The organism is Candidatus Methanoprimaticola sp. MG2, assembly GCF_047501175.1.
Taxonomy (GTDB): Archaea; Thermoplasmatota; Thermoplasmata; order Methanomassiliicoccales; family Methanomethylophilaceae; genus Methanoprimaticola.
Genome location: NZ_JBEQWH010000003.1, coordinates 1 through 57384 on the forward strand (window position 1 = coordinate 1; position 57384 = coordinate 57384).

The window sequence follows — 57384 nt, forward strand, 5'->3', positions numbered from 1 at the left end:
ACCGTTTCAAATCCACGAGGATGTCTATATGACACCAGAATTAGGAAACACACTACCTTCCCATAGGGGGACGTGACGGGTCTATCGGACGGGCACCACCTCCATATTTTTTAGGTGCTACCGTTAATCGGCAGGCCGACATTACGGCTCGGACGAGAGCACGGGGTAAACACTTATATGGGAGTTGATGATAGACCCCCTTTGAAGTGGGTCATGCTTAACTCATGACCGCGTCGAATGTTTGAGTGTGGATTTATGGAAGGTTTTACGGAGGAAGTACAGCAGCAGGATTCTCAGATGGAGGAGCAGGAAGTCATGGTCAATGAGGCACAGACAGAAGCCCCCGTCGAGGAGCAGCCTGCGACCGAAGAGACCGCTTCGGATGCAAACCGCGAGAGCCTCAACGAAGAGGCAGACATGCACAGGAAGAAGCGCGACGAGCTCAACGCCCAGACCAAGGAGTGGAAGTCCAAGAGGGACGCCCTCAACGGACAGGTCAGGGAGCTTGTCGACGAGGCCGGAAAGTGCAGAGAGGAGCGCGACTCCTTCAATCAGAAGGTCAGGGAGACGAAAGAGTTCAGGGACGAGTGGAACCAGAAGGTCAGCGCCCTGAAAGAGCAGCTCGCCCCCTACCGCAGCGAGAAGTCCGACGACAGGAACGAGGTTCCCGTCAAGCAGCTGAAGAAACAGCTCCAGGACCTTGAGTACACCCAGATGACCAAGTCCCTCGGAAAGGACAAGGAGAACGAGATCGTCAAGCAGATCTCCTACCTCGCCAAGCAGATCGAGGAGAGGGAGAAGGCCTATTCCGAGAACGATGAGGTCAAGGACCTTGTCCAGCAGCTCAGGGATGCTAAGGCAGAGGCCGAGACCTACCACCACCAGGTCTCCGAGTACGCCGAGCAGGCCCAGGCGGCCCACGACAAGATGATCGGCTTCTACGAGCAGGCAGACAGGCTCAGAAAGGAGGCCGACGCAGCCCAGGCGAAGTTCGTCGAGTGCAAGCAGGCGGCCGATGAGGAGCACCGCAAGCACATCGAGCAGATCAAGTCCGTCCACGAGATCGACAGGGATGCCACCGGATTCCGCGGCTCCAAGAAGGGCGGTGCGGCACGCGGCGGAAAGAAGCGCGCCGACGTCGAGGGCAAGAAGGAAGCCAAGGAGATCTTCGAGAGATTCAAGGCAGGAGAGAAGCTCTCCACCGAGGACCTCATGGCTCTCCAGAAGTCTGGATACCTCTGATTCTAAACCGGGGGCTCCGGCCCCCAAAACCCCTTACCAATCAATCATAATACGTTATTTATAAAGTGTTCACCTTTATTTTTAGAAATAACTTTAAATATTGCTGTTCCATTTGATGATTGCAGGGAACGGCCAGGCTGTAGAGTGCATCCCATCCCTTCTTATACTCTGGCCGATCCCACACCTTTTGTGCATTTCCGACTTCGAACCACCTTCGCGATTCTTTATATCCAATCGCGCGTATGGATGCGCGATTGAGATGGTCTTGGAAGGACTTGGAAAATCCCTTAGGGGGGTATTGGGGCGCGTAGGACACGCCTCGTCAGTCGACGACGAGCTGATCAACGACATCTGCAAGGACCTCCAGCGTGCGCTGTTGGAAGCCGATGTGAACGTGAAGCTGGTCCTGGACGTGACGAACGGCGTGAAGGACCGCGCGAAGAATGAGCCTCCCGCCGCAGGGAAGAGCATGAAGCAGCACCTCACGCACATCATCTACGAGGAGCTCGTCAAGCTCGTCGACAACGGCGAGGGACTGTCCATGAAGCCCCAGACCATCATGATGGTCGGACTCTACGGTCAAGGAAAGACCACCTCCACCGGGAAGCTCGCACTGTACTTCTCGAAGAAGGGATTCTCCGTCGGCCTCATCGGGGCCGATGTCTACAGGCCGGCCGCGCTCGACCAGCTGAAGCAGCTGGGCGAGAAGGTGAACGTCGACGTCTACGGGGAGCCCGGGGAGACGAATGCGGCGAAGATCGTTGAGCACGGCATCGCCCATTTCAAGGACAAGAAGGTCGTCATCATCGATACGTCCGGACGCCATGCCCTGGAGGACGACCTCATCCAGGAGATAAAGGACATCGCCGCCGTCGCCAAGCCTGAGGAGAGGGTCCTCGTCCTGGACTCGCAGGTGGGCCAGCAGGCCGGACCCCAGGCCGAGGCGTTCCACAACGCCGTCGGCGTCACGGGGGTCATCCTCACCAAGATGGACGGAACCGCCAAGGGGGGCGGTGCGATCTCCGCGATGGCCAAGACCAAGGCTAGGATCGTGTTCATCGGTACCGGGGAGCACATACGCGACCTGGAGCCGTTCGACGCTAACCGCTTCATATCGCGCCTGCTGGGGATGGGGGACATGTCCGCCCTGATGGAGATGGCGTCCGAGGAGATCGGCGAGGACGAGGCCATGGAGAAGGTCAGCCGCGCCATCATGACCGGCAAGTTCAACCTCAACGACATGTACTACCAGATGGCGGCCGTCGGGAAGATGGGGACGCTCCAGAAGCTGATGAGCATGCTTCCCGGCATGAGCAACTATGAGGACAAGATCGACTACGAGGCCTCGCAGAAGAAGCTCTCCGTGTTCCGCACGATCATGGACTCCATGACCGCGGAGGAGAAGGAGGACCCGTCCCTGATCAAGGCGAAGCGCATCGACAGGATAGCCGCCGGTGCCGGGGTCTCCAGCCACGACGTCCGCGAACTGCTGAAGCAGTACAACACGACCAAGAAGACCATGCAGTCGTTCGGCAAGGACCGTAAGATGCGCAAGCAGATGATGAAGCAGCTCGGAGGCGTCGACCTGGACAGCCTCAAGGACCTGCAGTGATCCGATGAGGCGCTTCGTGATCACGGGGCATCGCGCATGCACCACCGGCGATTTCAAACTGGACGACCTGGCCGGAGGGGCGGGGAGGCTCGACATACTGGTGAGATGCGCCAACTCGTCGCTCTTCCTGAGCCACGGCATACGCAAGGACGTGGAGGTCTACCTGGTCCTGGAAGGAGGCGACGACGCCCCCAAGACCGTGATATTCAAGGGGGAACATGCGAGATACCTCAACCCCGACGAGAGGAGCACGGCATCGCTCATACGCAACGCGCTCATGAAACCCGTCGGGAAGGACGAGGAGGTCCAGTCCACACCCGGGGTGTACGTCACCAGGATGTCGTTCTCCGACGTCCTGAGGAAGCTCTCCGAGGACGGGAAGATAATCTACCTCAAGGAGGACGGCACGGACTGCAGGGACTACGAGTTCCCGGACAACCCCGTGTTCGTCATGGGCGACAACCAGGACCCCACGCCCGAAGAGGAGGCTATGATAGAATCGTACGGTCCGGACAGGATATGCCTCGGACCGGTCAGCCTGCACGCAAACCACTGCATCGTCATAGTCCAGAACGAGATGGACCGCAGGGAGGCATGAAAATGGCAGAATCAACAGTAGAGAGGATACCGCAGCACCGCCATTGCGAGCACTGCGGGAAGGCATTCGTGGGCGAGGGCAAGTTCTGCAGCAACGAGTGCAAATCGGTCGCGAGCGCGGATGTGAAGAAACAGCTCAAGAAGCTGTCCTTGATCTGGGTGGCCCTGGTGGCCGTCGTCGTGGTCTGTGTAGTGGTCAGCCTATGACGACGTCTGCGGTCGCGGGCACGTTCGGCGTCCTCCACGAGGGGCACAAGGCCCTCATCAGAAGGGCGTTCGAGACCGGTGACAGGGTCCTGGTCGGCATAACGTCCGACGAGATGTCATCAGGGGGCCGCGAGGTCTCCGTCCCGCTGGAGATAAGGATGAGGGAGCTGAGACGCTTCCTGGACACCTTCGGCAGATACGACCTGTTCGTCATAGACGACATCTACGGTCCGTCCGACAAGATGGACGACGTGGACGTGCTGGTCGTGTCGGAGGAGAGCCTCCCCAACGGTAGGCTGATCAACGAGAGGAGGGAGTCCCGCGGGATCCGGAAATTGGAGCTGTCCGTGGTGCCTCTGATAAACGCGGACGACGGCGGGAAGATCAGCGCCTCCGCCATACTCAGGGGAGAGTACAGCCGCTCCGGGAGGAGGGACGTCATCGACATCGCCGTCGGGTCCCTGAACCCGGTTAAGGTGCAGGCGGTCCGCAACGTCATGGAGAGGATATACGGCGAGGTCAGGATCACGGCCGTGGACGTCCAGGGGGATGTCCCGCAGCAGCCGTTCGGCGACGAGACCCGTCTCGGGGCCGAGAACAGGTCCAGGAACGCCCTGGGGGGCCACGACCTGGGCGTGGGCATCGAGGCAGGGGTGTTCGAGTTCCCCGACGGCCTCTACGACATCCAGCACTGCGCCGTCACCGACAGGGGCGGCAGGACCACGTACGGACAGGGCTCCGGGTTCAGATACCCCGACGACATCGCCGGACTGGTGAGGGGCGGGATGACCGTGGGGGATGCCGTGAGGAGACTCTACGGGAACAACGGGATCGGTAAGCGCCAGGGCGCGGTCGGCATGCTCAGCAAGGGGCTCCTGGACCGCCTGGGCCTGACCGAGCAGTCCGTGACCGCGGCCATGATACCGCGCATCTGGGAGGGATGATCCTGTTCGACAGGCAACGCATACGCACCGGGTCCAGATACCTGACCGACGAATCCAAGACGACGGGCAGCGCGGAGTACGTCGTCACGCCGAACGACGGCAACGAGCTCCGCGAGGCGATGAGGGTCAACCATTCCAAGGGCAACAGGATGACGGTGAGCGCCATGAGGACCGGCGTCTGCGGGGGATGCGTCCCCAACGGGGGCTACGTTCTATCCCTCGAGAGGATGACCGGGGTCATCGGGATCGGGAGGGACGAGCGGGGATACTTCGCCAGGGTCCTGCCCTGTACCACGGTCCGCGAGCTGAACAGGGTCCTGACGACCCGCGACTTCTCCAGGCTCGTGGACGTGACGCCCGGTGCGGTCGAATCGCTGAAGGGCGAGGCGACCCCTTGGTTCTATCCGATAGACCCCACGGAGCTGGACGGCTCCATCGGGGGGAACATCGCCTGCAACTCCTCCGGTCCCAGGACGTTCAAGTACGGGCCGACGCGCGACTGGGTCAGGAGGCTCGATATAGTCCTGGCGGACGGCCAGGGCATGGACATAACGCGCGGCGAGTTCAAAGCCGAGGGGAGGCGCATGACCTTCCCCGCGGGAAGGGAGCTGTACTCCTTCGAGATACCGGGGTACGACTTCAACCGCAACGTGAAAAACGCGACGGGGCCGATGATCGAGGAGGACATGGACCTCGTGGACCTGTTCATAGGGTCCGAGGGGATATTCGGCATCATAGCCGAGGCAGATGTGTACCTCGCACCGTGGCATCCCCTGCTGTCCCTGATCCTGTTCTTCCGGACCGACGAGGACGCGATCGGGACCATCCGCGACATCCGCAACGACGGATCGATAGACCCGGAGTTCCTGGAGTACATGGACTGCAGATCCATAGAACTGGTCCGCAGGACCATGGACGGGGACCCTGCGCTGATACGCATCCCGGCACTGCCCGAGTACGCCGGTTCCGCCGTGTTCCTGGACCTGAACGAGGATGAGAACATCGAGGGCAGGATCGCAAAGATAGGCAGGATCGCCGAGGCCCACGGGGGGTCGCTCTCCAGGACCTGGTGCGGCAGGGACGCCCAGAGCCGCGAAAGGATGAGGGAGCTCAGACATTCCGTCCCCAGGACGATATTCGAATACGTCGCATCCCTGAAGGGCTCCATGCCGGACATCCACAAGATGGGCACCGACATGTCCGTCCCGGACGATGCGGCCGACGAGATGATGGCGTTCTACAAGGAGAGGCTCGACGGATCCGGGCTCGAATACGTCATATTCGGTCACATGGGCGACAACCACCCCCATGTGGAGATCATACTCAAATCGATGGAGGACTTCGAGAAGGCGAAACGCGTGTACGCCGAGTTCGCCGAGAAGGCGATAGAGCTCGGAGGGTCCCCCAGCGCCGAGCACGGCATCGGGAAGATCAAGCGCGAGTACATGCGCATGATGTACGGTGACGAGGGGATCGCGGGACTCCGCAGGATCAAGGACACCATGGACCCCAAGGGAATGCTGTGCCCCGGTAACATCCTGGAGGAGACACGATGAGATTCATAGTGTTCGTGAAACAGGTGCCTGACACATACAACGTCCCCTTGGACGAGAACGGCTCCCTCATAAGGGCGGGGGTCCCGTCGATCCTCAACCCGTACTGCGAGCAGGCGCTCTGCTCCATGCTGTCGTTGAAAAAGGCCGGGGACACGGTGTCCGCGGTCACGATGGGGCCTCCGGGTGCCTCAGAGGCACTGAGGAGATGCCTCGAGCTGGGCGCCGACGACGCCACGCTGCTCACCGACAGGGACTTCGCGGGTGCGGACACCCATGCCACATCCAGGGTTCTCGCCGCGTACGTAGGGAGATTCGAGCAGGATGCGGACCTCCTCGTGTTCGGCCGTCAGGCCATCGACGGCGATACGGGACAGGTCCCTGCCAGCGTGGCCCAGCTCCTGGCGGTCCAACAGTTCTCGTACACCACCGGACTGGAGGCCGATGCGGACGGATTCGTCGCACATCAGGACTACGACACGTTCAGGAGGGTTGCCAGGGTACCGCGCGGATCGGTTGTGTCATTCGGCACCGTGGACCCGAACGGGCACCTCCCTACCGCCGAGATGTATCTCGAGGCGAGGTCGAAGGAGATCAGGACGCTGGGACGTGTCGACATCGGGCTCGGCCTGTACTCCGTGGGTCTCAGGGGATCGCTGACGAGGATAGTGTCGACCGAGACCGTGAAGAGCTCCCGCAAGGGGATGAAGGTGGAGATCACCGACCCGGCGAAGGCCGCGGAGTTCATATTGAGGGAATCGGAGGCGGTGAGATGAGCGGATGCGAGGGAGGATCGTGCTCCACATGCTCCAGCGGAGGGGACGACCCCGACAGGCTTCCCCCCGGAATGCTCAAATGCTACGACCTCAACCAGTCGACGGCCGACGGGGCGCTCGTCCTGGTCGAGACCGTCAGGGACGGCGATTCCGTCCGTCTGACCGATGTCAGCGCGGAGATGCTCGGCATGGCCGACAGGGTCTGCGAGGGAAGGCTGTTCGCGGTGGTGTTCGGAGGGCTCGAGATCAAGCCTCTGTACCCGGAGATCTTCGGGTACGGGACGGACACGCTCTACCATGTGAGGGACAGGCGTCTCGAGACGTACATGCCCGAGGCGTACGCCGAATGCATATGCGACATAATCGAGAGGGTCAACCCGGCGACCGTGCTGTTCGGGGCCACGCCCACCGGCCGCGAGATCGCGCCCCGTGTCGCATCCGCCATCGGAGCGGGCCTCACGGCGGACTGTACCGGAATCCGGACCGACGGCAGGAGGATGACCGTCACGCGTCCCGCGTTCGGCGGGACCATCATGGCGGACATAGACTGCGTGGGATTCCCACAGATGGCGACGATACGCCCAGGGACCTTCCCCCTTCCCGAAAAGAAGGAGGGTCAGGGGACCGCGATATACTGGCAGTATCCGGGCGACACCGTGAAGGACGTGATGTCTGACGAGCCATCCGATGACGAGGAGGATGACATCCGGGACGCCAGGATACTGATCTCCCTCGGAGACGGGATACGCAGCAGGTCGTCCGTCGATGTCGCGGAATCGGTCGCCAGGAAGATGGGCGGCATGGTGTCATGCTCGCGCACGCTCGTCGAGAAGGGTTGGCTCCCGAGGTCCAGGCAGGTCGGCATATCCGGCAGGACTGTGTCCCCCGACCTGTACATCGCGTTCGGCATATCGGGGACGGCCCAGCACCGCGCGGGGATGATGGGCGCCAAGAGGATAATCGCAGTGAACAAGGACCAGGATGCCCCGATCCACACGATCGCGGACCTGAGCCTCCTGGCGGATGCGGAAGAGGTTTTGAAAGCGCTCGATAGGTCACTTTGACTTCAAGCAGCATGATACGGCCGTGGAGAGCACCTTCTCCACATGGCCGTTCACCTTGACGTTGCGCCAGGCGGCCTCCACCTTCCCATCCTTTCCGACGATGAATGTGGACCTTATCGTGCCGACGGTCTCCTTCCCGTAGGAGACCTTGGTCCCCCAGGCGCCGACCTTCTCCATGAGCTCGTGCTCGGGATCGCTCAGGAGCTTGACCTTGAGCTGGTTCTTCTCTATGAACTTCCTGTGGGACTCGGAAGAATCCTTGCTCACCCCTATGACCGGGATGTTGCGAAGCATGAACTGCGCGATGCTGGCACTGAACTCCGTCGCCTCCTTCGTGCATCCCGGGGTGTTGTCCCTGGGATAGAAGTATATGACGTAGCGGACCCCCTCGAGAAGGGAGCTGTCCATGATCTCGCCGTTCTCGTCTGCCAACCTGAAATCCGGGAACTTGTCTCCGACCTCCATCATCTCACCTCAGAACAGGGTGTCCTTCTTGTTGGCGATTATCGGCTCCAGGTCGATCTCGCAGAATCCGACGGGATGGGTGATCTCGTATCCGACCACGACGGAAGGGGCCATCTCCCCGAAGATCCCGATGACCTTCCCGTCCATGACGATTGATGCGCCCCTTCCGGGAACGAAGGTCTCGAAGTCGCATTGGTCCAACGTGTACTGGACCCCTGCCTCGCGAAGGAAGGACTCCGTCCAGGACTTGACCTCGGTGAACGTCACCTTGGACGCTGTCGCCATGGCACAGAGGTGCAGCTTGGTAAGCTCGTCCCTGACCACATATCCGACCTCGAATATCCTCTGGGGGAGGTCGCGATGCTTGTTGTGCCTGAGGATCTTCACCAGACTGGGGGCGAGGTTCGCCCTGAGGCAGGTGTGGTCCTCCGTGATAGGATTGAGAACGCGGACGACATCCATCTCGGGAAGACGGGAGATCCCGAACTCCTCGTCGGGATTGCTCAGCGTGAGCGTGTTCACCTCGGTGAACCCGAGTCCGACCATGACATCCCTTATGCCCTCGGAGAGGGTGGTCTCGGGGAGCAGCGCACCCGTGGTCTGACCGACGTCGTACGACCCGCCGAAGTTGTCGAACCCGAACCCGGTGGCGACATCCTCGAAGATGTCGACGTCGTGCATGATATCCAGCCTGGTGGACGGTATCGTGACGGTAACATAGTCGCCATCCGCCACGGCGTCCAGGCCCATCCTGCGGAGGCACTCCACGGTCCCATCGGGCCCGAGCTGCCTGCCCAGGAACCTGTCGCACTCCTTCACGGAGATCCTCCTGACGGCAGGTGACAGGTCCGGGGACCTGGAGGTCTCGCCGCGATCGTGCATGATGACCGTCTCGATCCTTCCTCCGCGCTCGGCAAGTGCGGTAGCAACGATGTCGAGTGCGCCCTTGACCGCCTTGCGGTCGTTCCCGGTGACGTCTATGAACAGGTCGTGCCTTCCGACGGTCACGGTGGTGAGCCTCCCGTTGATGATCGGGGGGAACGAGAGGACCTGCCCGTCCCTATCCAGGATGACGGGGTACTCGGACATCCCTGCCAGGAGCCTGTTGTACTCCTTTCCCTTCTCGTTCTTCAGGAGTATCTCGTCGAGATCCATCTCCTCGTCCATGGCTAGAGGGACGAAACGGACCGTCTTGGGGCCTGCGAGCCTGTACGTGAACGGCGGTTCGACCTTCGACAGGTCGTGGACGCCGATGGCGAGCTTGCTCCTCTTCCTTCCGATGGTGATGTGCAGCTTCTCCTGCAGCTCCATCAGTGACCTGAGGAACTCGTCCGTGATCTCCACATCGCGGACTATGCCGCAAAGGAAGTACGGCCTCACGGCCTTCACACTCTCGTCTATGAAAACTTCAACGTCGGAGTCCGACACGGGGTACGTCTCCATACCGGGCTTGATGTCCAGAAAGGCCCTGAGCGCTCTGGCGAGACCCTCGACGCTGTAAAGGTCGGGGCGGTCGGGGAAGAACTCGACGGTCATGTCATCGCTGTTCCCCTCGGTCTCGTGCATATCGGCGCCGATCATCGGGATCCTTTCGACCAGCTTCTGCTCCGGGACCTGCTCTCCGAGCATCGTGCAGAGGTCGCTGTACTTGAAGTTGATGACTGGCATATGCCACGGCAATCGGGGATTCCCTATTTTAAGTCACGCGGGCGCGAGCGCCCGCGCATGAAGAAAGACGCGCCTTCAGCGTCCGAGCTTCGCGTGGGCGCTCCCGAGCTGACCGGCCGCCTGGGCGGCGAGGGTGGAGAGCTCTCCGGCGAGCACGGTGGCCGCGACGATCTCCGCGAGCTTCCTCGCCTTGCCCTCCCCGAGACATCCGATCATGGACAGTGCCTCCCTCTGACAGGGGAGACGTGTGCCTCCGCCGACCGTTCCGACCTCGACCGCAGGCATCCTGACGCAGATGTACAGGTCGCCGTCGACATCCTCGCAGGTGGTCATGGTCATGCTCCCTCCGACGACCTGTGCCGGGTCCTGTCCGGTGGCTATGTAGATCGCCGCGACCATGTTGGCCGCATGGGCGTTCGCGCCGAGGGTACCGGCAAGGCTGCTCCCGACGAGGTTCTTGCGATAGTTGATCTCGACGATGGCGGCGGACGTCGTATGGAGGCGCTTCTCGACCACGTCCTTCGGTATCCTGGCCTCCGCCAGGACGGTCTTCCCGCGGCCCTCTATCATGTTGATGGCGGCAGGCTTCTTGTCCGAGCACATGTTCCCGGAGACGGACACCATCACGGCACCGGTCTCCCTCTCTATCAGCCTGCACACGGCCTCGCTGGCTATGGTGGCCATGTTCATCCCCATCGCATCGCCCGTGGAGAACGAGAGGCGCATGAACAGGCTCCTTCCGTCAGGGAACATCTCGATCCTCACGAGTCTCCCGTGGGAGGTGGTCCCGGCGACGGCCCCGTCGATATCGTCACGATGGGAGTCGACCCAGTCCATGACCCTCATGCAGTGCCCGATGTCATCCACGCGGAACACAGGCGCCCTGGTCATGGCATCCCCAAACACCTGGGCACGGACCCCTCCGCCGTCGTTCATCACGGACATCCCGCGGGATATGGACGCTATCAATGCGCCCTCCGTGGTGGCCAGGGGCACCAGGAAGCTTCCCTCGGCCTCCCCGCCTGCCATGTTGATCGGCCCGGCATAGCCCAATGGGACCTGGATGGTCCCGATCATGTTCTCGACGTTCTTCGCCGCGGTCTCCGGCTCCATACCGCCCTTGGCGATCTCTGTGAGTGCGACGCCCGTGAACTCCTCTGCGGCAGAACGCCTGTCCTCCATGTCGGATACGGCGTGTCCGCGGTTCTTCAGCCCGGTCTGCTCGGCCATGACAATCCCCATGTCATGGATTCAGTTAAAGCCATACGTTCCTTCTCACAGTCGATTTATATAGTGACCCGCCTTGGTCGAACCGTGAAGAAAGACAGGGTCCTGAACGCCGTCGAGAATGCTAGCAGCAGGGTAGATGCCGCGATAGACCGCCATGCCGGCGAGCCCCGGGTCCAGACGGCCCCGGACAACAGCGGCGTGATCCTGAGGTTCTTCCCATACTTCGTCCTGGTGTGCATAGGGCTGTGGATCTTCGTCACGATACACAACGCCAGCTATTCCGTGCCTAAGCTCGTGGAGACCCTCTGCCTGTCCTTCACGTTCTGCTTCGCCATAATCGGGGTACCGCTGGCCCTGAGACTCCCCAAGGGGGTCCTGTCGTCATGGCATCTGCTGGCTTTCGCTATGGTTGTCACGTGCATACTGTGGATACTCGGTTCCCTCTACGGGAACCTGTACTTCTCGTACGCCATAGGCGAGATCCTGAGTGCCATAGGCATCGAGCTCACCGGATGGACGGAGATCATAGTCGGGTTCCTGGGAACGCTGGCGGTGATGCTGTTCACCCCCATCGCCGTGGTCAGCGTGATCTCCGCATACCTGTGCAGATACATCCCGTCGGTGATCCACGGGATGAACAGGAACGCGAAGGAGGGCAGACGCGGCAAGGCCGAGAAGTTCTTCATGGTCCCCGATGTCCTGGACGTCAAGGAGGTCGTCCTGGACCCCGAGGTGACGGCCCACAAGTTCGACCTCAGAGGGTTCCTTGAGATCGCGCTGTACCTGTTCGCCCTCGGGATGCTCATCTCGTCATATCTGTTCGTGAACCCGTACTTCCTCGAGGAGATGAGCTGGAAGACCATGCTCGCCATCATGATGATGCTGGCCATGTTCACGCCCGCGCTAATGCTGCCCTGGCAGATCTTCAGGAACATAGGCGCCAAGGTCAGGACGGACGCGCCGAGGGACTATTACCTCTGGAAGGGTGCAAAGAACAGGCTCTTCACGACCTTCTTCGCGTTGGGGGCGTTCATGATGATGTTCATCCTGTCGCTGTACCTCGGGACGGACGTGTTCAGGATCATCGCGAACTACGTCTCGTTCCTGTTGCCCTTGGCGATGACGTCCGTGATGTACGCTTTGGTGTACACGAACAACTTCACGGACCATGACAGGATGTCCATAATCGGCAAAGTGCGATAAAGTAGGGAAACGCAGGGGCATCGAGCGCCATTGAATCTCTGTCGGGTAAAGGAGGAAACGACATGATGACTACAGCGGTCGGGACCTCCCCTGCTAAAAAATCGCATTTCCTCATTATATATAAAGGCATATGATTCTTGGATGAATGATCGTAGATGTTCCACTGAAATATCAAGAATTTGTATCCTTTTTCTTCTTGTTCGTCCTGTGGATCCAGGTCACCAGCATGGTCGCGGCGAGTACCAGCAGCGGAAGGACCGCATCCGTGACGTCCCCGAGGACCCAATACGCGAATATCAATCCGAGGATGCCGAACAGGCCGTAGCGTTTGAGGATCCCGCCGGCACCTATGACAAGCAGTATCGCCAGCATGACCACCCAGATGAGGATGGTGACGATGGTCTCGGACGTCAGGAGGAGGAACTCCGCATCCCCTACGACCTGCTCTATGAGTCCGGACACATACCGATCGATGACCATCGGCACCAGGACGACCAGCAACAGCGTCAGCACTGTTCCCGCCACGAACGACCTCAACGCTCCCATCGGGACGTGATTGTAAGACCTGCATATATTGTTCTGTCCGCGACTCAGCATCCCCGGATTCTGATTTATATAAGGCGCGCATCCCGGCACCCATGAGCGACCCGGCATTCGAGGCCATAACCAAGGCCAGGAACCAGGCATCGAGCGGGAACCCCACGGGTGCCGCCAACACCCTGGAGAGGTATCTGGAGACGGACCCGCACAACACGCGCCCCAGGCTCGTCCTCGCGGAGATCGCCGTCCACTCGCTGAACGACGTGGAATACGGACTGATGCAATTGAACGTCATCCTGGACCTCGAACCGGACAACGTGGATGCCATGAAGGCCATGACCACGGTCCTCGCAAAGGACAAGAGGAACAACAAGAAGACCTCGGAGCTATTCGAGAGGATCGTCGTCCTCTCACCCACCGCCGAATCGTACAACGCGTATGCGAGGTTCCTCCGCAACCAGATGACGGACTTCAGGAAGGCCGCGGAGTACTATGAGAAGGCCATCGCCCTCGACCCCAACGAGTACACATATCATCAGAACTACGCGGTCCTGCTCCTGAACGACATCAGGGACTATGCAAAGGCGAAGGAGGAACTGGAGACCCTCATGGAGCTCAAGCCCGCGGATGCATCCGTCAGGAAGAACTACGACCGTCTCCTGAAGGAGAAGTTCGACAAGGACGGCAATCCCAAGAAATCTTTCAGAGACCGTTTCAGGAAATGACCTATTTAACAGACGTGTCACGACGTAACGTTGTTAAGTAGGTTAATATACACCACGCACAATCGGTGACCAGAGGTTATCCCATGGAACTCAAAGGATCCAAAACGGAAGCAAACCTGAACGCGGCCTTCGCCGGCGAGTCGATGGCCAGGAACAAGTACACCTACTATGCGTCCCAGGCGAAGAAAGAGGGATACGAGCAGATCGCTGACATCTTCCTCGAGACCGCCGAGAACGAGAAGGAGCACGCGAAGCTCTGGTTCAAGGCACTTCACGGAAACAAGGTCCCCAAGACCGTCGAGAACCTGAAGGACGCCGCCGAGGGCGAAAACTACGAGTGGACCACCATGTACTCCGACTTCGCGAAGATCGCGAGGGAGGAGGGATTCGACGAGATCGCCGACCTCTTCGAGGCCGTCGGCGGAATCGAGAAGACCCACGAGGCGAGATACAACGACCTCCTCAAGAACATCGAGGGCGGGATGGTCTTCAAGAAGGACCAGGTCGTCATGTGGAAATGCCGCAACTGCGGATACATCCACGTCGGAGAGACCGCACCCCAGGTCTGCCCCGTGTGCAAGCACGCACAGTCTTTCTTCGAGATCAGAGCCACCAACTGGTGATTTTCAAGAGGCCCCGCACGGGGCCTCAAACCAATTACCTCATTTTTCGTAGGTTGGCTTTATAACCAGATAACGACATCCTATCTGTGCACGCGTCCAGCTTGCGTAAAGGAGGATTATAATGAAGACCAAACAGATGGCCTTTGCGGCATTCATCGTCGCAGCCGTCGCCGTATTCGGAGCCACTGCGATGTTCGCGGACTCCGATGCCGCCGACAACGAGGCCTCACGGACGGACGTGACCATAAGCGAGGTCACCACCGTCACAGCCCTGAGCCCCATGGACCTCACGGGCAAGAACCTGATATTCGAGGACGGCGGGAATATCGTCGTCGAGAACGGCGGGACCCTCATCCTTGGGGTCACCTCGATAAACACCGCTCTCAGCGGTGACGGGACCGTCATCGAGCTGAAGGAAGGCGCCATCATATCCGCATTCGGATCCATGACCGCCATGGTCGCGGACACCACGGTGGACCTCAAGGGATCGCTCGTCATGGTCGCCAGCATCGAGATCGGCGAGTCGTACTCCGTGAACATCACCATGGACATCGACGGGAAGCTCTCCGCCGCCGGGACAACGATAACCGGAGGAGACGGGAAGGAGATCAGCATCAGCGTGAAGCCCACCGACGACGGCCAGGTCACCGAGATGAGCATGAACATCCCCTCCATCAAGGGAGAGGTAGACACGTCCATATTCGAGGCCCTGATACCCGGCCTTGACGGATTCATACCCAACGACGGGTTCATCCCCAATGAGGGGCTCCCCTTCCCCGGGGAGATCGGAAAGATCTCGATGGAGATCACGGACATCCAGGCCAGCTACAAGATGGTCATGAACACCGAAGGCATGTTAATCTCCGGAATCGACAACAAGGATGCCAAGTTCCGCATCGGGGAGATCGTCGCCGGGACCACGGTGACTCTCAATGACCAGTCCTACGACGTGAAGATAGACGCGGAAGACCTGAACATCAAGTTCTGCGCATCCCTGAGCGAAACGCCCGACATGGGGATGAACGCCGGCATAGGCCTCGTCACAGTCGACATGAAGGATCCCGAGAACAACATGTCCGCCAACTTCACCGTGGATGACATCTCGCTCGATTTCGCCATCGAACAGGGAAGCGCCACCTCATACACCATAAAGGGACACGACACCGACAGAGCATCCTTCAAGATCGGCGAGGTATCCTTCAAGGTCGACGTGGGGTCGGAGGACATCAAGGGCACCATGGCATCCACCATCAAGGACATCCAGCTGAGTGCGGGCCTGAAGATCACCATGGCGGAGAACAGCAAGGTGCCCGAGGACATCACGGGCTCGGCGAGGTTCTCCATCGGCGAGGGGTCCATCAGCTCCAAGATCGACGGATACACATCATCCAGCTTCGATGGCGGATTCAACGGCCTCAACGCAGAGGCTTCGCTCAGCACGGACAAGATCTCCATCAATGCATCCCTCGGTTCCCTGAAGTTCGACGGGGACCTCCCCTCCAGGGTAATGATGAGGATGACCGTGATCAACGGACTCGAAGCGAAGAACCTGAAGATCGATGCGACCATCACCGACATACAGAACCCCGTGATCGACGCCAAGGCTACCCTGGAATCCCTGGACGCCGTGGCGAAGATCGGCGGAGCGAAGGCCGACATCAGTGCATCCGGCATCGAAGTGATCATAGGCAACAACGGACCCGAGGGACTCACGGTGGCATCCGCCAACTTCGGCATGGACGCGCCCACCGAGTACCTGCAGAAGATCGATGGAACGATATCCGACCTCAAGGCCACGGCGAGCGGAGGATACTCGATGAAGAGTATGGACATCAAGGGAACCTACCCCGACAAGTCCGTGATGACCATCGTAGCGAAGGACGTCGTCGTTTCCGAGGAGAAGAACTCCGGATCCGTGGAGATCAGCGGAATCAGCAAGGAGATGGGCACAGAAATGGAGTTCGAGATGCCCGAGGACGTCTCCCTAACCATCAAGGACAGCTACGTGGGATACATCGGCATGGCCGGAGGCAAGAACGTCAGCGGAGACGTGTACCTCGTCTCGGGGACATCCATCGAGTATGACGGTGGAGAGTTCTACATCCCCGCATCGAGCTACGGGATCGAGGTCCATGCTTTCATCGACGATGGAAAGATAACCTCCGCGACATTCGCACCCGTCAAGGGATACGAAGCACTCCCCGAGTACAAGGAGGGCGTGAAGTACACCCTCAAGGACAACGTAGGGACCATCGAAGAGTTCAACGGAGGCCTCTATGCCACCGCAACCCCCATCGTGTACACCGTGACCGCCGGAGACAAGGAATACAAGGCGGAGTTTGAGAACTTCATCATAGATATCGAGGCACCTGCCGACAAGGAAGGATTCGAGTTCTACGGATGGTTCGACGGATACACTGTAACCACCGACGGTCTCGCCTATCAGCTCGAAGTCCCGTCCGACGTCGTCCTGACGCCCATATGGACGATCGAGAACGTCGAATGGACGGCTTCCGACAAGACCTACGTCATCAACGGGGCCGGTGCAGAGACGGTGTTCATAGACAGTGAGAAGCTCGATGACCTCATCGCCGACATGAGCGGCAAGGACATGGACTCCGTGAAGATCGGAACCGAGTACGGATATGCGGAGCTGGACTACTACTCGCTGCTCTACATGTCCACCCTCAGCGTCTCGATCTACAAGGTCGATCCCATCGACCCTCTGGTGGCCGAGGTCACCAAGGGACAGACCGTGTACAACATCGATGTCACATACAACACGGGCTCGTACATGATGGGCAACAGTGGAAACACTGGAGCAACGTTCACGATCACACACAAGCTCGAATCCGGTCAGAGCGCCGACAACCTCTCCGTCTACAACGTGAACCAGTACGGAAGGGTCGCCGAGATCTCCGACGTCATCACCAAGGACAACGGCGACGGAACCGTGGACGTCACGTTCAGCACACCGTACGGAACCTCCGAGGGCTTCGATGGATATTACATCGACACCTCGTCCGAGGGATCGTCCGACAACGGCGGCGGGATATCGATGGCGATGATATTCGGTGTCATCGTGGTCGTCATCCTGATCGCAGCTCTCGCGTTCCTCTTCATCAAGAGGAAGAACGCGAACGCCTGAAACCGACGGCCCCTCTTTCGAGAGGGGCCCCGAAACCGCTTAACCTGCATTCTACGAGATCGATGAAGGAGGACACATACGTGTCCTCAAAACTTGAATAGAAGGAATGGTCCGGCACACCGGAGTGTGCCGGACGATGGTTTTCACCTGAGCCTGATGGTCTCGAGGTTCTGGGGAGCCTTGGTCTCGATCCCGTACTTCTTGTAGATGGACGATGCGAGATCGGTACACTTGCGGTCATCCCCGTGACCTATTATGATGCGGTCGGGCTTGGGATCCAGGGAGCTGATGTAACGCATGAGCTGCTTCCTGTCCGAGTGTCCCGAGAAACCGTCCACGGTCTCCCTCTGCATCCTGATCTTCAGGTTGATGGGCTTGCCCCTCATGTTCAGGGTTATCTCGGGCCTTCCCCTCTGGATGGTGCGCCCTATGCTTCCCTCGGACTGGTATCCCACGAATAGCAGCCAGTTCTTCTCATCGTCCGCCCACTCGCGGAAGTACTCCATGACGGGCCCTCCAGACATCATTCCGCTGGTGGCGAGGACGATGCACGGGTCGGGGGAGTGGCAGATCTCCTCCCTCATGTCGGCGGTCTCCACCCTCTTGAACGCGGGCGAGAGGAATGGGTTGTTGTTCTGCTGGAAGATCTGCGTCCTCAGCTGGCTGTTGAGATACTCGGGATATGCCGTGTGGATGGCGGTCGCCTCCCAGATCATACCGTCGAGCCATACGCTTATGGGAGGGATCTTCTTTGTACGTATGAGCTCCTCGATGACCAGCATGACCTCCTGGGAACGTCCAACGGCGAAGACAGGGATCAGGACGTGTCCGCCGTGCTCCACGGCTTGCTGCAGGTAGTTCGCGAGCTGGTCAGACGCATCCGCCCTGGTGGGCTGCATGTCGTTGTGACCACCGTATGTGGACTCCATGACGAGGGTCTCCAACCTGGGGAACTTGGTGTTGGCCGGGTTGAACAGCCAGGTCTTCTCGTACTTGGTATCGCCGGAGAACGCCACGTTGTGCAGTCCCTCCCCGATGTGGAAGTGCGCTATCGCGGACCCGAGGATGTGTCCTGCGTTGTAGAACGTCAAGCGCACATCGGGCGCGATGTCGGTGACCTCGTTGTACTTAAGGGGAATCGTGTGCAGGATCTCCTGCCTTACGTGCTGCGCCTCATAGGGAGTCTTCTTGTTCTCGCCGAACCCCAGCTTGATGTTGTCCAGCTGCAGGAGGGCCATGAGGTCCCTGGTGGGCGGGGTGCAGTACACCGGCCCCTTGTACCCGTACTTAAACAGTGCGGGAAGCGTCCCGCAGTGGTCCAGATGGGCGTGCGTTATGACAACGGCGTCCAGCTCCGAGAGGGGCTGCGCCTCGGGGATCCCGAAATAGGGGGTGTTCTCCGAAGATGGGTCGAGCCCGCAATCGATCAGGATCTTGCTCTCCCTCGTGGTGAGGAGGGACGCAGACCTTCCGACCTGCCTGAACCCTCCCATGGCGGTCACCCTGACCCACTGCTCTCCCTCCAGCTTGGGCCTGGCTATCCTCCTGGCCACCGCCTCGAGCATGTCCTGGCGCTCGTCGTGGTTCGCCCTGAGATACCCTCTGACATCCGAAACGGTCTTGGAAGGTATCGGCGGTGCACGGATGACCTTCACATTCCATCCGGACTCCTTGCGCAGGTCTGCAAGCAGCTTCCCCTCCTTCCCGACCACCTCGGACGGGTTGATGGCCTCGACGACTGCCTCCCCGGTCTCCTCTATGAAGTTGATGTCATAGATGTCCGCACTCTCGGGGATCATCGAGCGGATCATCTCGTCCACCTTCGACGGGTCCTCCAGCCCAGAGGGATCCGGACGGATGTCCACCCTACGGTGGATGTTCTGGGCGACCATCCTCGCGACGGAATCGTTCGCGGAGAGCTTCTCGTACTCGTCCGTGTAGACGACCACGATCGGACCCTCGAACTTTATGTCCTTGATGCTCACGTCGGGAGGCATGGAGCGCTTGACCTCCTCCCTCAGGGTATCGAACAGTCTATCGACATTCATGTAAAGACCTGCTTTGTAATTGTTGAAATTCGGAAAAAAGGGGTTTTGGAAGATGTTTCGACCAGTTATCCTCAGTTGGGGAAGTCGATCCCGAGCGCGTCGCAGCGCTTCAGGATCTCCTCGTGTGAAATGGACTCGTATCCGTCCGGACCGATGTAGGAGACCAGCATTCCGTCCCCGGTGCAGTTGTCCCTCTTCCTTGCGGAGTTGAGGGCCCTTATCGCGACATCGATCCCTTCGTCCTTCGTCATGCCGTCCTTGTAGAACGCCTCCAGCGCTCCCAGTGCGTAGACGGAACCGGATCCGACGGACATGTAGTTGTCCTCTATATATCCGCCCGCCCCGTCGATGCTGTAGACATGACCGCCTGTCCTGTCGTACCCTCCGACGATGAGTCCGAGGTAGAATCCCTGGCGGATGACGCTTGCCACAAGCGTCGCCGCCGCGTTGACAGACATGGGGGCACCCTTCCTCATCGTGTAGATGGACATCTCGCTCTGCATGAAGCGGACCATGAGCTGGGCGTCACCGACGCCCCCGGCGATGGTCATCCCGAGATTGTCCGTGAGCTGGTAGACCTTCTGGACATGGGTGTGAGCGATCTGGTTGCCCATGGTGGCCCTCTGATCGGATGCAAGAATGACTCCGTCTTTCAATTTCATTCCGATTGTGGTCGTACCCGTCTTAAGAATGTCCTCAGTCATGGTCAATCTCCTATCTAGTTGATGGAAAAAGGCACTGTCCTCGACTGTGCTGTGTTTGACTAAATGAGCGATGCTATATAAACCCTGGGTAACCGCCGAGATAGCCTGTAGGTGGGAACGGTCCGTCAGGGGCCCACGTCCGTCCGCAACGCTCGGAACACGTCGCTATCCACATATCCCCGGCCGACCATGTCGCACCCATGAAGGCCATGATCTTCGGAGGCGTAGGCGACCTCCACATGGGGGACATCCCGGAACCAGCCCTGGAGAGGTCGACCGATGCGATCGTACGCGTGACCATGTCGTCCATATGCACCAGCGACCTGCACATCGGGGCCGGCGCGGTACCGCGTGCCGTTCCCGGGATCGCGCTCGGACACGAGTTCGTGGGAGTGGTGGAGAAGGTCGGGGCCGATGTGAAGAATGTCTCGGTCGGGGACCGCGTGGCCGTGAACTGCGAGACCTATTGCGGCGAGTGCTTCTTCTGCAGGCATGGCTGGGTCAACAACTGCACGGACCCCGCCGGAGGATGGGCGCTCGGATGCAGGATAGATGGCGGTCAGGCCGAGAGATGCAGGGTCCCCTTCGCGGACAACTGCCTGACGGTCATCCCGGATCCCGTGTCGGACGAGAAGGCTCTCCTGACGGGGGACCTCCTCTCCACCGGGTACTGGGCATGCGACATCGCTGGAATGGAGGAAGGGCACACGGTCGCGGTCATAGGCGCGGGACCAACGGGGCTGTGCTGCGCCATGATGGCCGGATTGAAGGGACCGGCCGACATCGTGATCGTAGACGTCGACGAGACCCGCCTGGAGTTCGCCAGGGAGCACGGAATCGGGACGGCGTACGTGAATCCGCTCAGACAGGACTTGGAAGAAGAGCTGAAGGGGATGACGGACGGCAGGGGAGCGGACGTTGTCCTGGAGGTCGCCGGCGGAAGCGATACCTTCGAATGCGCATGGAGGGCGGCCCGTCCCAATGCGACGGTGGTCATCGTCGCCATGTACGACTCCCCCCAGACCCTGCCTCTCCCGGAGATGTACGGAAAGAACCTGACGTTCAGGACCGGAGGGGTCGACGGGTCCCACTGCGGGGACATCATGGACCTCATAGCCTCGGGCAGGGTGGACGCATCCTGCCTCATCACCCACAGATTCCCGTTTTCCCGCATCGAAGAGGCATACGACCTGTTCTCCGACCGCAGGGATGGTGTCATGAAAGTAGCTATTAACTTCATCAATGAATAAAATAATTCATTAATGAACATAAAATACATATAAGCTGTACCCTTCCCAATGGATATGACAAGAGACGGAAGATACGGCGAATACGGTGGCCAATACGTTCCAGAGACCCTGATGAACGCCGTCATCGAGCTGGATGAGGCGTATCACAAATGCATCAAGGACCCCGGATTCCTCGCCGAGGTCGACCGCATGAACAGGGAGTACACCGGGAGGCCCTCCCCCCTCTACTATGCGAGGAGGATGACCGAGGACCTCGGAGGTGCGAGGATCTATCTCAAAAGGGAGGACCTGAACCACACCGGTGCCCATAAGATCAACAATGTCATCGGGCAGTGCCTGCTTGCCAAGAGGATGGGCAAGACCCGCGTCATAGCCGAGACGGGAGCAGGCCAGCACGGCGTCGCGACGGCGACCCTCGCCGCATACCTCGGACTGGAGTGCGAGGTGTTCATGGGGGTCCACGATGTCGAGAGACAGGCCCTCAACGTCTACAGGATGGAACTCCTGGGAGCCAAGGTCCACCCGGTCAAGGAAGGTACCGGCGTCCTCAAGGACGCCGTGAACGAGACGCTCCGCGAATGGACCAAGAGGGTGGACGACACCCACTACGTCATCGGGACCGTCATGGGACCCGCCCCGTTCCCCGAGATGGTGTGCGAGTTCCAGAGCGTCATAGGGCGCGAGGTCCGCAGACAGATGACCGAGGCCGAAGGGAGGATACCGGACTACCTGCTCGCATGTGTGGGCGGGGGCAGCAACGCCATCGGTCTGTTCCACCCGTTCATCGACGACATGGACGTCAGGATGATCGGCTGCGAGGCCGGCGGGAAGGGCGTCGACACAGACCAGCACGCCGCGACCATGACCAAGGGCACCACAGGGGTCTTCCATGGGATGAAGTCCCTCTTCTGCCAGGACAAGTACGGTCAGATCGCACCCGTGTATTCCATATCGGCCGGACTCGACTATCCCGGGATCGGTCCGGAGCACGCCTACCTGAAGTCCCTCGACCGCGCGCAGTACGTTGCCGTGACGGATGATGAGGCAGTGTCGGCGTTCGAGTACCTTTCCAGGACGGAGGGGATCATCCCCGCCATCGAATCGTCCCACGCGGTCGCACACGCCATGGATCTGGCACCCACCCTGGACAAGGACGACCTCATGGTCGTCAACCTGTCCGGGCGCGGCGACAAGGATGTGGCCGCGATAGCCAGGTACAGAGGGAGGGACATCCATGATTGATCCCGACGCGGTCCTCAGGGACGTGTTCTCCCACAGGGCGTTCATCCCGTTCATCACATGCGGGGACCCGGACATCGGGACGTCCGAGAAGATCGTGCGCACGCTCGCATCCGCCGGAGCCGACCTCATCGAGCTGGGGCTCCCGTTCTCGGACCCCATCGCAGAGGGTCCCGTGATACAGAACGCGGACGTCCGTGCCCTCGCGTCCAACACCACGACGGACGACATATTCGACATGGCCATGCGCATCAGGGAGGACCTGGACGTCCCCATGCTGATAATGACGTACTTCAACCCCGTGTTCGTCTACGGGTGCGAGAGGTTCCTCCAGAGATGCGAGGATGCCGGGATCTGCGCCCTGATAGTCCCGGACCTGCCCTATGAGGAGAAGGCCGACATACAGGAATGCTGCACCAGGCACAACGTCAGACTGATCTCGATGATCGCCCCCACCTCGGAGGGACGGATCTCGGAGATAGCCTCGCACGCGGAGGGGTTCATCTACGTTGTGTCGTCGATGGGGGTCACCGGGACGAGGACCCAGTTCAGCTCCGATGTGGAGGGGATGGTGTCCACGCTCAGGAAGGCGACCGACCTGCCCTGCGCGGTCGGTTTCGGGATATCCACGCCCGAACAGGCCCGCCGCATGACGGACTTCGCCGACGGTGCCATCGTCGGGTCGGCGATCGTCAAGATAATAGAGAAGCACGGGACGGAGTGCGTACCGTTCGTGGAGGAGTACGTCCGCGGGATGAGGGCCGCGCTGGACGCTGAATGAGTCTCGAAAACCCCTTCAAACCCCTTTCGCATCGCATCGGTGATGTTCCAGGAGCGGCTCGAAGTTCCCCCTCGCCGCATAGACGAAGGAGGTCATCTTCGTGGGGTCCTTGGCCCCGTCCGTCTCCACTCCCGACGACACATCGACGCCGGCGGGACCGAGCGTCCTGACGGCCTCCAGCACGTTGGACGGGTCCAACCCCCCGGACAATATGTACGGGACGGGGACATCCTGAAGGATCTCCGTGTCGATCCTCCTGCCGGAACCCATACCGGCATCCAGCATTATGTGGTCAGCCTCGCACGACACGGCGAGGTCGAGGTCCTCCCTCCCATTGATTATGAACGCCTGTATTACCGGCACCCCGGCCGCATCGACTACCCTGCGCACATAGCTCCGGTCCGACGCGTCATGGATCTGCACCATGTCTATCAGCCCGGAATCGACCATGTCGCGGATGAACCCCGGGTCCTCCCTGACGAAGACCCCGACGCGGGTGATGTCGCCGAGCATCGAGGATATCTCCGACGCCCTCTCCTTCGTGATGAAGCGTCTGCTGCCCTCATGGAACACGAACCCGACCATGTCGGGACCGGCCATGTTCGAGTATATGGCGTCCAGGGGCGACATCAGCCCGCATATCTTCACTATCATGACCTCATCGACTCCAGGGTCGCATGCGGATCGGACGAGCGCATCAATGCCTCTCCCACGAGGACGGCGTCGAATCCCGCATCCCTGAGCATCCTGACGTCCTCCGCGGACGTTATGCCGCTCTCGGACACCGCGACCACCGAGTCGGGGATGTGGTCCCTGAGCTTTAGACTGTTTCCCAGGTCCACGGTGAACGTGGACAGGTCACGGTTGTTTATGCCTATGATCTCCGCATCCGACGAGACCGCCCTCTCGACCTCCTCCCTGGTGTGCGCCTCCACGAGCGCATCCATGCCAAGGGACTCCGCGAGCTCGCGGTACGACCGGAGCTGCCGGTCGCTCAGGATCGCCGCTATCAGCAGCACCGCTGACGCGCCGATCTCCTTCGCACGGTATATCTGGTACTCGTCGATTATGAAGTCCTTCCTGAGGACCGGCACGGAGACCGTGTCCGCGATGTCCTCCAGGTACGCATCCCTCCCCTTGAAGAAGCGGGGCTCCGTGAGCACCGATATCGCGGATGCGCCGGCACGCTCGTAGCCCTTCGCTATGTCCAGGTACGGGAACTCCTCGGAGATCATGCCCTTGGACGGGGATGCCCTCTTCACCTCGCAGATGAAGGACATACCGTCGGAACGGAGGTTGCGGATGAACGGAAACCCCGTCCGGCGTGGACGCACCATGCTCCCCTCCTTGACATCGGAGAACGGACGCACCGTGCGCTCGAAGGACACCCTCATGCGGGTGCTCTCCACGATGCTGTCAAGGATCGAGGACATCTCCCTCACCCGTGAGCCTCACGAAGAGGTCCAGACGCTTCGAGGCCTCCCCCGAGTCGATCGCATTGCGGGCCATCTCGATGCCCTCCTGTATGGACGATGCCCCGCCCACGGTGTACAGTCCCGCACCCGCGTTCAGGAGAACCGCGTCCCTCTTGGCACCGGTGGAACCGCCCAGGACGGAACGCGTGATAGCCGCATTCTCCTGGGGCCCTCCTCCGAGCAGATCGTCATGGGAATGGCGGACGAGCCCGAAATCCTCCGGGGAGACCACATACGGGTCGTACGTCCCATGCCTCATCTCCCCCACCGTCGTCTCCGCACAGACGGACATCTCGTCTATCCCGTCCCTCCCGTACACCACCATCGCGTTCAGCACCCCGAGCATGTCGAGTGCCCTGGCGACCGGACCCACCAGCTCCTCCGAGTACACTCCCGTGAGCTGGTTGCCCGCGGCGGCAGGATTGGTCAGCGGACCCAGGATGTTGAACACCGTCCTGAACCCTAGCTCCTTCCTCACCGGTGCGACGTAGCGCATCGAGGAGTGGTACCTCTGGGCGAACATGAACGTGAACCCGCACCTCTCCAGGATCTCCGCGGACGTCTCCGGGGAGATGTCCAGGTTGGCGCCCAGCGCCTCGAGCACGTCCGCGGCGCCCGACCTGCTGCTCATCGCGCGGTTCCCGTGCTTCGCGACCCTGACGCCGCATGCGGCGATGACGAACGCCGACGTCGTCGATATGTTGAATGATCCGGACCTGTCCCCTCCGGTCCCCACGATCTCCAGGTCGCGGGAGTGGTCCCCGGGCAGCTTTATCGAGTGGGCGCGCATCTCTGCGGCGCTCGCGGCGATCTCCTCCATGGTCTCGCCCTTCTGCGCGAGGGCCGTGAGGTACGACGCGATCGACACGGACGAGCACTGACCGCTCATGATGGAGTCCATGACTGACCTCGCCTCCTCGTATTCCAGATCCCTTCCCAGGACCAGCTTGGACACCGCCTCGCTTATCGCGGTCATATCCTCACCCCCATGAAGTTGGCCACTATGGCCGGTCCGTCCGGTGTCAGTATAGACTCCGGATGGAACTGCACTCCGTAGACCCTGTTCACGGGGTCCTCCACGGACATGACCTCCCCGTCATCCGACCTGGAGGTCACCCTCAGACAGGAGGGGAGGGTATCCTCCTCGACCGCCAGCGAATGGTACCTGCCCACAGGGATGGCCCTGTCCAGGCCCTCGTAGAGCGGGGACTCCTCCAGCGATATCCTGGAGACCTTCCCGTGCATCAGGTGCTTCGCATATCCCACGGTCGCTCCGTACGCCTCGCATATGACCTGGTGTCCCAGACAGACGCCGAGGATCGGGACCCTTCCCCCCAGGTCGGTCACGACATCTCTGCAGACCCCTGCATCGCATGGCCTCCCGGGACCGGGGGACAGGACAACCCTGTCGAAACCGGCATCCATCACCTCCGACGCGGAGATCACATCGTTCCTGACGACCTCGACATCGTCGAACGTACCGAGCAACTGGTACAGATTGTACGAGAAGCTATCGTAATTGTCTATGAGGAGGGTGGTCATTCCAATCCCTCCGAAGCCTTCTCGACCGCCTCCACGGCGGCCCTGGCCTTGTTCATGCATTCCATGAACTCGTTGTGCGGGACCGAGTCCGCTACTATCCCCGCCCCGGACCTCACGAAGACCTTCCCGTTCTTCCTGTAGACCAGGCGGATCCCGATACAGACGTCCATGTCGCCCGAGAAGTCGATGTATCCGACGGCACCGCCGTATATCCCGCGCTTGCAGTCCTCCAGCCCGTCTATGATCTCGCATGCCTTCAGCTTCGGTGCCCCGGAGAGTGTCCCTGCAGGGAGGACGGCCTCGATGGCATCCATCGCATCCTTCCCCTCGGCGATCCTGCCGGCGACGGTGGAGCCGATGTGCATGACATGGGAGTACCTCTCGACCTCCATGTACCTCTCGACCTCCACCGAGCCTATGCGGGAGACACGCCCCAGGTCGTTCCTCCCGAGGTCCACGAGCATGTTGTGCTCCGCGCACTCCTTCTCGTCGGAGAGGAGCTCCTGCTCGATCCTCCTGTCATCGTCCACGTCCGTGCCGCGGGGTCTCGTCCCCGCGAGCGGGAACGTGCGGAGGACGCCGTCGCTGAGCTTCACCAGTGTCTCCGGCGACGACCCTGCCACCTCCACGTCCGTGCCGGACAGGTAGAACATGTACGGGGACGGGTTGGTCGTGCGGAGGACGCGGTACACATCCAGCAGGCTTCCCTCGAAGTCCGCCTCCAGCCTGTTGGAGAGCACGACCTGGAATATGTCGCCCTCGCGGATGCGCTCCTTCCCCTGGTCCACCATCCTGCAGTACTGCTCCTCGGAGTACATGGGCCTGAACCCGGACCTAAGTACGGCCCGGGGATGCGCCCTGTGCCCATCGGCCCTTATCAGACCGACGATGCGGCGGATCTCCGCACAGGCCTCCTGATAGTCCCTGCCCGAGTTGACATGGACGATGACCGAGATCGTCTGACGGAAGTTGTCGAAGACGATGACCTTGTCGAAGAGCATCAGGTCGACGTCCTTGAACCCCTCGTCGTCCTTCGCGTCCAGCACGAGGGACGGCTCCGAGTACTTGATGAAATCGTAGGAGAAGTACCCCACGAGACCGCCGGTGAAGGGGGGCATGCCCTCCAGGGTGGGGGACCTGTACCTGCCGAGGATCTCGCGTATCACGTCCGAGGGGTGCCCTGCGGCGATGGTACGGACATCCCCGTTCTCCCTCACGGTCACATCCCCGTCGGAGCATACGATGCTCAGCTCGGGCCTGAACCCGATGATCGTGTACCTTCCCCAGCGCTTCCTGTCCTCCACACTCTCCAGTATGAAGCAGTGCTCATCCTCCGCCATGAGTGCGGAAAGCACCTCCACAGGGGTGCGGATGTCAGACAGGATCTCACAGAAGACAGGGACCGTCCCGTATTCGGCACGCAAGTCCCCGACCGTCTTTTCGCTTGGGCTGTACTCCATGTACGCTACCTTCTCTATTTTCTCCATCACTGATTTGGTATATAATGTATTTTATTGTAAGTTAATGTATAAATTTGTTTAATATTATATAGTATTATACAAAATTATCCCATGATTGGACATGAATATACAATCAAAGCTGACGGACAAGACGCGGACGAGGGCAACAATTAGGATATGGAGCCGCATACCGGACCCTGTCAGGAACCGGACGATGCCGGGTCCAGCACTTCGGTGATCGAATGAGTATGTGTGACCGGCGCAACCTGTCCATGGTCATGGACCTGTACGAATTGACGATGTCCAACGGTTACTTCCTGGACTCCGACCCGGATGACGTCGCCACGTTCGACGTGTTCTTCCGCAGGATCCCCGACAACGGGGGATATGCCATATTCGCCGGTCTGGAACAGATAGTCGAGTACATCGAGGACATGCACTTCGAGGACGACGACATCGAATACCTCGGGTCGCTGGGGATGTTCGACCCCGGTTTCCTGGAGTTCCTCAGGGGATATCGCTTCAAGGGATCTGTCTCAGCCTTCGACGAGGGGACCGTCATATTCCCGGGAGAGCCCGTCATCACCGTGACCGCACCCCTCATCGATGCGCAGATCGTGGAGACGGCCATACTGGCGCAGTTCAACCACCAGTCCCTGATAGCCACCAAGGCATCCAGGATAGTCCGTGCGGCGAAGGGCCGCGCCGTGTCCGACTTCGGGGCCCGCAGGGCGCACAACATGGACGCGGCGGTGTACGGGGCCAGGGCGGCGTACATAGGAGGCGTTGCAGGCACGGCCACCGTGCTCTCCGGAAAGATGTTCGGCATCCCGATAAGCGGCACGATGGCCCACAGCTGGGTGATGTACCATGAGTCGGAGTACGAATCGTTCGCGGCGTACGCGCGCATCTACCCGGACGACACCGTCCTGCTGATAGACACGTACGATGTCCTCAAGTCCGGCACCCCCAACGCGATCCGCTGTGCCAAGGAGGTCCTCGGGCCCATGGGCAAGAGGCTCAAGGGCGTCCGTCTCGACTCGGGGGACCTGGCATACCTCACCAAGGAGGTCAGGAAGATGCTGGACGCAGCCGACATGGAGGACTGCAGGATCATTGCCTCCAACAGCCTGGACGAGTATTCCATATCCTCCATCATCGACCAGGGAGGGTGCATAGATGCCTTCGGAGTCGGCGAGAGGCTCATAACATCGAAGAGCGACCCGGTCTTCGGCGGGGTGTACAAGATCTCCGCCATCGAGAAGGGCGGCGTCACAATCCCCAAGATCAAGGTGTCGGAGGCGGTGGAGAAGATCACCAATCCCGGCCGCAAGATGGTGTATCGCATCTACGATTCCACCGGCCATGCCACGTCCGACCTCATCACCCACGAGGACGAGGAGGTGGACCTGTCCGGACCCTACGATGTCATCGACACACATCGGCCATGGAGGAAGGTGGACCTGTCCGGACACACCGCGAGGCCGCTCCTCAAGCCCATCATCGTGAACGGTACGAGGGTGTCCCCCCAGAGGAGCCTGACCGAGATCCGCGACTATGTGAGGATGCAGCTCAGGGACGAGATCTGGGAGGAGGAGCAGAGGTTCGAGAACCCCCACATCCACCACATGGACATGAGCGTCTCCTACTATGAGGACAAGATGGAGCTCCTCAGCCGCTGTCAGAGCAACAGGTGATGAGCGCCCGGGCGTGCGTGGGACATGCCCTGGGCAAACAACAAGGATCGTCCATTATCCGCGGACCACTGATGCCAATCAGACCCACAAAGGCCTTTTCAGACAAGGATTGCATATCCTTCACGTCCAAAATCGTCCATAGGGATTATGCTTCGAAGATATGACACTTTAACGCCGTCAACAGCTTGTATGCGCCTGATAAGCTTATTATTATACGTGAAAGCTTGATTATTTTGGTATTATCTGAACGTACATACAAAGAATTTCGTTTCTTTTATATTAGTTGGATATATACTCCAACATATCCTTCCATTACCAAGAATTCAATGACAACGAAGGTCAATAAATAGGATAAGCCGATGGCGCGTGAGCCGAGGCATCCCAGTTGATGTGGACGGATTATGGGGAAGTGGACATGCAGATAGGAGACTGGTTAGGCAAGGACAATGAGCTGGGCACTGACATCTGGACCAAGAAGTACTGCCACGAGGGCGAGAGCTTCGACGAATGGCTGGACAGGATCAGTAACGGCAATCAGGACCTCAGGAGGATGATCGCAGAGAAGAAATTCCTCTTCGGAGGAAGGATCCTTGCCAACAGGGGCCTCCACAAGAGCGGCCTCAAGGTCACATACTCCAACTGCTACGTCCTCACCCCTCCCGAGGATTCCATAGAGTCCATCTTCGAGACCGCCGGGAGGCTCGCACGCACATTCAGCTACGGAGGGGGCGCCGGGATCGATATCTCCAAGCTCGCACCCCGTGGCGCGAAGATCAACAACACCGCGTCCGAGACATCCGGAGCGGTCTCCTTCACAGACCTGTTCTCCATGGTCACCGGCCTCATCGGACAGCACGGAAGGCGCGGTGCCCTGATGCTGACGATCTCCTGCGACCACCCCGACCTCGAGGAGTTCATGTCCGTGAAGACGGACCTCGAGAGGGTCACCAAGGCCAACATGTCCATCCGTGTCAGCGACGAGTTCATGGAATGCGTCCGCGACAAGAAGCCCTACACCCAGGTCTTCGACCGTCCCGAGAGCAACCAGCACATCGAGAAGAAGCTCGACGCGAACGCATTCTTCCAGAGGCTCTGCTACACCAACTGGGACTATGGGGAGCCCGGATGCCTCTACTGGGACAGGATCTCCGAGTGGAACCTCCTGTCCGAATTCCCCGACTATTCCTATGCAGGGACCAATCCCTGTGCCGAGGAGCCCCTTCCCGCGGGAGGGAGCTGCCTTCTCGGAAGCATCAACCTCGCGGCGTTCGTCAGGGACGGCAAATTCCAGTCGGAGGAGTTCACGGAGGCCGTCAGGATATGCGTCCGCGCGCTCAACGACGTCCTCGACGAGGGCCTCCCGCTCCATCCGCTCCCCGAGCAGAGGGAGTCGGTCACGGACTGGAGGCAGATCGGCCTGGGGATCATGGGCCTGGCGGACATGCTCATCATGCTGGAGTACACCTACGGTTCGCCCGACGCGGTATCGTTCTGCGACAGGCTCGGGAAGCTGATGATGGACACCGCCATCAACGAGTCCGCCGTCCTCGCGAAGGAACAGGGCATGTTCCCCAAGTGCGTCCCGCAGCAGATCATCGACTCCCCGTTCTTCAAGGAGAACGCGTCCGACGAGACCCGTGCCCTCGTCGCGGAGTACGGGCTCAGGAACTCCCAGCTGCTGACCATCGCCCCCACCGGGACGCTGTCCACCATGCTGGGCATCTCCGGGGGGATCGAACCGATCTTCGCACTGTCGTACGAGAGGAGGACGACCTCCCTCGAGGACCATGACCAGTACTACAAGGTCTACACGCCCATCGTGCAGTCGTACATGGACGCCCACCCGGAGATCGAGAACGAACAGGGCCTTCCCGGATTCTTCGTGACGGCACAGAACCTGGACTACAGGAACAGGATCGACATGCAGGCCGTCTGGCAGAAGCACATCGACGCATCCATCAGCTCCACGGTCAACCTTCCCGAGAACTTCCCCGAGAACGACGTGTACAACATCTACATGCTCGCGTGGGAGTCCGGATGCAAGGGTGTGACCGTGTTCCGCGACGGATGCAAGCGTCTGGGGATCCTCTCCACCAAGGAGAGCGAGAAGCCCGCGGACAAGACCTCGTCCTCCGAGGACAAGCGCGGTGCCGTGGAGGATGTCGCCGACAACGTGGTCGGGAAGAAGAGGAAGCTCATGACCGGCTGCGGAAGCCTTCACTGCACGGCGTTCTTCGACCCGAACACCGGCGAACTCAGGGAGGCGTACCTCAACAAGGGATCGACCGGAGGATGCAACAACTTCATGGTCGGGCTCTCCAGGATGATATCCCTCGCGGCCAGGTCCGGATGCAGCATCGATAAGATCGTGGACCAGCTCAAATCATGCGGATCCTGCCCCTCCTACGTCGTCAGGACCCACACCAAGAAGGACACGTCCCTTGGATCCTGTTGCCCCATGGCGGTGGGATGGGCCCTGACCGACATGTACAACGAGATGCAGGCGCAGATCAGGGGCATAGACGACGAGGCGCCCGAGGAGGCGCCCGTCAGGGAGATCAAGAACCCCTGTCCGAAATGCGGTGCGGAGCTCGAATTCCAGGGCGGATGCAACGTATGCAAGTCATGCGGATGGACGAAGTGCGAATGAGCCCATCCAAACCTTTTAAACCAAACCTCTTTAACCCCTACTGAGGCGGGTAGCCAGTAAGTCCCATTCCATGATACGCACCCTCATTAAGACCGGCGTGCCTCAAATTTGAACTACGGATGGGCCGGCGTCAGGACCCAGTGCCTGCCTGCCTCACTTCTTCACATTCCATGCGACGATACATGCCTCGAAACGGATCCTCACGACATCCCCCGACAACAGTGATTCCGCGAATGTCCTGACAGAATCCTCCACGGTATCCGCCGGTGCGCCCCGGGCTATGCAGTCCCTGGACAGGGACGCACAGAACAGGTCCAATGGACACTCTATGTCCGTGGATATGACGGTCGAGTCATGGTCCCGACCCTCATCGGACAGCCATTCCACGAATGGGCGGTAGTCCGGGAACCCCGGGAAGCTCACATTGAAGCCGATCGACCTCAGGACGGCCTTGCGAAGGCTGCGATAGTCGTGGACCGTCGGGAAGACCACGACACAGCTCCTCGATGAGACCGTCTCCGCACGTAGCAGCGAATCACGGCTGTAGCAGAGGTATGACGGGGATATCAGGACCGAGTCGTACCTCCCCCTGGAAGGCACGTACGAGTTCCAGTCCCTCTCGAACAGCTCCGTCCTACATCCGCCCTCACACCTCGCCCCGGTCACATCGAGGGCGCTACGGTCACGGTCCATGCAGACCAGGACCCTCACGGCCCTGGACATCGGCCTCGAGAACCCTCCGCGCCCACAGGCGACGTTCATGGAGCAGTCGTCACTCGTGAGATGACCGCGCGATAGCAGCCACTCCACGGCCCTGGCCGGCACATCCCCGAACTCGCAATCCCGATCGATACTGTCACTGACCATAGGTGTCCCCGTCCCTGTATAGGAGCCATGCCATTATTAGTGATGCGCCGAGACCTGCTAACACCCCGGTCAACATCCTGAGCGAGGGCATGTCCGGGCCAGTGGTCTCGACGCCCCACTCCGCGACCATGATTGCTATCAGGACGAGCCCGAGTGCGGGGATCCTCCTGTCGGAACAGCGGCCGCCGAGGCGGAACGCCATCAGGAACCCTACGGAGAGGCCCGCGAATATCCCGACGTCACGGATGCAGAACGGGAGCTGGGAACCGTTGAGGACATACGACCTCCACTCCTCCTGATGGCAGAACAGGTCCCCGAGCGCATATATGATCCCGACCGGCCCGTGTCCCTCCCAGCCTCCGTCGATCATCCCCGGAGAGCCGTCCAGCATCCTGAAGGACCCGTACGGCGCCATGAACGGGGCCGCCACGGTCAGGGCCAGGAGGATGCCGAAGGCTGCGAATCCGATAAGAACCGCACGCCTCCTGAAATCCATGCCCCCGCATCGCATCCCGAGGTATAAACCCCGTCGGAACTGGAACATCGTGCACATACGGAACACCAGGAGGGCGATCGGTGACATCAGGCAGAACTTCCAGATCATCTCCCTGACACTTCCCCTCCCGCCCAGACTGGACGTGAGTATGGAGATCAGAGCGCACAGTTCCAGGATGTATACGGACAGCATGGTCCCGGTGCCGTCCAATCCGGAATACCCGGATATCTCGCTCAGGGGCTCCAGCATCGATATGCTCATGCCGAGGACCATGGGGGCGAACAGCACCGCCGTGCCGGACATCATGTCCGTCATGCTCTTCAGCCGTATCTCCAGCTCCTTGCGTATGTTGGAACCGTTCTGGAACTGCCTTCCCACGGCCACGGCCAGCCTTCCGGCGTCCTCGGTGTCCTTCAGGGAGCATCTGTGTATGTAGCACAGCGTGCGGGACACCTCCGCCGAGACCGGCTCTATCACCCTGCGGACGGCCGATTCCACATCGCCCCTGCACAGGTCCAGCTCCCTCCTCAGCGAGAGCCCGACATCCGAGCACTCGGTGCGTCCCGATATCACATCCACCGATACGTTCTCGAAGTTGTCCCCGCTCAGCATCGCGTTGCCCAGTTCGAACACGGAATCCCTCAGTCCGGACTCCGACCGGATCCTGGCCGTCTCGTCCCTGCGTCCGCGGACCAGGAGGATGAGGCACATCGCACAGGACGAGACGACGGCGAACAGCATGGCCTCCTCGGGAGTGTTCCCTGCCGCGGATATCAGCAGGTAGAGCGGGACCGATAGGAGAAGTGGCGATGCCGACGATATGCCGCTGACCCCCATGTCCGACTCCAAAAAAGGGTTGTCGAAACGGATCTTGAAGGCCATCAGGAGTATGAGCGCCGGGATCAGCACCAGAGTAGACACGAGGATCACGTTGCTGTCGACCGGCATGGACCCGAACATCCCGCCTATTCCCATCAGTGGGAGTATGGACATCATGATCATCGGGGCCATTATCCCCAGGCCGAAGACCAGCATGCAGGGCATGGACAGGGATGCGCTGTACCTCTCCCCCATTATCCTCACCGCATCCAGCGCCGAATCGGAGGCCTCGCGGAGTATCCTGAGCCTTTCCTGCGGATCGCCCACGTCCGCCGCGGAGATGCACAGCATCAGGGACTGCCGGTACCCCGAGGCGCTGTCGGGCATCCGCCCCAGGGCCGCGATGATGGAATCCCTCACGGACGGGGACCTCTTCACATCCACGAGCCGGATGCATTCCGTGAATATCGACCTGGATATCGGCGGGCCGTCCTCCGCCACGGTCCTGGCAGCGACATCCAGGGACCCTCCCGACTCCACGACCGACGTCATGAGCCCGACCACTGTCGGGGCCTCGTTCAGCAATCTGCGGTGATCGACCCTCATTCGGACCCCACCCTGTCCTTGAGCTCGTTCAGTGCCATCTCCGCCGAGTAGCCCGGCCTCATCCCCGAAAGGATGTCGTTGGCCGTCTGTATCCACTCCGGGCCAAGGTACGCCTCGTCGGCCGTCCCCATCCCGGCGAGATAAGAACGCATCATCGACCTTGCACGGATGTCCTTGGACACGTCCTTCGGGGACATCTGCAGCGAGCTCAGCACACGGCCCATGAACGGGGAGCGCATCATGCCCTCCGGGGTGGACATGTCCTCGAACTCGCCCGGCTCCTTCCCCGTGGACACGATCTCGTTCACCCTGCGGATCAGGTTGCCGCTGCGGCGGTCCCTCACCGTCTCCAGCGTTATGAGCACGTCCGTCGCCATGAACGCCTCGGGCGGGATGCCCATGTCGTACACCATCCTCTGGTAGACGGACGATGCGGAATCCCCGTGGACCGTCCCCATGATCGCACTGCCGGCGCGTCCCGCACGCATGCTCTGGTACAGCGTCTTCGCCTCATCCCCTCTGACCTCCCCCATCACGATGGCCGACTCCCCCAGCCTGAGGGAGACGCGGAGGGCCTCGTCGGAACGGGAGGTCGCCGTCCCCTGGATCCTCTCGTCGACCAGGATGGTCTGGACCTTGTATCCCATGCTGCGCATGTAGTCCCCCGGAAGCTCCAGGGTGTCCTCTATCGTGAGTATCCTCTGACTGAGTGGGAACTCGAACATGAGCGCGGAGAGGAGGGAGCTCTTCCCTGCACCCCTGGCCCCGCACACGAGGAAGGTGGCACGGCTGTTGACGAGGAACGAGAGCATGCCTGCGACCCTGGGGGACACCGTCCCGTTGGCGATCAGGCGGCTCAGGGTCCACGGCCTGACGGAATGCTTCCTGATGGCCACCGCGTTCCCCCTCGGGCTCAGGGGGTATCCGATGATCGTGGCCCTGGCGTCGAACTCGCGGATGTCCGTCTCCAGTACCGGGCTGGAGCGGCAGAACCTGAGGCCGCTGTCCCTCTTGAGTATGTTCAGGAGGTTGTCGACCTCACGGTCCTCCGCGGTCAGGTTGGTGGAGCACCTGATGTATGAGTTCAGACCGTCTATGCCGTTCACCGTGACATGGATCCTGTTGGACGAGCAGGGGGCATCCACATAGATGTCCTCTATGTGCCGGTCGGACAGCAGCACCTCGAATATCCCCGCTCCGACGGAGTGCCTGTACGCGATGGCGCAGACGTCCCTGACCACCGAGTCCACGTCCTCGGCGGAGGACGCGTCCCTGATGTCCTCCCATCTCCCGGTAAGGATAGAACGCGTCATGCCCATGACGGAATCCCTGTCGAGGCTCCCCCCGCGGTCGCGGTATGCGTCGCGGATCTCCTCTATGACGTCCATCACGACGGCGTTGAGGGCGTCTGGGTACGCGTACTCCCTCGGCGTGACGCAGTACATCGTCTCCCCGTTGTTGGACACACCTATCGCGACGGAGCCCACGTCGGTCATGTAGGATGCCACCCTGCGGAGGTCCGGGGAGGGGGATATCCAACAGTCGGCGTAGGACGGCTTGGACCTCACCGCCGTACCGGCGATGGCGGCGAACATCTCCGTGAACGAAGCGGGGGCCGCCCTCGTCCTGGACCCCGGCGCCCTGTCCGGCCCGTCGGTCGCGATGGTCGCTACGGTGGACCTCGGAGGGGTGCTGTCGAACAGTGTGCTCTCGCCCATCTCCTCCGACGTCCCGTCGTCCATGGGGGCCCTCTCCGGGTCCGGACGGAATATCGAGGCGAATGGAGGGATCCTCAGCGAGCTCACGGTGCCTCCCTCCTGTAGGATTCCGTCATTGACCTACGGATGGCCGACATCCCCTCCGAGATCTGGTCCAGGGTCTTCACGGTGGTGGCCGTGCACTCGGCACACCCTTCCCTGTCGGGAGCCGACGAGACGATCTCCTCGGCCGTCATCCCCAGCACAGGGTCCGGGAACCTGGACCATGCCTCCTCGACCACGGCCGTCCTGGAGACCGGGCATGTGCGGCACCTCCCCTTCGGGGGTTCCGCAGGGACCGCCCATCTCTTCAGCGATGCCACGTCCCTGAGGATGCGCCCCGCCGTCCCGGAGACCTCTATGTCCCTCCCGGTCCTCATGACGATCCTGCCCGCGCCTCCGACGGAGCACAGCGAGAACACCATGCACCGTATGCACTCCTTGGACCCGGGAAGCGGTATGAATTCACACTCCCTGCAGTCGATTATCAGCGAATCCCCCGAAAGCGACGCCTTCGGAGCATCATCCTTCCCCCTGGAAAGCATCCCTGTGAGATCGAATCTCAGTTCCATGGAACGGACTTCGTCTCATCTTTTATAACGCAGGAGGTGTGGTGTAACACTTACACAAAAATCCTTAGATATTTGTAGGATCGATGGGACCCCGTAACCCCATCCGGACACCGTACGACCGACCGACTTCGGAGACCACCCATATTATATGGGGACCCGTTCCTGATAGCGTGGAGATACTATCGCCGGCAGGCAACCCCGAAGGATTGGCTGCCGCCATCAAGGGCGGATGCGACGCCGTATACCTCGCAGGAAAGAGCTTCGGAGCCCGTGCGTTCGCGGGCAACTTCTCGGACAGGGAGCTCGAAGGGGCGATCGGATATGCGCACGACCACGACGTCCGTGTGCATGTGGCGGTCAACACGTCCATATTCAACAGGGAACTGGACGAGGCGGTCGCGTTCGTGAGGTTCCTCAGGGACATCGATGCGGACGCCGTCCTGATCCAGGACCTGGGACTCCTCAGAGCGGTCTCGGGCATCGACATCCCCAAACACGCCTCCACACAGATGCAGATCCACTCCCTCGAAGGACTCAGGTGGTGCGCCGAGAACGGCCTCGACCGCGCGGTCCTCGCAAGGGAGCTCACGCTCGATGAGCTGTCACGCATCGTCCCCGACTCCCCAATAGAGACGGAGGTGTTCGTCCAGGGGGCGCTCTGCTACTGCATGTCGGGCGGATGCCTGATGTCCAGCTTCATGGGCGGAAGGAGCGGCAACCGCGGATCGTGCGCACAGCCTTGCAGGAAGAGGTACACCAAGGATGGCGAGACGGGATTCCTCCTGAGCTGCGCCGACCTCTTCGGTGCCGACCACATCGGGAGGCTCAGGGACATCGGCGTCACATCCCTGAAGATCGAGGGGAGGATGCGCTCGCCCGCATATGCCTATCTGTCCACCAAGGTCTACTCGATGGCGGAGGCCGGAGAGTTCGGTGACGAGTACGAGGAGACCCTCGGACTCCTCAGGACCGTCTTCAACCGCGGGACGTCGTCCGGATACCTGGACGGCGTCACATCCCCCGTCCAGCCCCTGTTCCCCGACAACCGCGGGTTCTTCGTGGGAAGGGCCAGGATCAGGAACCAGAGGTTCGACACATCCAAGTTCGTGGACCCGGTCGGAGTGAAGGACGGACTGTCCATATTCAGGGGCGACACGAAGGTCGGCGGGTTCAAGGTCGTCGAGACGAACCCCATACTCGTCCCGTTCAAGATCCCCGACGGGGACTACGAGATATACCGCACGTACGACCCCAGGATCGACGAGGTCAAGAACCTCATCGGGAAGGCCCCCAAGCTCACGGGGACCACCTCCCGGCACGTCCCCAACGACACCGTGCCACCCAGGCACCCCCATAGGGACATGGTCCCGGAGAGGTCGTTCTACGTCAACAGCCTGAAGGTGCTCGACGCGGTCCTCCCGTACGCCGACAGGGTCTACTTCGAGTGGGGCCCGCGCCTGGACGATGCCAGGAGGATGTGCAGGACGAGGGACGTGGAGTGCGTCGCGCTCCTGCCGAGGTTCGACAGCGCCGACGAATGCTCCGCGGACGGACCCGTCATGGCGTGCAACCCCTCTCAGCTCCGCAGGTTCAAAGGGCAGAGGATCTACACCGCGCCCTCGTTCAACGCGTTCAACTCGCTGTTCCCCTCGGACATATACCAGGCCACGCTGTCCGTGGAGCTCTCCAGGAACGAGGTGTCCGACCTCGTCGCGAGATATCCCGGCAGGACCGAGGTCATGGCCTTCGGCAGGACGGAGCTCATGTACTCCCGCGACCCGGGGATGGGGAGCGGCTCCATAACCGACGAGACGGGAGCATCGTTCCCCGTGTACACGGATGCAAGGGGATTCGCGCACGTCCTGAACTCCGTCGACCTCTTCCTGCTGGACAACGTCGAGGAGCTCGGAAGGTCGGGAGTGGCCTCCGTCGGGATCGATGTGAGGAAGCGCCCGCCCATGCTCGCCAAGGCCGTCGGGATGTACCTGACCAGGCCGGACCCCGTCCTGAGGGAGAAGATATACGAGATGTGCGGCAGTAATTTCACCCAGGGACTCTACAAAAGGGGCCTCAGGAACGAGTGAGCACACCCGCACATATGAGCGGCGGACTCGATATTATATACCTCTGCGAACGCACATGTAAGGCATGAATGCAGACGCTAGAGGGGACATCGGCTTCCTGGAGGCCATGATCGCGATGATGGCCGTGGTCACCGTGCTCACCGCGTTCCTGGGGGTCGCTACACACTCCGCTACGATCGTAATGGATCCGACGGACGGGATCGACCCGGACATGATGACCGGGAACATATCGGACGGTCTCTTCAACCCCGGGTTCCAGGGATATCTGGAGGACTATGCGGACTCGAAGGGACTTGACGGCATTGCCGTGACGATTCTGATCCCGGGAGGAATCTGCGAAGAGCCCGCGCCGATCATCATAGGATCACTGGATGGCAGCCTGTTCACGAGGACCGTGACCTCTATCGTCCCGATGGACGACGGCCGTTCGGTGACGGCCATATTCGAGGTGACGGTATGCGCATGAGTCGCAGAGGGTTCGTCGCCATGACGGATGCGATGATCTTCATAGTGGTCATAATGATGGCTGCCGCGGTCACCGTCGGGTACATGGACCATGTGTCGAAGGACGACCGCGACCCGTCCGAGTTCCTTGAGGGCCTGATGGACTCCAGGATGAGACTGTCCGACATGACCGAGGGGGACGACTCCCTGGTGAAGCTGTCCGACCTGGCCGCCCTGCACGTCAACACCGGGGCGGACGGGCCGAGGGAGTACCTGGAAGAGGCCCTTGACGGATTCTCGAAGGGCAGACCGTATCTCCTGGTCCTCGAGTTCACCCCGCCCGGGACGGAAGGGGGTCCGAAGCGCTCGGAGATAGGACACCCCGGGAGCATGACCGCGTCCAGCGCCACCGTCACGGTCCCCGTCACATCCGGCGGGACACTGCATGCGGAGCTGACCCTGTTCTCCTCATGACCCGAATTTCTCGGTGCGGTTGGCGAGGTCCATGACGATGGGCATGATGTCCATGGCACGGATGCGTCCGAAGGTCCCCTTGGCGCAACCGGTCTCGCTGAACTCGGAAGCCTCGTCCCAGACCATGCCCTTGGTGTAGAAAGCTATCGGGACGGGATCCCCGCTGTGGTCCAGGAGGGAGCATGGGGTGCAATGGTCGCAGGTTATCACGACGACAAGGTTGTCGGGCATCTCGCTCTTCAGGATGCCTATGGCCTCGTCGACCCTCTTGACCACCTCCGCCTTGGACCTGGCATCCCCGTCATGACCTGCGATGTCGCCTGCCTTTATGTTCATGAGGACGAAGTCGTACTCGTTCAAAGCGTCCAGGACGCTCCCGATCTTCAATATGAGGTCCGAATCCAGGCTTCCGTCGCATCCCCCGGGAAGAGGGTAGACGTCGAGCCCGCAGACCTTGCATATCCCCTTGACCAGTGCGACACCCGCGACGCATGTGGCGGAGATGCCGTACTTCTCGGTGAAGAGATCGATGGTCGGATACTCCCCGGCCCCGCGAGGGACGAGGATGTTGGCCGGCGGCAGCCCCGCGGCGGACCTCTTGCGGTTTATCACATGGCCCTTGAGGCGCTCGTGGCATTCGTCCATGAACGCGTTGACCACCTGTGCCGTGAAGGCCGCATCGTCGTCGTCCGGGTCCTTCGGCATGCACCTGAGGAGGAACGAGTCCTCGCCCGGGTCGCAGTCGGTGATGTCCGGAGACAGGCCGTCCCCTCTGAGCAGGAGTACCGCACGGTGCTCCGTGCTCGCCTTGACGAAGCACTCTATGCCATCGATCTCGATGCCGTCCAGGGAATCGGCCAGCATGGTGGTCTCGGGGTCCTTGATCCTGCCCGCCCTGCGGTCCAGGATCTCCATGTCGGAGTTGACGGTCGCGAAGTTGCATCTAAGCGCCACGTCCCCGGGCTGGATGTCCAGTCCCGCCCCGATCGCCTCGAAGGGTCCCCTGCCGCTGTACACCTCCCGGGCATCGTACCCGAGGATGGCCAGGTGGGCGGTGTCGCTCCCGGCGCGGATGCCGGGGGAGATCGGATCGCAGATCCCCGAACGACCGTGACCCACGAACCAGTCCAGATTGGGCGTCCTGACATACTGCAACGGCGTCAGTCCCCTCAGGTCCGGACAGGCACGGTCCCCCATACCGTCCAGGACGATCATGAGGATCTTCTTCTTAGGCTCAGACATCGACACCGTATCGGACGGCACGGTTATTACCGTTTAGGGAGCACTCGAGAACGATTGGAGAAGGGCCGGGGAACGTGACAGCCCCGGCCGGGCGTTTGGATGATGGTTCAGAGGGACACGACGTCCTTGCGTGCGGCCTCGACCTTCCCGGCGATGTCCCCCTTGATGACCGACGTGCACGGCCAGGTGTCGTCCATGTAGGATATGAGGTCCAATATGTCCGCATCGGGATTGGTGAGGGCCAGGTACACACGGCTCATGAACATCGAGACCGCATAGGGGAAGTCGTCGCATATCTGAGGACGGTCCTTCCATATCGTGCAGCGGTTGTCCTTGCCAAGGAACGCGCATGGGTCGGTCCTCTTGAACAGGAACCTGCCGTCGTCCGTCTGGACGAGATAGTTCCTGAGGAAGTCGAATATCGGGATGCCTGCGGCCGTCGCCACCCTGTCGATCTCCTCGGGCTTCACGATGATGTGGGGCTGGTGACAGCACCTCCCGCACATCTCGCAAGGGAAATCGTCCCGATACGACATGCAGATGTCGTACGCGATGTCCAGGTTGTGCTCCATCTCGGGACTTATCGTTCCAAGTCCCTCGAGGACATACTTCCCGCGATATACTGCCATCAGATCGCTCCGACGACCGCGGAGAATCCCACGAGGAATCCGATGACACCCAGGATGAGCCCGACGCCTCCGAGGACGATGACCGAGTTTCCGCATCCGGTGAGCTTCGCCTTGCTGACAGAGTAGCCTCCTATGACCATGGCGATGCCTCCGCATATGACCGCGCCGATCTCCGCGCCGGAGATGAACCCACATGCGACGGCGATGATCCCCAGGATGGCGGTGATCGCAGGGAACAGCATGGCATTGGGAGTCTTGTCAGGCTTATAATCCAAATCCAGCCTCCAATCGCACTCCTCGCAGAAGAGGGTCTCGGGAGGGTTCTCGTGCCCGCACTGGGGGCAACGCTTCGTTGACATGGGCCCCCGATTGGTCTCGATTGATGATTAAACTACCGTATCGGAACATGCTGCCTGATACATCGCGGGATTCCTGCCACCAACGGTTGTGATGTACAGTTCGCCCCCGGTACGATGCTGAGTCATGCGGTGTCACGTCAGGGGCCACGATGCGACAGGATCCCGGACAGCGCCCTCACGGATCGAGCCTCAGAAGGACCTCCGATCTCCTCCGAACGGCTCCGAACCTCGTGCGCTCCTCGACGAGCTCGGAACTGACGACCGAGAGGCCGTCGAAGAATCCGGCGATGGCGTCCGGGCCCCTGTGGAAGTAGTCGATGTCCGATCCCTCCCTGGACCCCGACCTAAGGTCCCCGGGTGCGAAGTCCCGGATGAACACATGACCGCCCGTGCGGAGGACCCGACGGACCTCGTATGCGACCGACGGCATGTCCCCGTCCGGCACATGCTCCAAAACGTGTATCAGCGTGACGTAGTCGAACGATCCGTCCGGGAACGGAAGGGCCAGCACGCTCCCCTGCTCGAAACGGGCATCGAAGCGGTCCCTGCAGATCGAGACGGCCTCCGCGGAGAAGTCCACACCGGTGACGTCGTAGCCCATGTCGATCAGCGACGATGTGCTCTTGCCGCTCCCGCATCCGATATCGAGGGCGTCGCCCATCCCTCCGAAAGGGTCCGGCATCCTGCAGTTCCCCCTCCATGCCCTCCCGTTGGAGCGGTAGAATGCGTCCCATACGTCCTCCTGACCAGTCATGCGCCACCGATACGGGGCGGGAAGGGCGCATCGAATTTATATTGTCTCTGATATGGAAGTATATTATCTGAACAGAGGGTAATCATGTACTGGAACCCGAGAATCGAATGCATGCCCAAGGAGGAGCTCAAGAAGCTCCAGTACCGCGAGCTGAAGCAGCTCGTCTACAACCTGTACTCGTTCAACAACTTCTATCACGACCGCATGGTCGAGGCGAAGGTCCATCCGGACGACATCACCTGCCTGGAAGACATACGCAAGCTGCCGTTCATGTACAAGCAGGACCTCCGCGACAACTACCCCGACAAGCTCTTCACCGTCCCCAAGAAGGAGATCGTCAGGTACCACGTGTCCTCCGGTACCACCGGGAAGCCCACGCTGGTCGGATACACCCAGGGCGACCTGAAATACTGGACGGAGGCTCTCGCCCGCTCGTTCACGTCCATAGGCATCGGTCCCGGGGACGTCCTCCAGGTGTCGTACGGATACGGACTGTTCACCGGAGGTCTGGGGGCGCACTACGGCGGAGAGGCTGTGGGAGCCACCGTGCTGCCGTCATCGACCGGTAGCACCCAGAGGCAGGTGGAGCTCATACAGGACCTCGGCGTCACCGCGATCGCCTGCACCCCGTCCTACCTCATCCACCTGAACGAGGTCGCCAACAAGATGGGCGTCAGCATCAAGAACGACACCAAGCTGAGAAAGGCCATCCTCGGAGCGGAACCCTGGTCCGAGAACATGAGGCAGTACATCAGCAACGAGATGAACATCGACTCCTACGACATCTACGGGACCTCCGAACAGGCTGGGCCCATGTTCACCGAGTGCTCCGAGAAGAACGGACTGCACGTCTGCGGCGACATCATGTACGTGGAGATCATCGACCCGGACACCGGGGAGCCCCTGGAGAACGGGGAGAAGGGAGAGATGGTCGTCACCATGCTCCAGAAGGAGGCGATGCCCATGGTCAGGTACAGGATCAGGGACATCACGTACCTCATGGAGGACGAGTGCGAGTGCGGACGCACGTCCCCCAGGATCGGAAGGATCTCCGGAAGGACCGATGACATGCTCATCATCCGTGGAATCAATGTGTTCCCGTCTCAGATCGAGTACACCCTGATGAACATCCCCGAGGTCGGACAGCAGTACATGATCTACGTCTCGAGGGAGGGTGCCCTGGACGACATGCTCGTCCAGGTGGAGATCCGTGAGGAGGCGTTCAGCGACAAGGTCGATGAGATGACCAGGCTCAGGAAGAAGATCGAGAACGAATTGAAGAAGTATCTCAACATCTATGCCAAGGTGGAGCTCAAGGCCCCGGGAGAACTCCCGAGGTTCGAGGGCAAGGCGAAAAGGGTCGTCGACACAAGGGTGATTTGAAATGAAGGAAGACAAGATCATAACTCAGCTCTCGATCTTCGTGAACAACGAACCGGGACGTCTGGCCAGCGTATGCAGGATCATCAAGAACGCAGACCTCAAGGTAAGGGCGTTCAACCTGGCGGAGTCCGCCGAGTTCGGGATCCTCAGGGCGATCGTGGAGAACCCGGAGCAGTCCTTCGAGAGCCTCAGGGAGAAGGGCATCATCGTCCGCAAGACGGACATCATCGCCATATCGGTGACGAACGCCACCAACTCCTTCTTCGTGGCAGCCGACAAGCTGGGAAGCGCGGGCATCAACATCGAGTACGGGTACTTCTACACCGGTTCCTCCGGAAGCGTGCTGTTCGTTCGCGTCGATGACACCCCCAGGGCGGTCGAGATCCTTGAGGAAGCAGGAGTCAGGCTCCTCGACGACACGGAGATCTGAAAATGGGGAACCTCAACATAGCGGTGCTCGGTGCGAAGGACTTCGCGGGGACCGTCGGAAAGAAGGGTACCGTCACCGACATGACGTTCTACGACCACAAGTCGGGGACCGACTCGTTCACCCTGATAGAGCCCTCGAAATATCCCGAGAAGCTCTCGTCGCTGTTCTACTCGGTCGCGATGTCGGAGTTCGCGATACTCGTGGTGGACAAGATAGATTCCTTCCTGGGGGAGACCATCGTCATGACCGACTCCCTCGGCATAGACAAGGGATGGATCGTCCTCAGGAACTACATTCAGCCCGAGCAGCTCAAGCCCCTCCTCGCAGGCACCTGCCTGGAGAACTACGAGCTCAGGGAGGAGGACCCCATCAAGCTGAGGGAGGAGCTCATAGCCCTCGCCAAGGAGGAGGGGGGACAGCCCGGCGACGGGACATGCGGGTCATGCCCCGTGGACAGCCACTTCAACGTCAAGGGCGTCGGGACCGTCGTCCTCGGGTCCGTCATAGACGGGTGGTTCAGGAAGCACGACAAGATGACCGTGTTCCCCCTGGGACGCGAGGTCATCCTCAAGTCGATCCAGAAGCACGACCTCGACGCCGCCGATGCGGTCAAGGGGGACCATGTGGGGCTGGCGCTCCGCAACATCGAGTCCGATGAGCTCGACCGCGGGTTCGTGATAACGACGGACCAGTCCGTCAAGATGTCCAGGCACATCGAGGGGAAGGTGTCCCTCGTGAAGTACTGGCCCTCGGCCCTGAAGGAGGGGATGGTGCTCCACATCGGGCACTGGATGCAGATGGTCCCCTGCCGCGTCGCGTCCGCAGAGGACGACGGGGACTTCAGGAGCGCGAAGGTCGTCTTCGAGCTCGAGTCGGACATCATCCACAAGCCCGGCGACAAGGCGACCATCATGTACCTCGAGGGCGGGAAGCTCCGCGTCGCGGGCTCCGTCACCCTCGGGTGAACTACCTTTATCCGGGCGCGAGCCCGGAACCTTCTATCAACACATCCGACGGGCCCGTGCGGCCCTGTCGAAGATGCGCATGGCATCCCCGGCGTACAGCGACAGGGGCATCGCGTGCCCTTCGCCGTCGATCGCCTTCAGCTCCGCTCCCGCGATGCAGGAGGCGACCCTCTCACCGCACCCGAACGGGACCATGAGGTCCTCCGTCCCATGGACGACGAGCGTGGGTGCCGCGATCCGACCGAGGATGGGGAGCGAATCGCACTCCGACATCGCCACGGTCTGATCGTACAGGCCCTTGGGGTCCTGCACCCTGTCGGGCAGCGGCATCTCCGTCCCCGTGGACCTGAGCTCCCCGAAAAGGGATTCGGTGCAGCAGAAGGCGTTGACGGCCACCGCCAACGACTCCACGGAGGAGCCCCCCTCGGCGGCCATGCGTGACAGCGTCCTCAGGAGATAGTCGCTCCTGGCGGGTATCCTGCTGTAGGTGGACACGAGAACAAGGCCCATAACGGAGTCGGGGTGGTGCGCTGCGAGGATCTGAGCGATCTGAGAGCCCATGGACCATCCGAGAATGTTGAAGCGGTCGATCCCGAGGTGCCTCATCAGAAGGAAGGCGTCCTCGGCCAGGTCCTCGACGCTGAACCCGGCGGAATAGACGGTTTCACCGACCCCGCGGTTGTCGGGGGTCACGATCCTGTATCCGGGGAAGGCGGATGTCGCTCCGACCCAGAAGTCCCGGTCAGCCCCGAAGCCCCCGAGTATCAGCAGCGGGACGCCTTCGCCTGTGTCCTCGTAGACGACCTCGATGCCGTTTATTCTCGCTCTCATGCCTGAACGTAGCATCGGACCCGTTATTACCGTTATCGAGAGAGCGGCATCGGGATGCTGTCCGTCGACCCGGGTTCAATCCGAACCGGACCTCAGATTGTCACGTGCCTCGTCGGAATTCTGGAAGACCATGGCGACCTTCCCACAGGATTCCATATCGGAGCAGCCGCCGCAGGTCTCGTACCCCTTCCCCAGGGCACACTTCCTGATCTCGCAGAAATGACTGCAGTAAGGGGTCTTCACACCATCCGCGCGACATCCGAGACAGTTGATCATGTCAGGCGTGATGTCCACGTGGTTGTACTCGGACCATCTCCTGGCGATGTCCCTACGGGCCTCGTCATCATCGTTGACGGTGGCCAGGTAAGCCTCGCACTTCCTGCAGTCCAGACCGCAATAGCCTATCATCATGTCCATGGGATCACCCGATCCGGTGACGTGCTGTCTGCTGATAAACCTGTTCAGACCAGTCTGTACGGGATGTCCTTGCCGTCGTCCATCGAACGGATGCCGTCCAGACAGTTGTAGACCATGTCGCGGACGGCGGCATCGTAGTAGAACGCCATGTGGTGGGTCAGGAGGACGTTCTCCATCGACCTCAGCCTGTCCATGTACCTGTTGGGGATGTCCTTGCCACGCATGTCATTGTAGTACAGCCCGAACTCGTCCTCTATGACATCCAGCGCCGCTCCGGACAGCTTCCCGCTGTCGAGGGCACCGATCAAGGCCTCGGTGTCCACGAGGGGTCCGCGGGCGGTGTTGACGAGGTAGGCCCCGTCCTTCATCCTGAAGATCGCATCGGCACCGATGATGTGATGGGTGTCCGAGTTGAGCTCGAGATGCAGCGAGACCACGTCGCTCTCCCTCAGGAGCGTGTCCATGTCGACATACTCCCCGAACATGTCGGCATCCTCGTTCCTCCTGCGACCGGTGTAGACGATCCTGCATCCGAATCCGGACAGATCCCTCATGACGGTCGTACCGATCTTGCCAGCACCGACGATCCCGACCGTCAGGTCCCTGAGCTTCCTTCCCAACAGGCCCTCGAGCGTGAAGTCGTTGACGGCGTTGTTGACCTGTATCCTCCTGAGGTTCCTTATGACCGCCAGGATCATCATCACGCAGTAGTCGGCCACACCCTCGGGATCGTAGGTGACGTGAGCGGCGACCATCCCGATGTCCTTGGCGTGGGTCAGGTCTATGTGGTCGTACCCGATGGTGCGGGTGGAGACCATCCTCACCCCGCCCCTCTTGAGGCGGTCCTGCATCTCCGGGGTTATAGGGGTCGTGATCACGGATATCGCATCGTATCCGTCCGCCAGACCACAGTTGTCGATGGTAGGGGGGTCCTCGGTCCAACCCATCTCCATCCCCATCTCCTCGGTGAACCTCTCGAAATAGGCGAGCTCATCGAACGTGCGCATGTTGTAGACGAATACCCTCATCGTGACCGCTTCCGTGGAATTGACGGTCGTCGAGTCATGGAAGGTGTATTAAAACTATAGGGGAGGGCGGGTTTCGTCCAGTATCCGGTGGACCTCCGCACGATTTAAATACGAACGATTATAACCACACCTATCCGTGCTAATTGATAGCACATAGCAGAGGTCAAAAGATGGCGTTCTGGAACGAAGAGATCGAAACTATGCCCCGTGAAGAGCTCGAGAGGCTCCAGCTCAGGCTCCTCAGGGCCAAGGTCCGCGAGATGTACGACAAATCGGCGTTCTTCCACGAGAAGATGCGCTCGGTCAACATGCTCCCGGACGATGTCACGGACTTCGATGCGTTCCGCAGGATCCCGTTCATGAAGAAGACCGACCTCCGCGACAACTATCCCGACAAGCTCTTCACCGTGCCCTACGACGAGATAACCAGGGTCCACGTCTCCTCGGGGACCACCGGCAGGCCCACCGTCGTGGGATACACACAGAACGACCTGAACAACTGGACCGAGTCCCTGGCAAGGGGCATGACCTCGTTCGGCATGACCAAGAAGGACATGCTCCAGAACTTCCACGGATACGGTCTCTTCACAGGCGGCCTGGGGGTCCACTACGGAGCGGAGAGGATAGGTGCGACCGTCCTCCCCATAAGCACCGGCAACACCGAGAGGCAGATCCAGCTGATGCAGGACCTCCCGGTGACCGCTTGGGCGGGCACCCCGTCGTACATGTTCCACATAGCGGACACCTGCGACCGTCTTGGAGTGGACATACGCAGGGACACGAAGGTCAAGCTCGCCATAGCCGGCGGGGAGCCCTGGTCCGACAGCATGAGGAACAAGCTGCAGGACAGGACCGGGGTCAGGATACACAACTGCTACGGGGCCAGCGAGATGTCCGGGCCGATGTTCCTAGAATGCGCGGAGCAGAGCGGCCTGCATGTCTGGGCGGACCTCGCGTACATGGAGATCCTCGACGAGAACGGGGACCCGTGCGCGGAAGGCGAGAAGGGAGAGATGGTCGTCACCATGCTCCAGAAGGAGGCCTTCCCCCTCATCCGCTACAAGATGAACGACATCTCGTCGCTCACCTGGGAGAAGTGCGACTGCGGCAGGACGCATCCCCGTCTCGGAAGGATCTCCGGAAGGACCGACGACATGCTCGTGGTCCGCGGGGTCAACGTGTTCCCGTCCCAGATCGAGAGCGTCATCGGCGAGATGGCGTTCCTCTCCCCGTTCTACCACATCACCCTGGAGAACGACAACTACATGGATGCCATGACCGTCGAGGTCGAGCTGAACGAGGAGTACCTGACAGAGGACATGAACGCACTTGCGAACATGTCCAAACAGCTCGCCTCCCGCCTCAAGAGCATCCTCAACATCAAGGCGGAGGTCAAGCTGGTCCTCCCCGGGACCCTCAAGAGGTTCGAGGGGAAGGCGAAGCACGTCACTGACAACAGATCGTACGAGTGACCCCTTTTTCCCAATGCCGGCCGCAAGGCCGGCCACACACCTTTATAAATGAACAGCGATGGGAGACCGTGGATGTCTTTGCAGTCGTTTCTATCGCCGCCTCCCTGTTCTTCATAATGGACCCTTTCGCCAGCCTCCCGATGTTCATATCGGTGACCAAGGGCCTGGAGGACAAGACTGTAAAGTCCTACTGCAACCGTGCGATACTCGTGGCAGGCATACTGCTGTTCACGTTCATCTTCATCGGGGAGCCGATGATGGACCTGTTCGGGATCTCGATGGACAGCTTCCGCGTGGCCGGAGGGCTGGTCCTGATCATGATGGGCATCGAACTGATCTTCGCCCTGAAGCTGTCCAGCGGGAAGGGCGAGGAGGATGCGCCGTGGGTGATCATCGCCACCCCTGTCCTCACCGGACCGGGAGTGATAACCGCATCCATCCTGTTCTCCACCGAGTTCGGGATCATGGCCGTTATCCTTGCCGGACTGATCTCCCTGATCGCGACATGGCTGCTGCTCCGCTGCGCCCCGTACATCATGAGAGCTGTCGGAGAGAAGCCGCTGAACATCACATCCAGGATCATAGGTCTGCTCATCGCGGGACTCGGAGTGGAGTACATCTTCCAAGGCTCGTGGAACTGGATCGTGGCACATGATGTCGCAGCGGCGATGATGTTCTTCTGACCTCACTCGGCCCTTATCCGCTCGACGAAATCGGAGATCCTCTCCTGATAGAGCGGACGGGCTATCTGGTCCTTGTCGGCGAACGGGACGGCGATGGCTCCCACGTACCTGAGCTGGAAGTACTCGCAGAAGTCCAGGACCCCGTTCATCACGGAACCGGCAACGAACTCGTCGTCGCCCATAGTCATCGCGACGGCGATCCTCTTGCCCTTCTCCAGGTTCACGGCCCCGCCTTCCCTGAACATGCAATGCAGCCTGCTCATGAACGCGTTGGTGCATGCCGTGAACTGCCACATGTATATCGGGGATGCGAATATCACGAGGTCCGCATCAAGATACATATCATAGAGCCGGGACATGTCGTCCTTGATGGTACAGTATCCGTCCACGGCTCCCCTCTGGCAGGCCCCGCAGTTGCGACAGCCTGCTATGGACATGGGATAAATGTTCACGACGTCTGGCCTGTCCGCATCGGGAAATGCCTTCACGATCGAATCCACCAATGTCGCGGTGTTTCCGTTCGGCCTTGGAGAACCATTCACAATTAGTGTCCTCATGGTTCTCACCGTAATAGCAGTCACCTTGAATAATGTGGCCTTCGTCCCCCACGTTCCCGTAGAGGTCCTCCTCCATCCTGCAGAGGGAATCCGCCAGCGTGTGCCCCTTCTCCGTGAGACTGACCTCGATGCACCTTCCACGGTTCTCGGTCTGGACGATCCCGTTCTCCACCAGGAGGTCTATCTTCTATCCCATCCGAGGGTTCGTCGACACGCTGCTGTACAGTGCGGTCTTGGGCATCGCCCCCCTCATGTACAGACATGCGATGATGCTGGTGATGTGTCTGCACTCTATAAGGTCGCTGATCCTGAGAAACATATGGTTTTCCACAGCAGGTGGATATAAAACAGTCAACTCTAAAGATATCAGACAATAAACATAATAGCGTAGATAGGTAGGATCCCTCCGAACGGTCCAGGAGGGATTCATGGCCTGCCCCGACGGGGCAGGCCGGTTTGCATCACTGCTCGACAGGCTCGTCCGAGACGTCGTCGAAGGTGTTGTTCCCGGACATCATGTCCTCGTACAGCAGGAACAGCTCGCTCTGGGTGAGGCTGCGGTGCATCTGGGAAGATGCCCTCCTGACAAGGACCAGGAGGTTGTCCGCATCGGTCTTGCTGATCTCGATGTCCATCTCCTTCATCGCGGCGATGATGGTGTTGGTCACGGAGTGCTTCCCGATGACGAGGGACCTCTCCATCGCGACCTCTGCAGGGTCGTAGGGCTCCAGGACCGAGCGGTTGTAAGCGAGACCGGACTCCTGCGCGAAGCACTTGGCCCCGATGATGGGCTTGCTCGGGGATATGGGGACCCCGGAGGCGCTGGACACGAGCTCTGCGATCGTGCGGAGCTTGGTGGTGTCGATGCCGGTGTCGATGCCGAGCATGTGCTTGGAGGCCATGACGACCTCCTCGAGAGGCGCGCATCCCGCCCTCTGACCGATCCCCATGGACGTTACCCTGGCGAACTTCGCACCGGCCTTTATGGCCGCGACGGTGTTCGCGGTAGCCATCCCGAAATCGTCACGGGAGATGATCTCCACGTTGATGTTGGCGATCTTCCTGAGCATCTCGATGCGGTCGTTGCAGGTAAAGGGGTCCTCGATCCCGATGGAGTCGCTGTACGCGAAACGGTCGGCACCCGCCTCCCTGGCGAGCTTCGCATAGTCTATGAGGAACCCCAGGTCGGCCCTGGCTGCATCCTCTGCCACACAGCAGATGTAGAGTCCGTGCTGCGCAGCGTAGTCCGTGGCCTCGTAGAGCTTGTCCATGACCCATTCGTGATCCTTCTCGTAGAGGGACTTGATCTGTATGTCCGACGAGGGGAGCGAGATCGAGATCGCGTCGACATCGCAGTCTATGCAGTCGTTGACCTCGTTGACCTCCGCCCTGCAGGACGCCATGATCGAGGCGGACAGCCCCATGCGGGCTATGTGCTTCACGGTGACCTTCTCTTCCTTCCCGATGCCGGGCATGCCGACGTCTATCTGGGGGACACCGGCGGCATCCAGATGCTGGGCGATCCTGTATTTCTCGATGTTCGAGAACACCGCACCCGCGGTCTGCTCCCCGGCACAGAGGGTGGAGTCGCAGACGCAGAGGGGCTTGTTCAGAAGGTCAACTACCTCATTCTTGGTCTTCATATGCATCCCATCCAAATCCCCGTCGTTCGCCCGACGGTCTTGGTCGTCATACCATATATGCGTGCGCTATAAAAACGTTCGAATCGGCGGTATGCGGATTCCGACCGTGTACCGACCGCATCAGGTGTCAATCGAGCTCCTCGATTATCTCCACGGAATAGCCGTCCGGGTCCCTGACGAAGAAGAACCTGATGTGCGGGTTGGGGGAGATGGGTCCGACGAACCCCTCGTCCAGCCTCTTTGCCAGCGTCCCGGCGTCATCGACGTAGAATCCGATGGAGAACTGGCTGCTGTCGACGTCCCCCGTCCCGTCCCCGATGAGCTCCAGATGGGCGTGACCGGCCTCGCCGAGCATGGCGATCTCATGGTCCCCGGCAGGGAACCTGGCTATCACGGGCATGCCGAAGTTCTCCGTGTAGTATCTGACACTCTCGTCGAGGTCCTTAACATGCAGCGTGGTGAGTGCGAATGCCATTGTATCGACACTGTAGCGGACCGATGCCGTAAATCGCTTTCGCGGACGGGACGCCTCATCCCAGCTTGTACCTGAGGATCGCACCCATCCCTCCCAGGGATGCCAGTGACTTGCCGCCGTCATGCTGTCCGGACACGACCATGACTGTGCCCTTCTGGCTCTCGACCGCGCGGACGACATCGTCCAGGTCCTGCTCCCTCACCTTGGAGTCCAGGATGAGGAGGAGGTCCACGGCCCCCGCCAAGGAGGCGTTCCTCACCTCCTCTGTACCGTACGTCCCGAGACCCTCCGGCTTGGATATCTCCGACATCAGGCGCTCCACGGCCTCGATCTCGCTTCCGACGGATGAGTCCCTGAGGACGTCCGCGCCCATCCCCGCCTTGAGGAGCTCGTTTATGCCGGCCATGCCGCACTGCCCCGTGTGGTACACGTAGGTCTTTCCGAACAGGTCGGGACGCATCCTCTTCAGGTCGTCCGCCAGCGTCTCCTTCTCGAACCCGGGGCCCAGGAGGACCACGGGCATGTTGGGCTCTATGAGGGGCTCGAGCTTCGATGCTATCTCGGCATGGTACCCGTCGACCTGGGGCTTCTCCGCGTACTGCTTGCCGGAGCGTCCGGACCTTATGCTGACGACCTCCTTGAGCCCGTACTGCCGGAGCACGGCGATGGTGGCATCGTCCTGGTCCAGCGACACGAACACGATCCTGGGCTTCTTGGAATCGGCCACTGCACGCTTGATCCTCTCCAGCTGGGTCTCCCTCCAGTGAGGCTTGGATATCGTAAGCGAGTCCCCGTTCTCCAGGATGAGGGTGTGGTGCTGCCCGATGTCCTGGGGTCCGGTCTCGATGGTCCCCAGCAGCTTGAGCCTCAGGTCCTCCTCGGAGAACTCGATCTTCTCCATGCGGACACCGAGGGTCATCCTCTTCTTCTCCGCACGCTCCGCCCTGAGCTTGTCGGCGGCCTTCTCCTCCCTGCGGGTGGTGGAGGCGGTGACCAGGTCCCCCACCTCGATCACGTTGTACAGGTGCCAGATGTCCTCGTCGGTCTCTATGAGGACCTTGATCCCGCCGGACGCGGGGTCTTCGCCCAGGATGCGCATGGTGGACCCAATGGCATCATCAGACATAATACCGCCGAACGCACCGGCACCGTGCCCTGTAAGTCGCCAGTAAGCGGTTTTGTCCGAAGTCGGACAACCGTAAATTGCGACTGTTCGCCCTTCGTCCAAGGGCATATATACAGTACGTGAATCTGAGAATTCTCCGATGGCACGCGGATATTTGGTCCTGGAGGACGGGACCGTTTATGAGGGTGAGCTCTTCGGCGGCGTTTCGGATGCCTGCGGAGAGGTCGTTTTTGGAACCGGGATGTGCGGATACCAGGAGAGTCTAACGGACCCTTCCTACGAGGGACAGATCCTCGTCATGACGTACCCGCTCATCGGCAACTATGGGATCAACGAGGACTTCAACCAGTCCTCCGGGATACACGTCCGCGGACTGGTGGTCAGGGAGTACTGCACGGAGCCTTCCCCCATGTACGGCGGAAGGACGCTGGACGACTTCCTGAAGCAATTCGGGGTCCCGGGGATATCCGGAATCGACACCCGCGACCTAGTCATCAGGATCCGCACGGGAGGGACCGTCAAGGGGATGATCACATCCGACGGCTCCGACCTGGAAGGCGTCATATCCAACCTGAAGAAGATGCCCGCACCCTCCGAGAGCAACCTGGTCGCGAAGGTCGCGTGCAAAGAGATAACGAAGGAGGACATGGGGAAGGACATCACCGTGGGTCTGATCGACTGCGGCGTGAAGGCCGGAATCCCCAGGGACCTCAAATCGAGGTTCAACATCATCACGTTCCCCTACGACACGCCCGCGGATGTCGTGGTGGACTCGGGTGTCGAAGGGGTCCTGATATCCAACGGTCCGGGCGACCCGGCACACCCGGACATCGCGAAGACCACCGTACGCACCATCGACGAGCTGTCCTCCCAGCTGCCCCTCTACGGGATCTGCTTCGGGAGCCAGCTCATAGCCATCGCGATGGGCGGATCCACCTACAAGCTGAAGTTCGGTCACAGGGGTACGAACCAGCCCGTGAAGTACAATGGGAAGGTGTACATCACCTCGCAGAACCACGGGTACGCCGTGGACGACCACAGCCTGGAGGGCACCGGTCTGATCGCGGACCAGTTCAACATCAACGACGGCTCCGTCGAAGGGGTCAAGCACAAGGACCTCCCGATATTCACGTCACAGTACCACCCCGAGGCATCCGCGGGACCGTGGGACACAATGTTCCTCTTCGACCAGTTCCAGAGGACAATCAAGGGGGAGAGAAAATGAGGAAGGATTACAAGAAGCTCATGGTCATCGGGTCCGGGCCCATCGTCATCGGACAGGCGGCCGAGTTCGACTTCTCCGGATCGCAGGCCTGCCGCTCACTCCGCGAGGAGGGCTACAAGACCGTCCTGGTCAACTCGAACCCCGCGACGATCCAGACAGACCCGGACACCGCGGACAGCGTCTACATCGAGCCCCTCGATGCCGCGAGCGTCGCGAAGATCATCGAGAAGGAGGGTGTCGACGGGGTCGTGTCCGGAATGGGCGGACAGACCGCGCTCAACATCTGTTCCGAGCTCGCGGACTCCGGGGAGCTCGAGAGGCTCGGGGCCGCCCTCGTGGGCACGCAGCCCGAGGCCATCGCCATGTCCGAGGACAGGGAGCTCTTCAAGGAGACCATGGAGCGCATCGGGGAGCCCGTCCCCGTGTCGAGGAGCGTCAACTCCATAGAGGAGGCCAAGGAGGCCGTCAAGATCATCGGCAGGTACCCCGTCCTGGTCAGGCCGGCATACACGCTGGGCGGGACCGGGGGAGGGATCGCCTACGACGAGGCCGAGCTCGAGGACATCTGCGCCCGCGGTCTCGCGTACTCCAGGATCCACCAGGTCCTGATCGAGGAGAGCGTCCTCGGATGGAAGGAGTACGAGTACGAGGTGATGCGCGACGCGAACGACAACTGCATCATCATATGTAACATGGAGAATCTGGACGCGATGGGCATCCACACCGGGGAGAGCATCGTTGTGGCACCCTGCCTGACCCTGTCGGACAAGGACCACCAGCGCCTCAGGACCGCCGCCATCAAGGTCATCCGCGCACTCGGCATCGAGGGCGGGTGCAACGTCCAGTTCGCATTCAATCCCGAGAACAGCGACTACCGCCTGATCGAGGTCAACCCCCGTGTCTCGAGGTCGTCCGCCCTCGCATCCAAAGCCACCGGATACCCCATCGCGCGTGTGGCCACCAAGATCGCCGTCGGGTACACCCTCGACGAGATCCCCAACAACATCACCGGCACCACCTATGCCGCGTTCGAGCCCTCCATCGACTACGTCGTCATCAAGATTCCACGCTGGCCCTTCGACAAGTTCCGCACCGTGGACCGCCACCTCGGGACGCAGATGAAGAGCACCGGGGAGGTCATGGCCATCGGAAGGACCTTCGAGGAGGCCCTGCTGAAGGGACTCAGGTCCCTGGAGATCGGGGTCAAGGGCCTCGACAGGATCGAGATGACCGATGCGGAGCTGGAGGAGGAGCTCATCAACGCCACGGACAGGCGCATATTCGCCATCGCCGAGGCCCTCAGGAAGGGATGGCCCGTCGAGAAGGTCGCGGACCTCGCCAAATGGGACACGTTCTACGTGAAGAAGATCCGCAACGTCGTCGACATGGAGGAGAAGCTCAAAGTAGGCATCGACACCGAGACCCTGAGGCAGGCCAAGTCAATGGGATTCTCTGACGAGACCATCGCCGAGATCCGCGGGACGGACCCCCTGGACATACGTGCGATGCGCAACAAGGAGGGCATCAGGCCCGTCTACAAGATGGTCGACACCTGTGCCGCCGAGTTCGCCGCACAGACCCCCTACTTCTACAGCACCTACGG

The 57384-nt window shown here is 60.6% G+C and carries 54 protein-coding genes (1 of these 54 only partly in view); 27 read left to right on the plus strand and 27 right to left on the minus strand.

Translation table 11 applies throughout. From position 1 onward, the window contains the following. The first annotated feature begins 297 nt into the window (after positions 1-297). From V5D86_RS02665 to V5D86_RS02700, 8 genes are all read left to right on the plus strand, one after another. Positions 298-1242, plus strand: coding sequence for a coiled-coil protein (locus V5D86_RS02665; protein WP_414595153.1), 945 nt, complete (start codon positions 298-300; stop codon positions 1240-1242). Positions 1243-1501: 259 nt separating this feature from the next. Then, positions 1502-2854: a signal recognition particle protein Srp54 gene (locus tag V5D86_RS02670; protein WP_414595154.1), complete on the plus strand. Its 1353-nt coding sequence runs from the start codon at positions 1502-1504 to the stop codon at positions 2852-2854. 4 nt (positions 2855-2858) lie between these two features. Continuing rightward, positions 2859-3452, plus strand: a complete 594-nt coding sequence (gene trmY / locus V5D86_RS02675; protein ID WP_414595155.1) for a tRNA (pseudouridine(54)-N(1))-methyltransferase TrmY — start codon at positions 2859-2861, stop codon at positions 3450-3452. A gap of 2 nt (positions 3453-3454) precedes the next feature. Next, positions 3455-3658 (plus strand): DUF2116 family Zn-ribbon domain-containing protein, encoded by a 204-nt coding sequence (locus V5D86_RS02680; protein ID WP_414595156.1) that lies wholly within the window; start codon positions 3455-3457, stop codon positions 3656-3658. Further along, positions 3655-4602, plus strand: a complete 948-nt coding sequence (gene yjjX, locus V5D86_RS02685; RefSeq protein WP_414595157.1) for an inosine/xanthosine triphosphatase — start codon at positions 3655-3657, stop codon at positions 4600-4602. Before V5D86_RS02680 ends, yjjX begins: the two co-directional genes overlap by 4 nt. Continuing rightward, positions 4599-6158: an FAD-binding oxidoreductase gene (locus tag V5D86_RS02690; RefSeq protein WP_414595158.1), complete on the plus strand. Its 1560-nt coding sequence runs from the start codon at positions 4599-4601 to the stop codon at positions 6156-6158. The genes yjjX and V5D86_RS02690 overlap by 4 nt, the downstream gene beginning before the upstream one ends. Next, positions 6155-6931: an electron transfer flavoprotein subunit beta/FixA family protein gene (locus V5D86_RS02695; RefSeq protein WP_414595159.1), complete on the plus strand. Its 777-nt coding sequence runs from the start codon at positions 6155-6157 to the stop codon at positions 6929-6931. The genes V5D86_RS02690 and V5D86_RS02695 overlap by 4 nt, the downstream gene beginning before the upstream one ends. Then, a complete protein-coding gene (locus V5D86_RS02700; RefSeq protein WP_414595160.1) occupies positions 6928-7995 on the plus strand; it encodes an electron transfer flavoprotein subunit alpha/FixB family protein in 1068 nt (355 codons plus the stop codon). The genes V5D86_RS02695 and V5D86_RS02700 overlap by 4 nt, the downstream gene beginning before the upstream one ends. Here the strand turns inward: V5D86_RS02700 and V5D86_RS02705 are convergent. From V5D86_RS02705 to hmgA, 3 genes are all read right to left on the minus strand, one after another. Next, positions 7987-8460 (minus strand): peroxiredoxin, encoded by a 474-nt coding sequence (locus V5D86_RS02705; protein WP_414595161.1) that lies wholly within the window; start codon positions 8458-8460, stop codon positions 7987-7989. The genes V5D86_RS02700 and V5D86_RS02705 overlap by 9 nt on opposite strands. Positions 8461-8469: 9 nt before the next feature. Continuing rightward, a complete protein-coding gene (gene pheT / locus V5D86_RS02710) occupies positions 8470-10128 on the minus strand; it encodes a phenylalanine--tRNA ligase subunit beta (RefSeq protein ID WP_414595162.1) in 1659 nt (552 codons plus the stop codon). 75 nt (positions 10129-10203) lie between these two features. Next, positions 10204-11358: a hydroxymethylglutaryl-CoA reductase (NADPH) gene (hmgA, locus tag V5D86_RS02715; RefSeq protein ID WP_414595163.1), complete on the minus strand. Its 1155-nt coding sequence runs from the start codon at positions 11356-11358 to the stop codon at positions 10204-10206. 84 nt (positions 11359-11442) lie between these two features. Between hmgA and V5D86_RS02720 the strand changes: the two genes are divergently transcribed. After that, positions 11443-12561 (plus strand): hypothetical protein, encoded by a 1119-nt coding sequence (locus V5D86_RS02720; protein WP_414595164.1) that lies wholly within the window; start codon positions 11443-11445, stop codon positions 12559-12561. 171 nt (positions 12562-12732) lie between these two features. Here V5D86_RS02720 and V5D86_RS02725 read toward each other — a convergent pair whose 3' ends face one another. Next, positions 12733-13107 (minus strand): hypothetical protein, encoded by a 375-nt coding sequence (locus V5D86_RS02725; RefSeq protein WP_414595165.1) that lies wholly within the window; start codon positions 13105-13107, stop codon positions 12733-12735. A gap of 92 nt (positions 13108-13199) precedes the next feature. Between V5D86_RS02725 and V5D86_RS02730 the strand changes: the two genes are divergently transcribed. From V5D86_RS02730 to V5D86_RS02740, 3 genes are all read left to right on the plus strand, one after another. Next, positions 13200-13826, plus strand: a complete 627-nt coding sequence (locus tag V5D86_RS02730) for a hypothetical protein (RefSeq protein ID WP_414595166.1) — start codon at positions 13200-13202, stop codon at positions 13824-13826. 83 nt (positions 13827-13909) lie between these two features. Continuing rightward, entirely contained in the window at positions 13910-14449 is a 540-nt protein-coding gene (gene rbr / locus V5D86_RS02735) for a rubrerythrin (RefSeq protein ID WP_414595167.1), read from the plus strand. Positions 14450-14570: 121 nt separating this feature from the next. Beyond that, positions 14571-17597: a hypothetical protein gene (locus V5D86_RS02740; protein ID WP_414595168.1), complete on the plus strand. Its 3027-nt coding sequence runs from the start codon at positions 14571-14573 to the stop codon at positions 17595-17597. A gap of 143 nt (positions 17598-17740) precedes the next feature. Here the strand turns inward: V5D86_RS02740 and V5D86_RS02745 are convergent, their stop codons facing one another. Both V5D86_RS02745 and V5D86_RS02750 read right to left on the minus strand, forming a co-directional pair. Beyond that, entirely contained in the window at positions 17741-19645 is a 1905-nt protein-coding gene (locus tag V5D86_RS02745) for a beta-CASP ribonuclease aCPSF1 (protein WP_414595169.1), read from the minus strand. A 71-nt stretch (positions 19646-19716) separates the two neighbouring features. Next, positions 19717-20349 carry a proteasome subunit beta gene (locus V5D86_RS02750; RefSeq protein WP_414595170.1) on the minus strand — a complete coding sequence of 211 codons (633 nt, stop codon included), beginning with the start codon at positions 20347-20349 and terminating at the stop codon, positions 19717-19719. A gap of 200 nt (positions 20350-20549) precedes the next feature. Between V5D86_RS02750 and V5D86_RS02755 the strand changes: the two genes are divergently transcribed. The 3 genes from V5D86_RS02755 to trpA are packed head-to-tail and all read left to right on the plus strand — an operon-like array spanning position 20550 to position 23619. Then, the gene (locus tag V5D86_RS02755; RefSeq protein WP_414595171.1) at positions 20550-21599 is read left to right on the plus strand and encodes an alcohol dehydrogenase; all 1050 of its coding nucleotides are present in this window, start codon (positions 20550-20552) and stop codon (positions 21597-21599) included. A gap of 54 nt (positions 21600-21653) precedes the next feature. Continuing rightward, positions 21654-22841, plus strand: coding sequence for a tryptophan synthase subunit beta (gene trpB, locus V5D86_RS02760; RefSeq protein WP_414595172.1), 1188 nt, complete (start codon positions 21654-21656; stop codon positions 22839-22841). Beyond that, positions 22834-23619 (plus strand): tryptophan synthase subunit alpha, encoded by a 786-nt coding sequence (gene trpA, locus V5D86_RS02765; protein ID WP_414595173.1) that lies wholly within the window; start codon positions 22834-22836, stop codon positions 23617-23619. The genes trpB and trpA overlap by 8 nt, the downstream gene beginning before the upstream one ends. Before the next feature lie 15 nt (positions 23620-23634). On the opposite strand, the gene V5D86_RS02770 is transcribed toward trpA, so the two are convergent. The 5 genes from V5D86_RS02770 to V5D86_RS02790 are packed head-to-tail and all read right to left on the minus strand — an operon-like array spanning position 23635 to position 28096. Next, a complete protein-coding gene (locus tag V5D86_RS02770; protein ID WP_414595174.1) occupies positions 23635-24273 on the minus strand; it encodes a phosphoribosylanthranilate isomerase in 639 nt (212 codons plus the stop codon). Then, a complete protein-coding gene (gene trpC / locus V5D86_RS02775; RefSeq protein WP_414595352.1) occupies positions 24270-25052 on the minus strand; it encodes an indole-3-glycerol phosphate synthase TrpC in 783 nt (260 codons plus the stop codon). The genes V5D86_RS02770 and trpC overlap by 4 nt, the downstream gene beginning before the upstream one ends. Then, positions 25036-26070, minus strand: coding sequence for an anthranilate phosphoribosyltransferase (trpD, locus tag V5D86_RS02780; protein WP_414595175.1), 1035 nt, complete (start codon positions 26068-26070; stop codon positions 25036-25038). The genes trpC and trpD overlap by 17 nt, the downstream gene beginning before the upstream one ends. Further along, on the minus strand, positions 26067-26636 hold the full coding sequence (locus tag V5D86_RS02785; RefSeq protein WP_414595176.1) for an anthranilate synthase component II: 570 nt from the start codon (positions 26634-26636) through the stop codon (positions 26067-26069). Before V5D86_RS02785 ends, trpD begins: the two co-directional genes overlap by 4 nt. After that, positions 26633-28096 carry an anthranilate synthase component I family protein gene (locus tag V5D86_RS02790; protein ID WP_414595353.1) on the minus strand — a complete coding sequence of 488 codons (1464 nt, stop codon included), beginning with the start codon at positions 28094-28096 and terminating at the stop codon, positions 26633-26635. The genes V5D86_RS02785 and V5D86_RS02790 overlap by 4 nt, the downstream gene beginning before the upstream one ends. Positions 28097-28338: 242 nt before the next feature. Between V5D86_RS02790 and V5D86_RS02795 the strand changes: the two genes are divergently transcribed. Then, the gene (locus V5D86_RS02795; RefSeq protein ID WP_414595177.1) at positions 28339-29793 is read left to right on the plus strand and encodes a nicotinate phosphoribosyltransferase; all 1455 of its coding nucleotides are present in this window, start codon (positions 28339-28341) and stop codon (positions 29791-29793) included. Positions 29794-30208: 415 nt separating this feature from the next. After that, positions 30209-32443, plus strand: coding sequence for an adenosylcobalamin-dependent ribonucleoside-diphosphate reductase (locus tag V5D86_RS02800; protein WP_414595178.1), 2235 nt, complete (start codon positions 30209-30211; stop codon positions 32441-32443). A gap of 153 nt (positions 32444-32596) precedes the next feature. Here the strand turns inward: V5D86_RS02800 and V5D86_RS02805 are convergent, their stop codons facing one another. Genes V5D86_RS02805 through V5D86_RS02820 form a run of 4 tightly spaced genes read right to left on the minus strand, consistent with a single transcriptional unit; the run spans position 32597 to position 37560 of the window. Continuing rightward, on the minus strand, positions 32597-33310 hold the full coding sequence (locus V5D86_RS02805; protein WP_414595179.1) for a hypothetical protein: 714 nt from the start codon (positions 33308-33310) through the stop codon (positions 32597-32599). Continuing rightward, positions 33300-35231 (minus strand): DUF2085 domain-containing protein, encoded by a 1932-nt coding sequence (locus tag V5D86_RS02810; RefSeq protein ID WP_414595180.1) that lies wholly within the window; start codon positions 35229-35231, stop codon positions 33300-33302. The genes V5D86_RS02805 and V5D86_RS02810 overlap by 11 nt, the downstream gene beginning before the upstream one ends. Beyond that, entirely contained in the window at positions 35228-37036 is a 1809-nt protein-coding gene (locus V5D86_RS02815; RefSeq protein ID WP_414595181.1) for an ATPase, T2SS/T4P/T4SS family, read from the minus strand. Before V5D86_RS02815 ends, V5D86_RS02810 begins: the two co-directional genes overlap by 4 nt. Further along, entirely contained in the window at positions 37033-37560 is a 528-nt protein-coding gene (locus V5D86_RS02820) for a hypothetical protein (RefSeq protein ID WP_414595182.1), read from the minus strand. Before V5D86_RS02820 ends, V5D86_RS02815 begins: the two co-directional genes overlap by 4 nt. 170 nt (positions 37561-37730) lie before the next feature. Between V5D86_RS02820 and V5D86_RS02825 the strand changes: the two genes are divergently transcribed. From V5D86_RS02825 to V5D86_RS02835, 3 genes are all read left to right on the plus strand, one after another. Continuing rightward, positions 37731-39644, plus strand: coding sequence for a U32 family peptidase (locus V5D86_RS02825; protein WP_414595183.1), 1914 nt, complete (start codon positions 37731-37733; stop codon positions 39642-39644). 64 nt (positions 39645-39708) lie between these two features. Then, positions 39709-40110, plus strand: coding sequence for a hypothetical protein (locus V5D86_RS02830; protein WP_414595184.1), 402 nt, complete (start codon positions 39709-39711; stop codon positions 40108-40110). Next, positions 40101-40562, plus strand: a complete 462-nt coding sequence (locus tag V5D86_RS02835) for a hypothetical protein (protein ID WP_414595185.1) — start codon at positions 40101-40103, stop codon at positions 40560-40562. The genes V5D86_RS02830 and V5D86_RS02835 overlap by 10 nt, the downstream gene beginning before the upstream one ends. Here the strand turns inward: V5D86_RS02835 and V5D86_RS02840 are convergent. The 4 genes from V5D86_RS02840 to V5D86_RS02855 all read right to left on the minus strand — a co-directional run bounded on the left by V5D86_RS02840 (position 40557) and on the right by V5D86_RS02855 (position 43546). Continuing rightward, positions 40557-41804: a 2,3-bisphosphoglycerate-independent phosphoglycerate mutase gene (locus V5D86_RS02840; RefSeq protein ID WP_414595186.1), complete on the minus strand. Its 1248-nt coding sequence runs from the start codon at positions 41802-41804 to the stop codon at positions 40557-40559. The two genes, V5D86_RS02835 and V5D86_RS02840, sit on opposite strands and share 6 nt — an antisense overlap. 107 nt (positions 41805-41911) lie before the next feature. Next, on the minus strand, positions 41912-42433 hold the full coding sequence (locus V5D86_RS02845; RefSeq protein ID WP_414595187.1) for a YkgJ family cysteine cluster protein: 522 nt from the start codon (positions 42431-42433) through the stop codon (positions 41912-41914). Beyond that, positions 42433-42792 (minus strand): hypothetical protein, encoded by a 360-nt coding sequence (locus V5D86_RS02850; protein WP_414595188.1) that lies wholly within the window; start codon positions 42790-42792, stop codon positions 42433-42435. Before V5D86_RS02850 ends, V5D86_RS02845 begins: the two co-directional genes overlap by 1 nt. Positions 42793-42967: 175 nt before the next feature. After that, a complete protein-coding gene (locus V5D86_RS02855) occupies positions 42968-43546 on the minus strand; it encodes a class I SAM-dependent methyltransferase (protein WP_414595189.1) in 579 nt (192 codons plus the stop codon). An 84-nt stretch (positions 43547-43630) separates the two neighbouring features. Here V5D86_RS02855 and V5D86_RS02860 point away from each other — a divergent pair, with 84 nt between their 5' ends. From V5D86_RS02860 to V5D86_RS02870, 3 genes are read left to right on the plus strand one after another with little or no spacing between them, the layout of a single operon-like run. Beyond that, complete coding sequence (locus V5D86_RS02860; protein WP_414595190.1) at positions 43631-44929, plus strand: phenylacetate--CoA ligase family protein; 1299 nt, start codon at positions 43631-43633, stop codon at positions 44927-44929. Between the two features lies 1 nt (position 44930). Then, on the plus strand, positions 44931-45359 hold the full coding sequence (locus V5D86_RS02865; protein WP_414595191.1) for an amino acid-binding protein: 429 nt from the start codon (positions 44931-44933) through the stop codon (positions 45357-45359). Positions 45360-45361: 2 nt separating this feature from the next. Next, complete coding sequence (locus tag V5D86_RS02870; protein WP_414595192.1) at positions 45362-46324, plus strand: EF-Tu/IF-2/RF-3 family GTPase; 963 nt, start codon at positions 45362-45364, stop codon at positions 46322-46324. Between the two features lie 36 nt (positions 46325-46360). Here V5D86_RS02870 and V5D86_RS02875 read toward each other — a convergent pair whose 3' ends face one another. From V5D86_RS02875 to V5D86_RS02885, 3 genes are all read right to left on the minus strand, one after another. After that, positions 46361-47155, minus strand: a complete 795-nt coding sequence (locus V5D86_RS02875) for an alpha/beta fold hydrolase (RefSeq protein ID WP_414595193.1) — start codon at positions 47153-47155, stop codon at positions 46361-46363. A 75-nt stretch (positions 47156-47230) separates the two neighbouring features. Next, a complete protein-coding gene (locus V5D86_RS02880) occupies positions 47231-47572 on the minus strand; it encodes a DUF3795 domain-containing protein (RefSeq protein WP_414595194.1) in 342 nt (113 codons plus the stop codon). Between the two features lie 44 nt (positions 47573-47616). Next, positions 47617-48600, minus strand: a complete 984-nt coding sequence (locus tag V5D86_RS02885) for an NAD(P)-dependent oxidoreductase (protein ID WP_414595195.1) — start codon at positions 48598-48600, stop codon at positions 47617-47619. 170 nt (positions 48601-48770) lie between these two features. On the opposite strand from V5D86_RS02885, the gene V5D86_RS02890 reads away from it, so the two are divergent. Next, complete coding sequence (locus tag V5D86_RS02890) at positions 48771-50072, plus strand: phenylacetate--CoA ligase family protein (protein ID WP_414595196.1); 1302 nt, start codon at positions 48771-48773, stop codon at positions 50070-50072. A 68-nt stretch (positions 50073-50140) separates the two neighbouring features. Further along, on the plus strand, positions 50141-50755 hold the full coding sequence (locus V5D86_RS02895; protein ID WP_414595197.1) for a MarC family protein: 615 nt from the start codon (positions 50141-50143) through the stop codon (positions 50753-50755). A 2-nt stretch (positions 50756-50757) separates the two neighbouring features. Here the strand turns inward: V5D86_RS02895 and V5D86_RS02900 are convergent, their stop codons facing one another. From V5D86_RS02900 to V5D86_RS02920, 5 genes are all read right to left on the minus strand, one after another. Next, on the minus strand, positions 50758-51312 hold the full coding sequence (locus V5D86_RS02900; RefSeq protein WP_414595198.1) for a flavodoxin family protein: 555 nt from the start codon (positions 51310-51312) through the stop codon (positions 50758-50760). 187 nt (positions 51313-51499) lie between these two features. Continuing rightward, complete coding sequence (locus tag V5D86_RS02905) at positions 51500-51631, minus strand: hypothetical protein (protein WP_414595199.1); 132 nt, start codon at positions 51629-51631, stop codon at positions 51500-51502. A 142-nt stretch (positions 51632-51773) separates the two neighbouring features. Continuing rightward, a complete protein-coding gene (gene aksA, locus V5D86_RS02910) occupies positions 51774-52955 on the minus strand; it encodes a homoaconitate hydratase (RefSeq protein WP_414595200.1) in 1182 nt (393 codons plus the stop codon). 127 nt (positions 52956-53082) lie between these two features. Continuing rightward, the gene (locus V5D86_RS02915; protein WP_414595201.1) at positions 53083-53430 is read right to left on the minus strand and encodes a VOC family protein; all 348 of its coding nucleotides are present in this window, start codon (positions 53428-53430) and stop codon (positions 53083-53085) included. Between the two features lie 55 nt (positions 53431-53485). Then, entirely contained in the window at positions 53486-54556 is a 1071-nt protein-coding gene (locus tag V5D86_RS02920; protein WP_414595202.1) for an mRNA surveillance protein pelota, read from the minus strand. Positions 54557-54695: 139 nt separating this feature from the next. Here V5D86_RS02920 and carA point away from each other — a divergent pair, with 139 nt between their 5' ends. Then, positions 54696-55781 carry a glutamine-hydrolyzing carbamoyl-phosphate synthase small subunit gene (gene carA, locus V5D86_RS02925; protein WP_414595203.1) on the plus strand — a complete coding sequence of 362 codons (1086 nt, stop codon included), beginning with the start codon at positions 54696-54698 and terminating at the stop codon, positions 55779-55781. Continuing rightward, positions 55778-57384 carry the 5' portion of a carbamoyl-phosphate synthase large subunit gene (carB, locus tag V5D86_RS02930; RefSeq protein ID WP_414595204.1) on the plus strand. The gene runs 1600 nt beyond the window's last position, so 1607 of the gene's 3207 nt are visible here — the first part of the coding sequence; it begins with the start codon at positions 55778-55780; its stop codon lies off the right edge, out of view. The genes carA and carB overlap by 4 nt, the downstream gene beginning before the upstream one ends.

Bases quoted from the DNA above. Each gene is read 5' to 3' on its own strand.
- V5D86_RS02665 (WP_414595153.1), top strand. From the start codon at position 298: ATGGAGGAGCAGGAAGTCATGGTCAATGAGGCACAGACAGAAGCCCCC.
- V5D86_RS02670 (WP_414595154.1), top strand. From the start codon at position 1,502: ATGGTCTTGGAAGGACTTGGAAAATCCCTTAGGGGGGTATTGGGGCGC.
- trmY (WP_414595155.1), top strand. From the start codon at position 2,859: ATGAGGCGCTTCGTGATCACGGGGCATCGCGCATGCACCACCGGCGAT.
- V5D86_RS02680 (WP_414595156.1), top strand. From the start codon at position 3,455: ATGGCAGAATCAACAGTAGAGAGGATACCGCAGCACCGCCATTGCGAG.
- yjjX (WP_414595157.1), top strand. From the start codon at position 3,655: ATGACGACGTCTGCGGTCGCGGGCACGTTCGGCGTCCTCCACGAGGGG.
- V5D86_RS02690 (WP_414595158.1), top strand. From the start codon at position 4,599: ATGATCCTGTTCGACAGGCAACGCATACGCACCGGGTCCAGATACCTG.
- V5D86_RS02695 (WP_414595159.1), top strand. From the start codon at position 6,155: ATGAGATTCATAGTGTTCGTGAAACAGGTGCCTGACACATACAACGTC.
- V5D86_RS02700 (WP_414595160.1), top strand. From the start codon at position 6,928: ATGAGCGGATGCGAGGGAGGATCGTGCTCCACATGCTCCAGCGGAGGG.
- V5D86_RS02705 (WP_414595161.1), bottom strand. From the start codon at position 8,460: ATGGAGGTCGGAGACAAGTTCCCGGATTTCAGGTTGGCAGACGAGAAC.
- pheT (WP_414595162.1), bottom strand. From the start codon at position 10,128: ATGCCAGTCATCAACTTCAAGTACAGCGACCTCTGCACGATGCTCGGA.
- hmgA (WP_414595163.1), bottom strand. From the start codon at position 11,358: ATGGCCGAGCAGACCGGGCTGAAGAACCGCGGACACGCCGTATCCGAC.
- V5D86_RS02725 (WP_414595165.1), bottom strand. From the start codon at position 13,107: ATGGGAGCGTTGAGGTCGTTCGTGGCGGGAACAGTGCTGACGCTGTTG.
- V5D86_RS02730 (WP_414595166.1), top strand. From the start codon at position 13,200: ATGAGCGACCCGGCATTCGAGGCCATAACCAAGGCCAGGAACCAGGCA.
- rbr (WP_414595167.1), top strand. From the start codon at position 13,910: ATGGAACTCAAAGGATCCAAAACGGAAGCAAACCTGAACGCGGCCTTC.
- V5D86_RS02740 (WP_414595168.1), top strand. From the start codon at position 14,571: ATGAAGACCAAACAGATGGCCTTTGCGGCATTCATCGTCGCAGCCGTC.
- V5D86_RS02745 (WP_414595169.1), bottom strand. From the start codon at position 19,645: ATGAATGTCGATAGACTGTTCGATACCCTGAGGGAGGAGGTCAAGCGC.
- V5D86_RS02750 (WP_414595170.1), bottom strand. From the start codon at position 20,349: ATGACTGAGGACATTCTTAAGACGGGTACGACCACAATCGGAATGAAA.
- V5D86_RS02755 (WP_414595171.1), top strand. From the start codon at position 20,550: ATGAAGGCCATGATCTTCGGAGGCGTAGGCGACCTCCACATGGGGGAC.
- trpB (WP_414595172.1), top strand. From the start codon at position 21,654: ATGACAAGAGACGGAAGATACGGCGAATACGGTGGCCAATACGTTCCA.
- trpA (WP_414595173.1), top strand. From the start codon at position 22,834: ATGATTGATCCCGACGCGGTCCTCAGGGACGTGTTCTCCCACAGGGCG.
- V5D86_RS02770 (WP_414595174.1), bottom strand. From the start codon at position 24,273: ATGATAGTGAAGATATGCGGGCTGATGTCGCCCCTGGACGCCATATAC.
- trpC (WP_414595352.1), bottom strand. From the start codon at position 25,052: ATGTCCTCGATCCTTGACAGCATCGTGGAGAGCACCCGCATGAGGGTG.
- trpD (WP_414595175.1), bottom strand. From the start codon at position 26,070: ATGACCGCGATAAGCGAGGCGGTGTCCAAGCTGGTCCTGGGAAGGGAT.
- V5D86_RS02785 (WP_414595176.1), bottom strand. From the start codon at position 26,636: ATGACCACCCTCCTCATAGACAATTACGATAGCTTCTCGTACAATCTG.
- V5D86_RS02790 (WP_414595353.1), bottom strand. From the start codon at position 28,096: ATGGAGTACAGCCCAAGCGAAAAGACGGTCGGGGACTTGCGTGCCGAA.
- V5D86_RS02795 (WP_414595177.1), top strand. From the start codon at position 28,339: ATGAGTATGTGTGACCGGCGCAACCTGTCCATGGTCATGGACCTGTAC.
- V5D86_RS02800 (WP_414595178.1), top strand. From the start codon at position 30,209: ATGCAGATAGGAGACTGGTTAGGCAAGGACAATGAGCTGGGCACTGAC.
- V5D86_RS02805 (WP_414595179.1), bottom strand. From the start codon at position 33,310: ATGGTCAGTGACAGTATCGATCGGGATTGCGAGTTCGGGGATGTGCCG.
- V5D86_RS02810 (WP_414595180.1), bottom strand. From the start codon at position 35,231: ATGAGGGTCGATCACCGCAGATTGCTGAACGAGGCCCCGACAGTGGTC.
- V5D86_RS02820 (WP_414595182.1), bottom strand. From the start codon at position 37,560: ATGGAACTGAGATTCGATCTCACAGGGATGCTTTCCAGGGGGAAGGAT.
- V5D86_RS02830 (WP_414595184.1), top strand. From the start codon at position 39,709: ATGAATGCAGACGCTAGAGGGGACATCGGCTTCCTGGAGGCCATGATC.
- V5D86_RS02835 (WP_414595185.1), top strand. From the start codon at position 40,101: ATGCGCATGAGTCGCAGAGGGTTCGTCGCCATGACGGATGCGATGATC.
- V5D86_RS02840 (WP_414595186.1), bottom strand. From the start codon at position 41,804: ATGTCTGAGCCTAAGAAGAAGATCCTCATGATCGTCCTGGACGGTATG.
- V5D86_RS02845 (WP_414595187.1), bottom strand. From the start codon at position 42,433: ATGGCAGTATATCGCGGGAAGTATGTCCTCGAGGGACTTGGAACGATA.
- V5D86_RS02850 (WP_414595188.1), bottom strand. From the start codon at position 42,792: ATGTCAACGAAGCGTTGCCCCCAGTGCGGGCACGAGAACCCTCCCGAG.
- V5D86_RS02855 (WP_414595189.1), bottom strand. From the start codon at position 43,546: ATGACTGGTCAGGAGGACGTATGGGACGCATTCTACCGCTCCAACGGG.
- V5D86_RS02860 (WP_414595190.1), top strand. From the start codon at position 43,631: ATGTACTGGAACCCGAGAATCGAATGCATGCCCAAGGAGGAGCTCAAG.
- V5D86_RS02865 (WP_414595191.1), top strand. From the start codon at position 44,931: ATGAAGGAAGACAAGATCATAACTCAGCTCTCGATCTTCGTGAACAAC.
- V5D86_RS02870 (WP_414595192.1), top strand. From the start codon at position 45,362: ATGGGGAACCTCAACATAGCGGTGCTCGGTGCGAAGGACTTCGCGGGG.
- V5D86_RS02875 (WP_414595193.1), bottom strand. From the start codon at position 47,155: ATGAGAGCGAGAATAAACGGCATCGAGGTCGTCTACGAGGACACAGGC.
- V5D86_RS02880 (WP_414595194.1), bottom strand. From the start codon at position 47,572: ATGGACATGATGATAGGCTATTGCGGTCTGGACTGCAGGAAGTGCGAG.
- V5D86_RS02885 (WP_414595195.1), bottom strand. From the start codon at position 48,600: ATGAGGGTATTCGTCTACAACATGCGCACGTTCGATGAGCTCGCCTAT.
- V5D86_RS02890 (WP_414595196.1), top strand. From the start codon at position 48,771: ATGGCGTTCTGGAACGAAGAGATCGAAACTATGCCCCGTGAAGAGCTC.
- V5D86_RS02900 (WP_414595198.1), bottom strand. From the start codon at position 51,312: ATGAGGACACTAATTGTGAATGGTTCTCCAAGGCCGAACGGAAACACC.
- V5D86_RS02905 (WP_414595199.1), bottom strand. From the start codon at position 51,631: ATGTTTCTCAGGATCAGCGACCTTATAGAGTGCAGACACATCACCAGC.
- aksA (WP_414595200.1), bottom strand. From the start codon at position 52,955: ATGAAGACCAAGAATGAGGTAGTTGACCTTCTGAACAAGCCCCTCTGC.
- V5D86_RS02915 (WP_414595201.1), bottom strand. From the start codon at position 53,430: ATGGCATTCGCACTCACCACGCTGCATGTTAAGGACCTCGACGAGAGT.
- V5D86_RS02920 (WP_414595202.1), bottom strand. From the start codon at position 54,556: ATGTCTGATGATGCCATTGGGTCCACCATGCGCATCCTGGGCGAAGAC.
- carA (WP_414595203.1), top strand. From the start codon at position 54,696: ATGGCACGCGGATATTTGGTCCTGGAGGACGGGACCGTTTATGAGGGT.